At 61.8% G+C, this 52,573-nt stretch carries 45 protein-coding genes and 2 pseudogenes; 24 read left to right on the forward strand and 23 right to left on the reverse strand.

The window, feature by feature from the left end; genetic code table 11:
- Positions 1 to 201, reverse strand: a 201-nt coding sequence (locus IAE77_RS18900; RefSeq protein ID WP_294229892.1) for a hypothetical protein, incomplete at its 3' end; no start/stop codon positions are given.
- A 573-nt stretch (positions 202 to 774) separates the two neighbouring features.
- Between IAE77_RS18900 and IAE77_RS18905 the strand changes: the two genes are divergently transcribed.
- The 7 genes from IAE77_RS18905 (at position 775) to IAE77_RS18935 (ending at position 9,808) form a co-directional block, all read left to right on the forward strand.
- Complete coding sequence (locus tag IAE77_RS18905) at positions 775 to 4,155, forward strand: serine/threonine-protein kinase (protein WP_294229895.1); 3,381 nt, start codon at positions 775 to 777, stop codon at positions 4,153 to 4,155.
- 148 nt (positions 4,156 to 4,303) lie between these two features.
- The gene (locus IAE77_RS18910) at positions 4,304 to 4,879 is read left to right on the forward strand and encodes a hypothetical protein (RefSeq protein ID WP_294229897.1); all 576 of its coding nucleotides are present in this window, start codon (positions 4,304 to 4,306) and stop codon (positions 4,877 to 4,879) included.
- A complete protein-coding gene (locus IAE77_RS18915) occupies positions 4,876 to 5,454 on the forward strand; it encodes a DUF6036 family nucleotidyltransferase (protein ID WP_294229900.1) in 579 nt (192 codons plus the stop codon). The genes IAE77_RS18910 and IAE77_RS18915 overlap by 4 nt, the downstream gene beginning before the upstream one ends.
- 7 nt (positions 5,455 to 5,461) lie before the next feature.
- Positions 5,462 to 6,214: a hypothetical protein gene (locus tag IAE77_RS18920; protein ID WP_294229903.1), complete on the forward strand. Its 753-nt coding sequence runs from the start codon at positions 5,462 to 5,464 to the stop codon at positions 6,212 to 6,214.
- 97 nt (positions 6,215 to 6,311) lie between these two features.
- The gene (locus IAE77_RS18925; RefSeq protein ID WP_294229905.1) at positions 6,312 to 6,932 is read left to right on the forward strand and encodes a DUF1080 domain-containing protein; all 621 of its coding nucleotides are present in this window, start codon (positions 6,312 to 6,314) and stop codon (positions 6,930 to 6,932) included.
- A gap of 43 nt (positions 6,933 to 6,975) precedes the next feature.
- Positions 6,976 to 8,295 carry a DUF1552 domain-containing protein gene (locus tag IAE77_RS18930; RefSeq protein ID WP_294229907.1) on the forward strand — a complete coding sequence of 440 codons (1,320 nt, stop codon included), beginning with the start codon at positions 6,976 to 6,978 and terminating at the stop codon, positions 8,293 to 8,295.
- Between the two features lie 76 nt (positions 8,296 to 8,371).
- Positions 8,372 to 9,808: a UTP--glucose-1-phosphate uridylyltransferase gene (locus IAE77_RS18935; protein ID WP_294229910.1), complete on the forward strand. Its 1,437-nt coding sequence runs from the start codon at positions 8,372 to 8,374 to the stop codon at positions 9,806 to 9,808.
- Positions 9,809 to 9,830: 22 nt separating this feature from the next.
- Here IAE77_RS18935 and IAE77_RS18940 read toward each other — a convergent pair whose 3' ends face one another.
- The 7 genes from IAE77_RS18940 to IAE77_RS18970 form a co-directional block, all read right to left on the reverse strand.
- A complete protein-coding gene (locus IAE77_RS18940; RefSeq protein ID WP_294229913.1) occupies positions 9,831 to 11,369 on the reverse strand; it encodes a hypothetical protein in 1,539 nt (512 codons plus the stop codon).
- Positions 11,370 to 11,387: 18 nt separating this feature from the next.
- The gene (locus tag IAE77_RS18945; RefSeq protein WP_294229916.1) at positions 11,388 to 12,302 is read right to left on the reverse strand and encodes a hypothetical protein; all 915 of its coding nucleotides are present in this window, start codon (positions 12,300 to 12,302) and stop codon (positions 11,388 to 11,390) included.
- A gap of 35 nt (positions 12,303 to 12,337) precedes the next feature.
- The gene (locus IAE77_RS18950; RefSeq protein ID WP_294229919.1) at positions 12,338 to 13,753 is read right to left on the reverse strand and encodes a MotA/TolQ/ExbB proton channel family protein; all 1,416 of its coding nucleotides are present in this window, start codon (positions 13,751 to 13,753) and stop codon (positions 12,338 to 12,340) included.
- 190 nt (positions 13,754 to 13,943) lie between these two features.
- Positions 13,944 to 14,789: a signal recognition particle-docking protein FtsY gene (gene ftsY / locus IAE77_RS18955; RefSeq protein ID WP_294229924.1), complete on the reverse strand. Its 846-nt coding sequence runs from the start codon at positions 14,787 to 14,789 to the stop codon at positions 13,944 to 13,946.
- A gap of 15 nt (positions 14,790 to 14,804) precedes the next feature.
- Positions 14,805 to 15,269 carry a transcription antitermination factor NusB gene (nusB, locus tag IAE77_RS18960; protein WP_294229927.1) on the reverse strand — a complete coding sequence of 155 codons (465 nt, stop codon included), beginning with the start codon at positions 15,267 to 15,269 and terminating at the stop codon, positions 14,805 to 14,807.
- A gap of 4 nt (positions 15,270 to 15,273) precedes the next feature.
- Positions 15,274 to 15,777, reverse strand: a complete 504-nt coding sequence (ribH, locus tag IAE77_RS18965; RefSeq protein WP_294229929.1) for a 6,7-dimethyl-8-ribityllumazine synthase — start codon at positions 15,775 to 15,777, stop codon at positions 15,274 to 15,276.
- Positions 15,778 to 15,781: 4 nt separating this feature from the next.
- Positions 15,782 to 16,996: a bifunctional 3,4-dihydroxy-2-butanone-4-phosphate synthase/GTP cyclohydrolase II gene (locus IAE77_RS18970; protein ID WP_294229931.1), complete on the reverse strand. Its 1,215-nt coding sequence runs from the start codon at positions 16,994 to 16,996 to the stop codon at positions 15,782 to 15,784.
- Positions 16,997 to 17,131: 135 nt separating this feature from the next.
- Between IAE77_RS18970 and hprK the strand changes: the two genes are divergently transcribed.
- Both hprK and IAE77_RS18980 read left to right on the forward strand, forming a co-directional pair.
- Positions 17,132 to 18,100 (forward strand): HPr(Ser) kinase/phosphatase, encoded by a 969-nt coding sequence (hprK, locus tag IAE77_RS18975; RefSeq protein WP_294229934.1) that lies wholly within the window; start codon positions 17,132 to 17,134, stop codon positions 18,098 to 18,100.
- Positions 18,101 to 18,122: 22 nt separating this feature from the next.
- The gene (locus IAE77_RS18980; RefSeq protein WP_294229937.1) at positions 18,123 to 18,395 is read left to right on the forward strand and encodes an HPr family phosphocarrier protein; all 273 of its coding nucleotides are present in this window, start codon (positions 18,123 to 18,125) and stop codon (positions 18,393 to 18,395) included.
- A gap of 126 nt (positions 18,396 to 18,521) precedes the next feature.
- Here IAE77_RS18980 and IAE77_RS18985 read toward each other — a convergent pair whose 3' ends face one another.
- The 3 genes from IAE77_RS18985 to rplM all read right to left on the reverse strand — a co-directional run bounded on the left by IAE77_RS18985 (position 18,522) and on the right by rplM (position 19,719).
- Positions 18,522 to 18,779, reverse strand: coding sequence for a hypothetical protein (locus tag IAE77_RS18985; protein WP_294229940.1), 258 nt, complete (start codon positions 18,777 to 18,779; stop codon positions 18,522 to 18,524).
- A gap of 101 nt (positions 18,780 to 18,880) precedes the next feature.
- Positions 18,881 to 19,273 (reverse strand): 30S ribosomal protein S9, encoded by a 393-nt coding sequence (gene rpsI, locus IAE77_RS18990; RefSeq protein ID WP_294229943.1) that lies wholly within the window; start codon positions 19,271 to 19,273, stop codon positions 18,881 to 18,883.
- 17 nt (positions 19,274 to 19,290) lie between these two features.
- On the reverse strand, positions 19,291 to 19,719 hold the full coding sequence (rplM, locus tag IAE77_RS18995; RefSeq protein WP_294229946.1) for a 50S ribosomal protein L13: 429 nt from the start codon (positions 19,717 to 19,719) through the stop codon (positions 19,291 to 19,293).
- Positions 19,720 to 20,365: 646 nt separating this feature from the next.
- Between rplM and IAE77_RS19000 the strand changes: the two genes are divergently transcribed.
- Complete coding sequence (locus tag IAE77_RS19000) at positions 20,366 to 21,574, forward strand: TIGR02597 family protein (protein ID WP_294229948.1); 1,209 nt, start codon at positions 20,366 to 20,368, stop codon at positions 21,572 to 21,574.
- Positions 21,575 to 21,598: 24 nt separating this feature from the next.
- Complete coding sequence (locus IAE77_RS19005; RefSeq protein ID WP_294229951.1) at positions 21,599 to 22,255, forward strand: PEP-CTERM sorting domain-containing protein; 657 nt, start codon at positions 21,599 to 21,601, stop codon at positions 22,253 to 22,255.
- A gap of 655 nt (positions 22,256 to 22,910) precedes the next feature.
- Here IAE77_RS19005 and IAE77_RS19010 read toward each other — a convergent pair.
- A complete protein-coding gene (locus IAE77_RS19010) occupies positions 22,911 to 24,290 on the reverse strand; it encodes an efflux transporter outer membrane subunit (RefSeq protein ID WP_294229953.1) in 1,380 nt (459 codons plus the stop codon).
- 143 nt (positions 24,291 to 24,433) lie between these two features.
- Here IAE77_RS19010 and IAE77_RS19015 point away from each other — a divergent pair, with 143 nt between their 5' ends.
- Positions 24,434 to 26,071, forward strand: a complete 1,638-nt coding sequence (locus IAE77_RS19015) for a sulfatase (protein WP_294229956.1) — start codon at positions 24,434 to 24,436, stop codon at positions 26,069 to 26,071.
- Positions 26,072 to 26,392: 321 nt separating this feature from the next.
- Here IAE77_RS19015 and IAE77_RS19020 read toward each other — a convergent pair whose 3' ends face one another.
- The 4 genes and pseudogenes from IAE77_RS19020 to IAE77_RS19030 all read right to left on the reverse strand — a co-directional run bounded on the left by IAE77_RS19020 (position 26,393) and on the right by IAE77_RS19030 (position 32,843).
- Positions 26,393 to 29,746, reverse strand: a complete 3,354-nt coding sequence (locus IAE77_RS19020) for a PVC-type heme-binding CxxCH protein (RefSeq protein ID WP_294229960.1) — start codon at positions 29,744 to 29,746, stop codon at positions 26,393 to 26,395.
- A gap of 75 nt (positions 29,747 to 29,821) precedes the next feature.
- Positions 29,822 to 30,166: pseudogene (locus IAE77_RS30935) on the reverse strand (carboxynorspermidine decarboxylase); the annotation flags it as partial.
- 90 nt (positions 30,167 to 30,256) lie between these two features.
- A pseudogene (locus IAE77_RS19025) lies at positions 30,257 to 31,744 on the reverse strand (hypothetical protein); the annotation flags it as partial.
- A gap of 22 nt (positions 31,745 to 31,766) precedes the next feature.
- A complete protein-coding gene (locus IAE77_RS19030; RefSeq protein WP_294229965.1) occupies positions 31,767 to 32,843 on the reverse strand; it encodes a sugar kinase in 1,077 nt (358 codons plus the stop codon).
- Between the two features lie 83 nt (positions 32,844 to 32,926).
- Between IAE77_RS19030 and IAE77_RS19035 the strand changes: the two genes are divergently transcribed.
- The 3 genes from IAE77_RS19035 (at position 32,927) to IAE77_RS19045 (ending at position 37,946) form a co-directional block, all read left to right on the forward strand.
- Positions 32,927 to 34,174: a serine hydrolase gene (locus IAE77_RS19035; protein ID WP_294229968.1), complete on the forward strand. Its 1,248-nt coding sequence runs from the start codon at positions 32,927 to 32,929 to the stop codon at positions 34,172 to 34,174.
- 85 nt (positions 34,175 to 34,259) lie between these two features.
- Positions 34,260 to 34,754, forward strand: a complete 495-nt coding sequence (locus IAE77_RS19040; RefSeq protein ID WP_294229972.1) for an FKBP-type peptidyl-prolyl cis-trans isomerase — start codon at positions 34,260 to 34,262, stop codon at positions 34,752 to 34,754.
- Between the two features lie 99 nt (positions 34,755 to 34,853).
- Entirely contained in the window at positions 34,854 to 37,946 is a 3,093-nt protein-coding gene (locus IAE77_RS19045) for a DUF6797 domain-containing protein (RefSeq protein ID WP_294229974.1), read from the forward strand.
- A gap of 66 nt (positions 37,947 to 38,012) precedes the next feature.
- Here the strand turns inward: IAE77_RS19045 and ruvA are convergent, their stop codons facing one another.
- Positions 38,013 to 38,618, reverse strand: coding sequence for a Holliday junction branch migration protein RuvA (gene ruvA, locus IAE77_RS19050; protein WP_294229977.1), 606 nt, complete (start codon positions 38,616 to 38,618; stop codon positions 38,013 to 38,015).
- Between the two features lie 186 nt (positions 38,619 to 38,804).
- Here ruvA and glsA point away from each other — a divergent pair, with 186 nt between their 5' ends.
- Complete coding sequence (gene glsA / locus IAE77_RS19055) at positions 38,805 to 40,652, forward strand: glutaminase A (RefSeq protein ID WP_294229980.1); 1,848 nt, start codon at positions 38,805 to 38,807, stop codon at positions 40,650 to 40,652.
- 9 nt (positions 40,653 to 40,661) lie between these two features.
- Here the strand turns inward: glsA and IAE77_RS19060 are convergent, their stop codons facing one another.
- On the reverse strand, positions 40,662 to 41,744 hold the full coding sequence (locus IAE77_RS19060; RefSeq protein ID WP_294229983.1) for a sialidase: 1,083 nt from the start codon (positions 41,742 to 41,744) through the stop codon (positions 40,662 to 40,664).
- A gap of 103 nt (positions 41,745 to 41,847) precedes the next feature.
- Between IAE77_RS19060 and IAE77_RS19065 the strand changes: the two genes are divergently transcribed.
- Complete coding sequence (locus IAE77_RS19065; protein ID WP_294229986.1) at positions 41,848 to 43,212, forward strand: hypothetical protein; 1,365 nt, start codon at positions 41,848 to 41,850, stop codon at positions 43,210 to 43,212.
- On the opposite strand, the gene IAE77_RS19070 is transcribed toward IAE77_RS19065, so the two are convergent.
- Positions 43,160 to 44,809 carry a hypothetical protein gene (locus IAE77_RS19070; RefSeq protein WP_294229989.1) on the reverse strand — a complete coding sequence of 550 codons (1,650 nt, stop codon included), beginning with the start codon at positions 44,807 to 44,809 and terminating at the stop codon, positions 43,160 to 43,162. The genes IAE77_RS19065 and IAE77_RS19070 overlap by 53 nt on opposite strands.
- 14 nt (positions 44,810 to 44,823) lie before the next feature.
- Positions 44,824 to 45,480, reverse strand: a complete 657-nt coding sequence (locus IAE77_RS19075) for a DUF1080 domain-containing protein (RefSeq protein WP_294229993.1) — start codon at positions 45,478 to 45,480, stop codon at positions 44,824 to 44,826.
- Positions 45,481 to 45,595: 115 nt separating this feature from the next.
- Between IAE77_RS19075 and IAE77_RS19080 the strand changes: the two genes are divergently transcribed.
- From IAE77_RS19080 to IAE77_RS19110, 7 genes are all read left to right on the forward strand, one after another.
- On the forward strand, positions 45,596 to 46,102 hold the full coding sequence (locus tag IAE77_RS19080; protein ID WP_294229996.1) for a gluconokinase: 507 nt from the start codon (positions 45,596 to 45,598) through the stop codon (positions 46,100 to 46,102).
- A 100-nt stretch (positions 46,103 to 46,202) separates the two neighbouring features.
- Positions 46,203 to 46,940 carry a 4-hydroxy-tetrahydrodipicolinate reductase gene (dapB, locus tag IAE77_RS19085; RefSeq protein WP_294229999.1) on the forward strand — a complete coding sequence of 246 codons (738 nt, stop codon included), beginning with the start codon at positions 46,203 to 46,205 and terminating at the stop codon, positions 46,938 to 46,940.
- 12 nt (positions 46,941 to 46,952) lie between these two features.
- A complete protein-coding gene (gene folK, locus IAE77_RS19090) occupies positions 46,953 to 47,417 on the forward strand; it encodes a 2-amino-4-hydroxy-6-hydroxymethyldihydropteridine diphosphokinase (RefSeq protein WP_294230002.1) in 465 nt (154 codons plus the stop codon).
- A 374-nt stretch (positions 47,418 to 47,791) separates the two neighbouring features.
- Positions 47,792 to 48,550, forward strand: a complete 759-nt coding sequence (locus IAE77_RS19095; protein ID WP_294230005.1) for a hypothetical protein — start codon at positions 47,792 to 47,794, stop codon at positions 48,548 to 48,550.
- Positions 48,547 to 50,052, forward strand: coding sequence for an NAD(P)H-hydrate dehydratase (locus tag IAE77_RS19100; RefSeq protein ID WP_294230008.1), 1,506 nt, complete (start codon positions 48,547 to 48,549; stop codon positions 50,050 to 50,052). Before IAE77_RS19095 ends, IAE77_RS19100 begins: the two co-directional genes overlap by 4 nt.
- A 7-nt stretch (positions 50,053 to 50,059) precedes the next feature.
- Positions 50,060 to 50,479: a secondary thiamine-phosphate synthase enzyme YjbQ gene (locus IAE77_RS19105; protein WP_294230011.1), complete on the forward strand. Its 420-nt coding sequence runs from the start codon at positions 50,060 to 50,062 to the stop codon at positions 50,477 to 50,479.
- A 45-nt stretch (positions 50,480 to 50,524) separates the two neighbouring features.
- Positions 50,525 to 51,202 carry a DUF1353 domain-containing protein gene (locus IAE77_RS19110; RefSeq protein ID WP_294230014.1) on the forward strand — a complete coding sequence of 226 codons (678 nt, stop codon included), beginning with the start codon at positions 50,525 to 50,527 and terminating at the stop codon, positions 51,200 to 51,202.
- Between the two features lie 17 nt (positions 51,203 to 51,219).
- On the opposite strand, the gene IAE77_RS19115 is transcribed toward IAE77_RS19110, so the two are convergent.
- The 3 genes from IAE77_RS19115 to rpsK form a co-directional block, all read right to left on the reverse strand.
- On the reverse strand, positions 51,220 to 51,510 hold the full coding sequence (locus IAE77_RS19115; RefSeq protein ID WP_294230017.1) for a DUF971 domain-containing protein: 291 nt from the start codon (positions 51,508 to 51,510) through the stop codon (positions 51,220 to 51,222).
- 104 nt (positions 51,511 to 51,614) lie between these two features.
- Positions 51,615 to 52,229, reverse strand: a complete 615-nt coding sequence (gene rpsD, locus IAE77_RS19120; RefSeq protein ID WP_294230020.1) for a 30S ribosomal protein S4 — start codon at positions 52,227 to 52,229, stop codon at positions 51,615 to 51,617.
- Positions 52,230 to 52,259: 30 nt separating this feature from the next.
- A partial coding sequence (gene rpsK, locus IAE77_RS19125) for a 30S ribosomal protein S11 (protein WP_294230024.1) occupies positions 52,260 to 52,573 on the reverse strand: 314 nt, incomplete at its 5' end.

Consider the following 52,573-nt stretch of genomic DNA (forward strand, 5'->3'; position numbering starts at 1 on the left):
GCAGGCGGCGCTGGCCGGGGCCAGGGCGCCGCGGTAGGTGTCCAGCCCGTAGATGGCGGTGTCCACATCCAGCAGGATGTCGGTGACGTCGCCGGCGACGAGCCCGAGCGCGGCGGCGTGGACGGGCAGCTTGAGCTTGAAGTTGCACAACCAGACGATTTGATCGCCGATGCGGGTGGGGAAGTAATCCTGTCTTTTCATGGCTTTGCGTGTTTTGCTTGAGTTGGCGGGGGTTGAAGAGGGGCTGTCCCAAAAGCCCTGGTCCCAATTTCCCGATGCATGGTCCCAGGGCATTCAGGCGGAAGGTGTGGCTGCGGGCGCAGGCCCGTGGCAGGTCGAGGGCGGAACGGGCAGGATGACTACCGCCTGGCGGCGGCTACCCCCAGCGGGGGCTCCCCCTTTGACAATGGGGGGATGGAAATCGCCGATGGGGGCTCCCCCATTAAAAATGGGGGCACGGAAATCGCCGATGGGGGCTCCCCCATTGAAAATGGGGGCGCGGAAACTGCCGATGGGGGCTCCCCCTTTGACGATGACATCGCCCCCATTGGCAGTCATGCGTCCCACAGCGCCGTGGCTGCGGGGACGAGCACGGGATGGAAGGACGAAAGGCATGGCGGGCTGCAGGATTGCGGGAAAGACCACCTGCCGTTCCCTAATCAGCGCCAAACCGACCTCGTCGGCGTTTGTGACAGGCTATTTTAGGAGACACTGAAGAATAATCCGCCTTTCACGCTTGCCTTCGGTGTAGCTCCGGCGACAAAATCGTCCCTCATGGACGAGGGACTGACGCCGCCAGACCACAACCTGCCCCCTTCAGAAGACGCTGCGACGCAGAAGCTGACGCCGTCCGTGATGGTGGGCCTGCTCGGTGCCGGTGGTGGCAGCCCCAGCCGCAGCGGTTCGAAGCGTTGGAGCCCGCCCTCCGTGGAGGCCTTGCAGCAGATGCTGCCGCAGTATGAGATCAACGCCTTCATCGCCTGCGGCGGCATGGGGGCGGTGTACCAAGGCGTGCAGCGCTCCCTGAAGCGCACCGTGGCCATCAAGATCCTGCCGCCGGAGATTGAGGACGGGGAGGCGCAGTTTGTGGCTCGCTTCAAGCACGAGGCGCAGGCCATGGCGCGGCTGAGCCACCCGAACATCGTGGCCGTGCATGATGCCGGGGAGACGGCGGACGGGCTGCTGTATTTCGTGATGGAATTCATCGAGGGCACGGACGTGGCGCAGCTCATCGCCAGTGAGGGCCAGCTCGACCCCGTCCGCACGGTGCAGATCATCACCGCCGTGTGTGAGGCGCTGGCCTTTGCCCATGAGGAGGGCATCATCCACCGCGACATCAAGCCCTCCAACATCATGATCGACCGCAAAGGGCGCGTGAAGGTGGCGGATTTCGGTCTGGCGAAGGCCCTGAACGTGGAGGGCACGATGCTGACCAGCAGCCACATCGCGATGGGCACGGCCGATTTCATGGCTCCGGAGGTGCTCGTGCCCGGAATGCAGGTGGACCAGCGGGCCGATCTGTATGCCGTGGGAGTAATGCTCTACCAGATGCTCACCGGCCAGGTGCCGCGTGGTCGTTTTGAGTCCCCCAGCCACCTCGTGCCGAAGGTGGACCGCACCTTCGACGCCATCGTGGACAAGGCGATGCAGACGGACCGCGAGAAGCGATACAGCACGGCCACGGAGATGAAGACGGATGTGGAAAAGGTGGCCGCGCCCGCAAGGGCGTGGTCAGGCGCGGACGCCACAGGGCCATCGGTTGGCCACCGCCTTGCGGCGGCAGCCACGCAAAAGAGCAGAGCGGGCAGGAGTGCCCGCGCTCCTCTCATGCTCGCCGCCGCGGCGGTCATCGTCGCCATTGGGATAGGCGCTTACTTTCTCTCCAAGCCACATTCGACGAACAGCCCAGTCTCCTCCTCTCCCAGCGACATCGAGCAAGTGCCGCTGGATCAACCCGGTTCGTCTGTCTCTCCTTCTCCCCGTCTCCCCAGTCCCAGCCCTTTCCCGTTCGATCCGAAAGCCATCAAGCTGTGGGACACGCCAGCGAAGGTCGCGGCGCTGAACAAGCCGAACGTTCGTTGGGAGAACGAGGCCATTCATCTGACGAACAAGGCAGGGCTGCCGGACGGGACGATCAAGCAGGCGGACATGCTCGTGAGGGCGGAGGTGCGGCTGAGCCCGACGTCGGTGAGTCCGCAGATCTGCGGGCGTGTGCTGAGAGACGAAAAAGGCCCCACGGATTTCTACAGCCTGGCTTTGAAGCCGGGGCTCGCCGCCGCGAGGCTGACGGTGCAGCACGGGGACGCCACCACGGAACTGGGTTCCTGGCCGCTCCCCCGTGCCTATCCGCCCGATGCATGGCTGCCGCTGGAGCTGCGCATTATCGGGGAGAAAATCACCGCCGTGGCCGATGGACGGGTGCTGGGAACGCTGTTGGACAGCACGGTCAAAGGTGCCGGGGGCATCCAGCTGTACGCCACCCAGGATGGTTGGTTCCGGAACGTGGAGTGTGTGCCGGTGAAGCCGCCTGTCCGTGTCCCCGGGGCACCGGTGGGGGTGCTCACGCTGTGGGACTCTCCCGAGAAACTCGGCAAGGCCCCGGATGTGGAATGGAGGGACGGTGCGGTGCATTTGCTGGACAACGCCGGCCTGTATGCCGGGCCGCCGAGCCGTGATGCGATCATCCGCGCCTCCATCCGCATGAACGCGGATGCCAAAGGCCCGCAGATCAATCTGCGGCATCGCGGGGACGATGGCTACCGGCTGGCGATCAATCCCAAGGACAACTATGTGGTGCTGGGCACCTCTTCTCACGAGAAGGCAACCAACCTGAGGCAGTGGCCCCTGCCCCGCCGCTATCGCGAGGACGAGTGGCTGCGGCTGGAGCTGCGTGCCATCGGCAACCAGCTCACGGCTGTGGCCGATGGTGTGACCCTGGGCACGATCACCGATGAATCGCTGAGCCAGCCCGGCGGCGCGGGCATTTTTGCCACCAACGGCTGGTTCAAAGAGATCGAGTATCTGCCCCTGGATGAAGGAGGCGTGGCTCCGCCGCTCCCCCCGGCCGCCGGGGTCGGCCAGTGGCGGCCCGTTTCCTTCCGACAGGACGAACTGCTGGGGCCAGGTGCGCACATCATGCCCGACGGCACTCTGAAGCTGTCGCACGGCCATGACATCAACACGGTCATCCCCTGCCAGAACATGGCGCTGAAGGCTCGGCTCAAAAGACCCGAGCGTGTGACGATGTCAGGCCTGCGTCTCCGCACGAAGGGCCCCACCCACGTGGCGCTCCACTTCGGTGCCACCGAGGCGTGGATGAACACCGTCAGCATGGTGCCTCCGCGGACTCCCACCATCCCCCTGAAGCCCGGTCAAGGCGTGGAGACGCCAGCGGAACTCGTCTTCGCCGTGATCGGCCAGCGGGCCTACGGTTCCGTGGATGGCGTGAAGCTGCCGCCTTTTGAGCTGCACAGCCCGGCGTATGTCGGTAGCGCGGGCCTCTGGTCCATGAGCGGGGAGTTCAGCGGCGTGGCGTTCATGCCGCTGGACGGCCTGTCCGAGGCAGAGGCGCTGAAGGCTGTCGGCTTGGACGGCGTGGCCGCAACGGCGGCTCCTGCCGCCCCCACATGGCAGCCGGCCTATGGGAAGCCTTTGGAACAGCTCGCAACTCAGGACGGCAAGCGAAGCTTCGGTGGCGGATGGCTTTCCCTGCAAGGAGGCCTGCCGGAGGCCCGGGCAGAATCCAGGCAGGGGGCGGCCCGCGTGCGCGTGAACTGGCTCGGGTCCACCAAAATGGTGAAGTTCGGCCTCCGCGGCACCGACATTGAGCTGGACCTCGGCACCTCCGGGCAGGCAGCCCTGCATCGCTGGTTGGGCGGGAGCATCGAGCCCGGCGGCCCCAAACTCCCCTTCTCAATCCAGGCGGGGATGGAAGTGGACCTTCAGATCGCGTGGCTGAATGGCCGGGCCTACGGTTGGGTGAACGGGCAGCTCATCGGCAGCCGCTCCATGCTTCCGCCCAAAGATCATGTCTCCGGCATCTGGTTTTCTGCGGACAAGGACGACCAGCAGGTCCGCATCCGCGATTACGAAGTGGTCAATCTCGACGCCCTGTCCGAGGCTGAGGCGCTGCAATTGATCGGAGCCAATCCTTGAAGCAAACACGTGCCAGCCTCCTCCCCCACACCGAACCAAGGCCAGTTCCCCACCACCGAGTGGACGCTACAAGGGCGGCGGAAGGATGAGGAGGCCGGGACCGGTGACGAAGCTTGCCGGAAACCTCGAAGAGCTTACCATGGCAGCCATGAAACCTGAAACGCTGGCGCACCGGCTGGGCACCACGACACACGTCTCCCCGCTGCTGATGAAGGCGCGGCGGCTGGGGCTGCGTGTGCCGGAGGATCTGGAGCGGCTGGCGGTGCAAAGAGGGTGTGACTACTATGCAGGCGGGGGGGACTTAACGACCGTGGCAAGAGAGGCGGCTCCCGCTGCGAGCACGATGATGGCTGATCCCGCTTCGTTCTCCAATGAGGAGCTGGCGGTGGCGCTTCTCTCGATCGGGCTGCCGTATTCACAGCACCGGGTGAGGCTTGGGGCGGCAATGCTCGCTGTCGGCAGCAACTCAGCGCGCAAACTGGCGCAGGCTGCCATCCATGAGCGGTGCGAGACGGTGGTCCGCTACATCGCGCTTTGTGGCAGCAGAGTGGAGCCGGAGAACACTTTTTGGGATGAACTGCTGCGGGAACTGCCCGAACGACCGATGCCGCCGGTCGATACGCTGCCGCATATCACGCGTTTTGTCGCCATGACCGGCTTCACACGACGCGGGCGTGAGACGATCATGCAATGGATTCGCCCGGTGAGAAACGCCGCCGCATGAAGGACACAACCACCAACAATCCAGCCGATCTCATGAAGACGCTGGACGGCTTCCTGGACCATGAGGTTTCACTGGTGGTCTATGGTCGCGGCGCTCTCTGCCTGGGCTACGAGCAGCCGCTGGCCGAGTTCCTGAACACGCAGGATGTGGACGGCATCATCCGTGCGGCACAGCTTGACGATCTTGTGAATGACGAGCGTTTCTGGAATGCCGTGGATGCCACCAATCAAGCCTTGGAACCCAGGGGTCTCTACATCACCCATCTGTTCCAGGAGGACCAGGTCTTCCTGCGGCCGGAGTGGGAGGCGCACATCGTCCCGGTGCTGCGTCCGCCGACACGCTGGCTGAAGCTTTTCCGTCCTCACACCATCGACCTCATCCTGACCAAGATGATGCGCGGCAATGATCCGCAGGACATGGCCGATGTGGATTTCCTGATCCGCCATGACCACGTCACCGCCGCGCAGATGGAGCCGGCCTTTGCCACGGTGCGGATGCCGGACATCCAGGAACTGCGGGATGCCTTCCAGCGTGCTCTGCCGGTGGTGCGCCAACTCCTTGCCCGCCACTCCTGATCCCACCATGTCCGAACCTCGCCACCCCAACGGCCAGTTCCCCACCACCGAGTGGACGCTGGTGGCGCGGCTGAAGGATGAGGATGCCGGGGTGAGCGGCAGGGCGCTGGATGAGCTCTGCACGCAGTATCACTTCCCGCTCTACTGCCTGATCCGCTCGCGGGGCCTCAACCATCACGACGCGGAGGACGCGCTGCATGATTTCCTGGCCAAGCTGCTGCGGCTGCAGGCATTCAGTGAGATCGAGAAGGAGAAAGGCCGGCTGCGCACCTTTCTGGCGAAGTCGCTCGACCGCTTCCTCATCACCCGCCATCACCGCGAGAAGAAGCGGGAGGCGCGGGAGGTTTCGGTGCATGACACGCGCTTCCAGCTCGATCCCAGGCTGGAGCAGCGTTACGAGCGCGAGACAAGCTCAGCCGGGATCGCACCAGACGTGCTGTTTGACCGGCAGTGGTGCGCGCTGCTGCTGCAACGCGTGCTGGCGAGACTCGAAGCGGATTACATGGCGAACGGCAAGACGGAGCTGCTCACCGCCCTGAAGCCGGTGCTCATGGCGGGCGGCAGTCTGCGCGGGCATGATACCGCGATGTTGGCTGCCAGGCTTTCGATGGCGGAAGGCGCGCTGCGCACCGCATTGAACCGGCTGCTCAAGGATTACCGCAAGCGGCTCGAACACGAGGTGCGGCAGACGGTGGTCTCGAAGGACGATGTGGAGGCGGAGATTGCCGATCTGATGTGCTCGCTCGCGAGAAAAGACTGAATGCCTGGAGCGACCTGCTTTGGCGGAACAAAGGCATGATCCCCGGTTGCGAAACGAGGCAGCAGGCTCAAGCGTGTACGACCCATTTGCCTCAACCATGAAACGCACCACACTCCTTCTCGCCGCCCTCTCATTTTCCACTCTGCACGCGGAGGACTGGCAGCCGGAGGCGGGGTTCACCTCGTTGTTCAATGGCAAGGATCTGACGGGCTGGTGCTTCCGGGCGAAGACGGACCGCAAGGATCCGAAAATCGGCGAGGTGACGGAAAAGCACGATGGCAAGACGGAGGCGGCGGACGCGGGGCGCTACATCGTGAAGGACGGGGTGATCGCGGTGACTTTCCCAAACGAACCGGACAAGCTGACCGGCCAGCTTTACACCGTGGCCGAGTTTCCGCAGAACTTCATCCTGAAGCTCGAATTCCGCGCCAGCGTGAACGCGGACAGCGGCGTGTTCATCCGCAAACCGCAGCTTCAGTGCCGCGACTACCTTGTGGCCGGTCCGTACAAGGATCTGAAGCAGTACAAGCCGCAGGAGTGGAATCAGATGATCGTCGAGGTGAAGGACGGCGTGGCTCATTGCACCTGCAATGGCGAGGTTCTGGAGGCGGCGCTGCCGATGCCTGCCACCGGACCGATCGGTCTGGAGGGCGATCGTGGCGTGATGGAGTACCGACACATCCAGATCAAGGAAACGAACCCGAAGCCGCTGCCTTGAGCGCAAGATGCGCGGCGCTTGTGCGTAGCATTTCCACCCCCACATGAAACACCTCGACCGTCGCCAGTTCCTCCGCGACCTCGGCATCTCCGCCGCGGCGTTCCCCTTCCTCTCGGGCCTTCCCAGCGTGACTGGAGCCCCTGCCCCGCAGAAGCGGCAGCGGCTGATCATCATGTTCTCCCCCAACGGCACGCTGCCGAATGAGTTCTGGCCGGACCAGGAGGGGGCGGAGTTCAGCTTCAAATCGATCTTGAAGCCGCTGGAGTCGTTCAAGGACCGGATGCTCATCCTCCACGGCATCGCGAACAAGGTGCGCGGCGATGGCGACAGCCACATGCGTGGCATGAGCTGCCTGCTGACCTGTGACGAGCTGATGAAGGGCAACATCATGGGCGGCGGCGGCAATCCGGCCGGATGGGCGAGCAACATCTCCATCGACCAGGAGATCAAAAACTTCCTCCAGAGCCGCAAGGAGACGAAAACGCGTTTCGGTTCGCTGGAATTCGGTGTCGCCGTGCCTGAACGTGCCGATCCGTGGACGCGCATGTCCTACGCCGGGGCGAACCAGCCTGTGGCCCCCATCGACGATCCGCATCAGATCTTGAAGAGGGTTTACGGGAAGATGAAGGACAAGGAGAGCCTCGTCAGCATCCTGGATGACGTGCGCGAGGACTTGAAACGTGTCTCCTCAAAGCTCAGCGCCCGGGACAAGGCGCTGCTGGACCAGCACATGACGCTCGTCCGCAGCCTGGAACAGGATCTGGTCGAAGCTGACAAGCAGGGCAAGCTGGCGCATCCGGTGCCGGCCGTCGATCCCAGCATCGAGCTGGTGAATGACAACACGCCGCAGATCAGCCGCATCCAAATCGACCTGCTGGTCAATTCGCTGGCCAATGACATGGCCCGCGTGGCCACGCTGCAATACATGCGCTCCGTCGGCATGGCGCAGATGCGCTGGCTCGGTGTGGAGGAAGGCCACCACAGCCTTTCTCACGATCCGGACGACAAGAAGGACAGCTACGAGAAGCTCAAGAAGATCAACACGTGGTTCGCAGGCGAGTTCGCCTACCTGGCCAAACGCCTCAGTGAGACGCCGGAGCCTGCTGGCGATGGCAGCATGCTCGACAATACGCTGCTGGTCTGGACCAACGAGCTCGGCAAAGGCAACACGCACACGCTGGACAACATCCCATACGTCATGGTGGGCGGCGGATTCGGCTTCAAAATGGGCCGCAGCCTGAAATTCGACAAAGCGGCGCACAACCGCCTGTGGATGTCCGTGGCGCAGGCCATGGGGCACGAGTTGAAGAGCTTCGGCAAGGCGGACCTCTGCGAAGGCGGGGCGCTGAACCTGAGGGCTTGATCGGGGCGGCACCACAGGCGCCTGAGGCAGCATTTATTTGCCTCAAGCGCCATGCTTCCCTACGCTTGCGGCCCTCATGAGCGCCCCAGCCACCTCTTCCACCAGCATCGAGACGTCGTTTGCTCCTTTCCGCCAGAGAATGCAGGCAGCAGGCCTGAGTGAAGCCGCGATCCGTGCCTTCCGCAGCAGCTACGCCGCCTTGCTGGCCGGCGAGACGGGAATGATCCCGGAGAACAGCATCGCACCGTCGAAGGACCTGCCCTGCGCGGATGCTTTGGCACAGCCGGAGGCAGGACGCGCAGCCGCGTTGCTGCGGCAGACGGTGCTCATCAAGCTCAATGGCGGTCTGGGCACGGGAATGGGACTGGAAAAGGCGAAGTCGCTGCTGCCGGTGCGTGGTAAGAACACGTTCCTCGATCTGATCGCGCGGCAGGTGCTGCGTCTGCGTGCGCAGACGGGTGGTGAGGTGCCGCTGTTCATGCTGATGAACAGCTTCAGCACGTCCGAGGACACCGCCGCGCATCTGGCGAAACGTTTCCCGCAGATCGGCGGACGCGAGGACTGGGAACTGATGCAGAACAAGGTGCCGAAGGTGCTGGCGGACTCCAAACAGCCTGCCGAATGGCCTGCCAATCCCGATCAAGAGTGGTGCCCGCCGGGCCATGGGGACATTTACGCCTGTCTGGCCGGCTCCGGCTGGCTGGAGCGCCTGCTCGGCCAGGGCGTCCGTTACGCCTTCGTGTCGAACTCGGACAACCTGGGCGCCACGCTCGATCCGGCGATCCTGGGCTGGTTCGCCGACAGCGGCATGCCGTTTGTGATGGAGGTCACGCGACGCACTGAGTCGGACAAGAAGGGCGGTCATCTGGCGGTGCGGCTGCGTGACGGCCGCTTCCTGCTGCGCGAGTCGGCCCAATGCCCGAAGGACGACGAAGCACACTTCCAGGACATCGATCTGCATCGCTACTTCAACACGAACAACCTGTGGATCGACCTCCAGGCGCTCAAAGCCGCGCTGGAGGCCAATGACGGCCTCATTCCGCTGCCGCCGATCATGAACAAGAAGACCCTGGACCCGCGTGATGGCAGCTCGCCGGCGGTGATCCAACTGGAAAGCGCGATGGGGGCCGCGATCGAGTGCTTTGACGGCGCCGGAGCCATCGAAGTCTCACGCATGCGCTTCGCGCCGGTCAAAACAACAAGCGATCTGCTGGCGGTGCGCTCGGACGCTTATGAACTAACGGACGATTTCTGCCTGCGCCTGCATCCGAGCCGCAACGGCCAGCCGCCGCACCTGGAGCTGGATGGAAAGCTCTGCAAACTGGTGGACGGCCTGGAGAAGCACTTCCCGCACACGCCCAGCCTGCTGCACTGCCGCAGCTTCCGCATGTCCGGCCCTGTGGAATGCGGACCGGGCGTCGTGCTCAAGGGAGATGCGCATGTCCGCAACGAGTCCGCGTCTGCCGTGAAGCTGAAGCCGGGTGTTCATGAAGGCCAGATTGCCGTCGAATGACGGCAAGGGCCGTGTGGCAGGCTCAATCGAGCGACCGTTTCGGCGGCGCGATGGAAATGACGGCCGAACCATTCGCCCCACGGCGCACCGCACCCGGCGCGTAACGCTGCACCTCGTACCCGGGAACGTTGACCGTGAGATCCAGCTTCGACAGGAACTCCCACGTCGCGGGCACGCCGACCTCATCCGCCAGTTTGCGGGCTTCGAGGTAGGTCTCGAACGCGTCGGGCATGACCTGGAAGATCGCGACACCGTTCGGATCGGCCTTGATGTCACGCATCATGCGGATGTAGGCCGAGTTGGGCTGCTTCATCGATTCGACGGTCTCGCCGCCGCCGCCTTTGGGTGTGAGAGCGAGCTGCACCGCCGTCGCCGCAGGGATGATCTTCGGCTCAAAGGCGTAGGAACCTGCGATGAGCGGATTGGAAGCCGCGCGTTTCAGCAGAGTCTCGATGCGCATCGCATCGTAGATCGTGCGGTTTTTGCTCACATCCTCGATGCCCTTGAGCTTGCCGAGATCCTGGAAGTAACCGGCCACATCCTTCGGCGTGGCCTTGACCTCCTGGGTGTTGGAGCCCCAGGAGAAGGTGATTTTGCCGCCCGATGCCGCAGCCTTGATCACGGGCTTCAACGGATCGCGTGAGGGATCAAGTTTCACCCAACTGCTGACATCCCCCTTCCCCGCGGCCACGATGGCCTCGGCGACGACCGGCATGGTCTGGCGGGTGGCGACGGCGATGTCGGCAATGGCTGCCAGCAAGGGCTTCGTCGGCGGGATGCCGCCATCAGAGAGCGCCTTGTAAGCCTGCGCGGCATATTCGAGCTGCACGTGATCCACGAGCGGTGCGATGTCGGGCCAGGCTTTCTGCGCGTTGGCGCCGAGGATGCCCTCCACAAGCTTCGCGAAGGGCGGATACTCGACCTTCTGGAATTCGAGTTGGGACTTCACCTTGTCCATGCCGTCCATGATTGGCTTGAGGAACTGGGACTGGTTGAAGCTGAGCACCCCCTGTTTGGCCACCAGGATGCGCGTTTCATTGGGCTTGTCGGGATAGGCACGCGGATTGGGCAGGCGGACGTAGGTCGCGGGCGGGGGCTTGAAGACTGGGGTCTCGTCGAGCAGCGCCTTGAGCCGCTCCACCTCGGCGAGGAGCTTGTCCGTCTCCACCTTGCTGAGTTCACGCTCCTTTTTCCGGGCCTCGAGCTGCTTCTTGAAGACATCGAGGTCCATGAACTTCATCTGGGCCTGCAGTTCGGAGGTATCGACGGTCTTGAGCTGCTCGATGGCCTTCTTCATGTCCGTCTCGGCCTGTTTCTGCATCTCCTCGAGCTTTTTCGGGTCCGCAGGCGGCGGGGGCATCTGTTTGACCTGATCGACGATCTTCTGGTGCTCCTCCGGGGTGACCGGGGGCAGGTCGGAGAGGATTTTCTGCACCACACGTGCCGTGTTGAGCGCCATGACGACAAACACGATCATGAGAACGCCGACCACGTTGGTCACGGCGTCCATGAGGGAGTCGAGATTCAATTCGGGTTCACCGCCTGCTTTTTTCTTCGCCATCGTCGTGAAGGTGGAGGGTTACTTGGATGGAGCCGGGGGTTTGGTCCCGGCGGGAGGGGCCGCCGGTGCCGGAGCTGCGGCAGGTGGCGGCGGGATCTTGCCCCGATACTTGTCGAACATCGCGAGATCGAGGACGCCCTTGCCGGGGATGGGCAGCTTGCCGACGCGGATGTTGTAATCGTTGGACGCCCGGCCGGCGCCGTTGTTGAAAGCGCCCTGGCCATCGTCGCGAATAAGGAAGAGCAGCAGAGCCTTCGGGTTCTTGGCAATCTCGGTCAGGAAGTGATTGTAGGCGACGTCGGAGACGACGACCTCGGCCGTGGCGCTGAGGCGGTAGTCCTCTCCCCAGGCACCCAGGATCTTCAAGGCACCACCGGCCGCCTCGACGAAGTACACCTTAGTGTCGTCCGCCATGCCGCTGCCAGAGGGCTGGACGACCACTGGCGGGATCTTTTTGTCCGGCGGCACCTGGCGCTTCTTGATCTCGGCCATGAGCGTCTCGATCTCCTTCTTGCTCTCGGCCTGCTGCTTTTTCATGCCCTCGATCTCGAGCAGGAGGTCATCGAGCTCCTTCTGCATCTGCTGGCTGATCTTGAGATTGGCCTCCTGGATGTCCTTCGAGGTGTTCAGGAGCTTCCGCAGCTTCACGTATTGCTGCTCCTTCTCGTCGATCTGCTTCTTGAGCTCCTCCAACTGGGCCAGCTTCTCCTTGAGGACGACATCGAGCTTTTTGCGGTCCTCGATCTCCTGCTTGAGCTTGATGTAATCCTGGGCGCGTTTGATCTCCTCCGCCGACCGGCCCTCGGCCTTGCCCATCTGGGCGATGACGAGGACGACGATCATGAGCACCAGCGCCCCGATGAGGCAGGCGAGAATGCTGAGGAAGGGGAAAAGGGAGACTTCCCCTTCCGAGTTGCCGCGTCGTTTGGCCATGTCGTGGGAAAATTAGAACGAGTGGGGGACGGCGGTCAGTCGCGGCTGAACCAGCCCTTCTTTTTCACCTGGTGGATGAGGATCTGCTTCCCGCCGAGTTCGGAGAGCAGCGTGTTCAGGCTCTGGATGCCGCTGGACAGGGCCCGGGTGTATTCCGTGGTGGTCTTCACGCTGTCCTTCACGGAATTGGTGAGATCGTCGCGCATGCGGTTGAGCGCGGCGGCGAACTCGGCATCCACACGCTGCTGGTGGGCGGCGGCACGTTTGTCGAGATTGTCGGCCTGCTCCTTGATCTGCTTCGAGAGGGAATTCAGATCGATGAGGAACTCCTTCTGCGAGTTGGCCACGGCCTTGACCAGCGTGTCCATCATGCCGTTGCTGTCACCACCGGCCACACCGCCGCCATCGTTGAGACGCGGGAGGAGCACTTCATTGCAGAAGGCGTCGATGTTGTTGAGGTTGTCGTCCTCCGACTTGGCGAGGGCGTTCATCGGGAAGTTCAGGAACATGGCGAGCACGAGACCGAGCAGCGTCGTGTCGAAGGCCGTTCCCAGGCCGCTGGTGACCTGGCCGAAGGACTTCATGACCTTGTCCATGTTCGTCATGTCGCTCAAATCAATGCTGCCGATGGCGACGGACAGACCGAGCACCGTTCCGATGAAGCCGAGGATCGGAATGGCCCACAGGAACACCTTGATCAGCGAGTAGCTGCCGCCGATGCGGGCGCCGTCGATGTTGCTCTGGGCAGCGAGCATGTTGCTGACCTCGCCGTTGTTCTGGCGGACTTCAAAGAGCTCCAGCCCCTTGCGGATGCGGTTCACCATGAGGCTGTCGCGAAGGCGGCCGGGAAGCTTGTAGAGGTGATCGATGAAGTGGCCGACGTTCTCGCGGTTGATCTCGCTGCCGAGCTCGGCAGGCAGGACGTCGAGGTACATGGCGTCCTTCTGGTGGCGGAGCTTCTGCCCTTTGAGATAAAGCAGGGCGATGGCCCAGAAGAAGAAGAAAGTCTCCGTGTAGTTCACCCAGGTGCGCTCCAGGAACAGGTCATGGAGGTAATCCATCGTGTTCTGCGGCGGGGTGCCAAACGCGCCCTTGCCGAACGGGAACATGATTCCGAACCATGCGGATGAGGCCACGGCTCCGATGGCGATGGCGAGCCAGGGATTTGGATTCGCCGGGTCAGTCTCCTCCCAGCCGCCACGTTCCTTCGGCATGTAGGAGGGCGCGGGCTGCTCCGCAGACGTGGTCCCCTCATGCTCGTGCTCGTATTCGGAGCCAAACGCGTCGCTTTCGGCAGGAGCCGTCACATTGCTGGGCGCGGGAAGACCCGAGGGCGCCGGCAGATTCGAAGGTGGCGGCGGCGCGGTGCCCGCAGGGATGCTCAGTTTGGTGTTGCAGCCGGGACAGCGGACGATTTTGCCGGCCATTTCTGGCTCGACCTTGAGTTGCATGTCACAGGTTGGGCATTTGAACTTCACGAGTGGTTTCCTCCGATGGGGTGAGTAGTGGGAATGGGAAGGCTATTACGTAGCGGAGATGTGACTTCATCTCCAAGTGTTTTCTTGGGCAGATTTCTTTTCAGCGCGAGAATGACAACGAGGCGCAGGCCTGTGAACGGGTTCTGTCCGTTCCGTCAGAAAATCAGAGCAGTTCCTCGACATAACGCTGCGAATCGAAAGGCTGGAAATCCTCCACCCGCTCTCCGAGGCCGATGAAGCGCGTGGGCACGCCGAGCTCCTGCTGGATGTTCACCAGCACGCCGCCTTTGCCGCTGCCATCGAGCTTGGTGACGATGACGCCTGTCAGCGGGATCGCCTTGTGGAATTCACGCGCCTGCTGGAGCGCGTTCGAGCCTGTGGTGGCATCCACCACAAGCAGCACCTCATGCGGCGATTCGGAATCCTTGCGGCCGAGGATTCGGTGAATCTTCTTCAGCTCCTCCATGAGGTTGTGCTTCGTGTGAAGCCGTCCGGCGGTGTCGCAAATGAGGAAATCCGCCTGCGTTTTGAGCGCCATCTCATAGCCATCGAAGCAAACCGCCGCCGGATCGCAATTCGGCGGCCCTTTGACGAGCGGAATCTTCAAACGCTCCGCCCAGACGGTGAGTTGCTCGACAGCGGCGGCACGAAAAGTGTCCGCCGCGGCCAGCACGACCTTGTGCCCGCGCCCATGCAGCACGTGGGCGAGCTTGGCGGTGCTGGTGGTCTTGCCCGTGCCGTTCACACCGACCATGAGGATCACCTTCGGCCGGCCGGGAAGCGGATCGAGCGGAGGAACGCTCTGTGGCAGGATTTTGCGGACGTGTTCACGCGCCACCTGCACGATGTCAGCGCCGTGCAGCGTGCGCTGGCGTGATTTGAGGTCGGCCACGATCTGGAGCGAAAGGCGCGGGCCGAGATCGCCCGCAATCAGCGACGCCTCCAGGTCATCCCAATCGATGTCGGGCTTGGTGAAACGCTGGATGAGGGATTTGAAGAAGCCGGCCATGAGACAATGACGAAATCAGTGTGACGATTGAGCCTGGTCTTCGACCACGGGCTCCCCGTTGCGTTTCGGTTCATTTTTTCGCAGCGCCCTGGCCAGCCTGTCGAGCACGCCATTCACAAACGAGCCTGATTCACCAGCACTGAGCGCCTTGGCGATGTCGATGGCCTCATTGAGGATGACAGGAGCGGGCACGTCCGGGCAGTACAGCAGCTCGTAGGAGGCGACACGCAGCACATTGCGGTCCACGGCGGCGAGACGCTCCAGACGGAAGTTTTCGACGAGTCTCACAATGTGGCTGTCGATCTCATCCTGGTGGTCAATGACGCCTTTGATGAGGCTTTCGGCAAAGGCGCGGGTGGAGGCCTTCGCGCTGTGCAGCGTCCAGAAGACCTCGGCATCCTCGGGCTTGTGCTCGCCTTGCAGGTCTCGGGAGAAAAGGAATTGAATGGCGGCTTCGCGGCCGTCGCGGCGTTTTCCCATGATGTTAGGCGTGGTCAATGGGTTCGCCGGCGAAGCTGGCCTTCATTTTGCCGAACAGATTGATCATTTTCACACAGGTCTGGGCGGCTTCGGTGCCGCGATTGATCGTGGCCCCCAGGCAACGGGCCTCGGCCTGCTCTTCATTTTGCACCAGCAGCACCTCATGAATGACCGGAATGCAGTGCTTCACCGCCATCTGCTGAAGAGCGTCGGTGACGGAGGCACCGACGAGGTCCGCGTGATCGGTGGAGCCGCGGATGATCACGCCCAGGGCGATCACGGCGTCCGGCGAACTGCCGCGCAGCACCAGTTCCGTACACACCGGAATCTCAAACGCCCCCGGAACACGATAGACATCCATGGAGGCATTCGGCGCGATGATTTCGATCTCCTCCTTCACCGCATTGAGCAGGCCCTGGACGAACTGATTGTTATAAAGGGAGGCAACGATCGCGATATTGATCGGCTCCTGGGTGGGACGCGGACGGCTGGAGGCGTAATTGGACATGAGTTCAGAGCTTGTGGCCCATTTTCTTCTTCTTGGTTTCGAGGTAGCGGGCGTTCTCGGGCTTCGGGGGGGATTTGACGGGAACCTGCTCGGCGATTTCCAGCTTGTGACCTTCCAGACCGACGACTTTGCGCGGATTGTTGGTCATGAGCTTGATTTTTCGCACGCCGAGGTCGGAGATGATCTGGGCACCGATGCCATAGTCGCGGAGGTCCATCGGGAAACCGAGCTTCAAATTGGCCTCCACGGTGTCAAAGCCCTGCTCCTGGAGCTTGTAGGCCATGATCTTGCCATGCAGGCCGATGCCCCGGCCTTCGTGACCACGCATGTAAACGATGATCCCCTTCCCCTCCTGGGCGATGTGGCGCATGGCGGAATGAAGCTGGCTGCCGCAGTCGCAGCGGCGGGAGGCGAAAACATCGCCGGTGAGGCATTCGCTGTGCACCCGCACGAGCGTGGGTGAATCGGGCGTGATGTCGCCCATTACGAGCGCCACGTGATGCACCGCATCGAGCGTGCTCTTGTAGAGATGCAGTTTGAAGGTGCCGAAGTCGGTCGGCATGTCCACGACCTCGATCTTTTCGACCAAGCGCTCGCTCAGGCGGCGGTGGGCGATCAGATCGGCGATGCTGCACATCTTGAGGTGGTGCTTTTTCGCGAACTTTTTCAGATCCGGCAGCCGGGCCATGGTGCCGTCGGCGTTCATGATCTCGATCAGTACTCCTGCTTCGCGCAATCCGGCCATCCGGGCCAGATCGACCGCCGCCTCGGTGTGACCGGCACGCCGCAGCACTCCGCCGGGCTTGGCGACCAGCGGGTTGATGTGCCCAGGCTGGACAAAATCGGCTGGCTTGCTTTTCGGGTCAGCCAGCAGGCGGATGGTGCGGGTGCGGTCAGCCGTGCTGATGCCGGTGGAGATTCCCTGGGCCGCATCCACGGTCACGGTGAAATCGGTGCGGAAGGCCTCGCGATTCTCCGGCACCATGCTGGCGAGGCTCAACTGCTGGGCGATTTCCAGCGAAACGGGCACGCAAAGCATGCCACCGCCCTCACGCACCATGAAGTTGACCATCTCGGGCGTGATTTTCTCCGCCGCACAGATCAGATCGCCCTCGTTTTCACGGTCCTCATCGTCCGTCACCACCACCATGCGGCCCTCGCGGATGTCTGCGATGACAGACTCGACGGAGTCAAAAACGAAGGGCTTCGGACGCGGCATGGGAGACGGTGAAAAAGAGCCAGTGCCGCAAAAACGCGGCGTGGGGGCGGATGTCTTAGCCGATCACACGGCGTTTTCCAGCGCGAGCTTGGTTTTTCGTTGCCGCCGGGAACAAGCTTCGCGTAATGTCACGCAATGCCGCCGCCCCCGAAAGTCAAACGCCCGTCCTCGGTGACCGTGGGGGAGTTTTTTCAACTGAACGACAAGGCTCTGAAACTGCGGCTGATCGGCTCCGACATCGGATTCACGCGCAAGATCAGCGAGCCCTCAGTAAACCGTCCGGGACTCGCGCTCTCCGGCTTCTTCACCTATTTCGCCTACAAGCGCGTGCAGGTCATCGGCAATTCGGAGCACTCCTTCCTCGAAGGGCTCGAACCCCGGCTCCGCGCGGCCCGTTTCAGCCAGCTCTGCTCGTGGGACATCCCCTGCATCATCGTCGCCCGCGGCCACCGCATCTCGGATGATCTCGTCGAAATCGCCAATGCGGCTGGAATCTCGATCTTCCAGACCAGCATGGTGACGATGAAGTTCCTCAACGTCGCCACGATCAAGCTGGAGTGGACCTTCGCCCCGAGCCTGCTCGTGCATGGCTGCATGGTGGATGTGCAGGGCATCGGCGTCCTCATCCAGGGCGACAGCGGCTGCGGCAAAAGCGAAAGCGTCATCGGCCTGCTGCAACGCGGGGCCAGCCTGGTGGCAGATGACGCCGTGCGGCTGCGCCTGGTCGAGGATCGCGAGATCATCGGATCGGCGCCCGACTTGACCCGTGGCATGATCGAAATCCGCGGCCTCGGCATCCTGAACGTGGCCGCCCTCTTCGGCGTGGGGGCCGTGCGTCTGAGCAAACGCCTCGACTTCATCGTGGAACTCGTCCGCGGCAGCCGCACGGAAGACCTGGAACGGGTCGGAGTGACCACCGACACCCGCGAGGTCATGGGCTTGAAGGTCGAACGTGTCGCCCTGCCGGTGGAACCCGGGCGCGATGTGGCCGGACTCATCGAACTGGCGGCCATGAACTACAAGCTGCGCGCCTTCGGGCACAACAGCGCCGTTGAGTTCGACCAAAGATTGTTGAAAAAAATGTCGGATGACCAATTAGGTTAGAACAAGCTCCCTCCAACCCGCCATGAGCATTGAAAAAGAACTGACGATCCGCAACAAGATGGGCATGCACGCACGCCCGGCGGCGCAGTTTGTGAAGCGGGCCAGCAAGTATCAGTGCGACGTCTGGGTGGAGAAAGACGACGAACCCGTGAACGGCAAAAGCATCATGGGCCTCATGATGCTGGCCGCAGGACGAGGTGAAACGATCAAGATTATCGCCGATGGCAGCGATGCTGCGGCCGCCGTCGCCGACCTCGAAGAACTCGTCACCTCCGGATTCGGAGACGTGGAGTGAGCGACGGTTCGCCGTTACCTGTTCTTCCTTGTTTCAAAGCGGCACGGACGCGTGTTCAGCCTCTCCTGATGCCCGATCACACCACCTTTGTGGCGTTGCACAATCGGTGACGGAGCCGAATGAGGATCACTTCCTCTCCTCAACGGGCGGACGCGTGAGCACCCGCACCTCCTCGCCGCTTTGCGGATCTGGCGGCGGGCTTTCCTTGAGCATCTCCAGCATCATCGTGCCGATCAGATAGATCAATCCGCCGCCGACACCCACCCCGATGGCGATGAACCGCCGCTGCCAGACGTGCTCACGGTCAATGGCCCACCAGAAACGCATGCAGAGGGCGATCCAAAGCACGCTGGCACCGAGAACGAGAAGCTGGCCTGAGGTCATGTGCCCAGTGTGGCGCGAATTGCCGGCCGGAGCGACAACAAAAACAAAGCCCCGCACACGGCGGGGCTTTGCACACAATCGAGCTGAAAAACAGACGCAGATCAGCGCTTGGAGAACTGGAAGCGCTTGCGGGCACCCGGACGGCCGGGCTTCTTACGCTCCTTCGCACGGGAATCACGGGTGAGCAGCCCGTTCTGCTTCAGCAGCGGACGAAGCTCAGGATTCACACGGATCAGCGCACGCGCGATGCCGAGACGAACGGCACCCACCTGGCCGCTGCTGCCACCGCCGGTGGCGTTCACCTTGAAATCATAGCTCTGACGGGAGTTGGTCAGCGCCAGCGGAAACAGGATCTGGTTCTGCAGGGCGACGGTCGGGAAGTACTCTTCGAAGTCACGGCCGTTGACGGTGATGCTGCCGGAACCTTCGGTGACAAAGACGCGGGCGATCGCGGTCTTGCGGCGTCCGGTGGCGTTTTGGAGGGGTTTGCTCATGCTGGTGGAGGAAAAAATTAAACGGCGAAGGGCTTCGGGTTCTGCGCCTCATGCGGATGCTCGGCACCTTCATAGATCTTCAGCTTGCCAAGAATGGCGCGGCCAAGACGATTGTGAGGCACCATGCCCTTCACCGCACGCTCGACGAGGAGCTGCGGACGGCGGGCGCGCACGCGCTCGACGTTCTCGACCTTCTGGTTGCCGACGTAACCGGCCTTCGAGGTGTAGATCTTCTGGGTTTCCTTCTTGCCGCTGAGGCGGACTTCGGCGGCGTTCAACACCACCACAAAATCACCCGTGTCCACGTGCGGGGTGAAGGTCGGCTTGGTCTTGCCACGGAGGAGATTGGCGGCTGCAACGGCCACATCGCCCAGAATCTGGTTCTTGGCGTCGATCACCCACCATGTGGGGTTGTGGTCCTGGGCTTTGGCTGAAAACGTCTTCATTGAGTGCTTCGTATGCGGAAAACTTCCCTTTTGGGAAGAGGGGCCGCGATAGTAGGAGGTCTGTCCGGGGTGTCAAGGTCGAAAACCAAGTTGTTCACAGAACCGCCGACTCCTGCGCCACACATCCCGATTCATCCCTCTCCGTCAATGCCCCTTGCTGTGACCACTTAAAGACACCGCCACAACTTCAGCGTTTCGACACCACCCGGAAGAGTTCATCGAATCAGTTCACCAAATGAATCACCAAAGATGGGTGAGTCGCACCGAACGCGACCTTTCCGCAACGAGGATCCAAAACGATGAGAACCGAGGGCACAGTCGATCTGTCAGCACAAAATGAGCGGCTTTGGCACGAACATGGTGTATCGAAGCAAAAGTCGGAGCTCGCCACGAGGTTCCTTGCCGCTTCTTGAGCCATCCCCCTCAGCAGCCTCGTCATCGCCCCACCACATTTTTAGGTTTAAGGGAGCACTTCAGGTGCGGCAATGATCATCAAAATGCAGATTCCGAAAGATTTTTTGTAGCGAATGGAGGCCGACGGGGTATATGCCATTGAGAGTTTCTTCTGAACCACTGGTGCAGCACGGGAACTTTTTCTCGACTTCACCGGCCGAAATCGCTAACCTCCGCAATAATTGCTAAGAATATGTTTAACCATACCCGCCGTTTATTGATCCCGCTGCTGGCACTCCAGTGCCTCCCGTTGGCGAACGCTGTCGAAACAGAACCCGTGGGATTCGTCACGGTGGAACTGGCCGGCAATTCGGATTCCTACGTTTACATCCCCTTCAAGCGCCCACCGGCCTTTGTCGGTGCTGCCGCCAGCCTCTCCAGCAATGGGGTCTATGATGTCGGCGAGCCCTTCACTGACAACAATCCAGCCAATGGCGTGCGCGATGCGGCGGAGGCTTTCACGGACACCAACAATGTCATCACCCTCGCGGGCACTCCCGGACTCACAGCCAGCCAGTTTGTCTATTCAGCAGGCGTCCAGAGCAATCGCTACTATGTGTTCCTGAAGACAGGCACTCGCATCGGCATGTACTACACCGTGGTCGGCAATGACACCGGCTCGGTGACGGTTGATTTGGCTGGCGATGACATCGCTGCTGCAGGCGCAATCACTGAGAGCACCACTCTCGAGGTGATCCCTTATGACACTTTGGGGACGATTTTCCCAAGCGGAGCAGGGGTCAATCCGAGCACCAGTCACTCAATCGCCACCCGCCAGAGTGAGGTGCTGATCCCGAACTTGGGTTCAGCAGGAACAAATCTTGCCTCCCCAGTCTCGTATTATTACTACAATGGAGTTGCTGGTGCTGGTCCGGGTTGGCGCAAGGCTGGCGTATCTGCAGTGATCGCCAATGACGACGTTCTTCTTCCCGACGCGTTTTTCACAGTTCGCCACAACATTTCAACCGCCACTTCGCTGACATTCACAGGTTCAGTGCAAATGTCCCAACTGACTACTCCCGTTGGAACGATTGCTAACTCCACCGATCAAGACAATGCCGTTGCTCTTCCCTTCGCCACGGAGCAAACACTCGCTCAGTTGAAGCTTTGGGAATCTGGCGTTTTTGCCGGCAGTTCTTCGCATTCTCTCGCAACCCGCCAGGATCAAGTTCTTGTGAAAGACAGCTCGGTTATTGGAAAAAACAAAGCCGCCGGCACGAGTTACTATTATTACACAGGTGCTACAGCACCTGGACCAGGCTGGCGTAAGTCAGGTGTGTCCTCTGTCATCGCCAACGATGATATCGTGGTGAGCCCCACCAAGGTCATTGTCATTCGCAAAAAGAGCACAGGCGCTCCGGTGTCCGCTCTTTGGACAGTCAAGCCACCATACGTTCCCTGATCGAAACATCTTCTTCACAAAAAAATGAAAACACACATCCTCTTGATTGCCCTGTCTTTGGGCCTACTCAGCACACAGGCGAATGCTTCGATCTCATTCTTGATCCAAGGAGACGCACTCAAAGATTCGGCAGGGACTCCTGTTCCTCAAACAGGCTTGCTCCTTTTCGTATCAAGCACTTCGGACGCCGTTTTTGATGCAATCCAAGCCGGATCATCAACCGCAATTGGAAGCAGTTTGAACGGGAGTGATGACAAAGTGTTGTTTCGGGGAGATTTCTCGACCTACCCGGCTGCAGGAGTCTTTGACATGACCACTGGGGCTTTGGATCTTTCCTCAGTTTCAGGCTGGAACGCAGGAGATCCCCTCGGACTTCTTTGGTTCCCGACCCTGACGTTGGCTTCAACCACCATTGATGCGGGAACTCAGTATGGCTTCTATCGCAACGGAGCGGCTGTCGACTCCACACTCGCATGGACGACCCCAGCGGATGGAACGGATAACTATCTGCTAGGATTCTTTACTCAAGATGGCGGCGAATTAAGCCCAGGTCCAGGCGCGGCAAATCCAGCTGCCGCTGGCAACGCCTCCTTCACCGTGGGAGGCGTGGTTCCTGAGCCTTCGCGCATGATGCTCGGATTGTTTGGCATCCTTGGCTTGGCTTTCCGTCGGCGCCGTTGATCTGAATTGAGGTTCCTTAGCTTGGCTTTGAACGGGTCACTGTCTTGCGACAGTGACCCGTTTTGCTTGGTGGGCGAACGCCGGATTCCCCCCGGTGTGTGGGCGAAAGGCGGCTGGACGGTGAATTCATCCTCAGCCGGGCAGGTTACGAAGGGAATGCGGACGGAAGAAGGTCCGCCGTTCGCGATGCCCGCTGCTCGCGTGTTCCCTCCTTCTTGCCTCGTAAGCCCGCTTCCTTGATCACGCCCCACAAGGTGGAGCGCACTCCCACACTACGGCTGGGATCTGCCTTGGCGCTGACGTTTCTCCTGTTGGACGGACGATTTCGCTCCGGTTTACCCATCAAGCGCCCGTTCAGCGAATCACCTCGTCCCTCGGTTCACCCAAGCACGGCAACTGGCTGAACATGGCGGAACCGAACGCAGTAAGATAGCCAGCCGCAGGCTGCCCCGAAGGGGTGGAGCGCAGCGACAGCAAATCGAAATCGGCATGGCCCAGCATCAATGCCTGGATCGACGCATCGGCGACCAGGCAACGCTGGAGAGAGAACTCGAGGCATGGAGTCCGAAACGCAAGGCAGATCATTCGCCCTCAGTTCGTGTCATTGAATGCCTTTCCGCCTGAAGGCGGGACTCCCAACCGGGATTCCGAACCGTTACTCCCACCCGCCGCCGAGCGCCTTCAGCATCGCGACCGCAGCCATGAGGCGCTGGCCTTCGACCTGCGCTGCCAGCAGCTTGGCATTCAGCACGGTGCGGTTGGCGTCCACGACTTCAAAGTAGCTCGCGAGACCCTTCTGATAGCGCAGATCGGCCAGACGATGGGTTTCTTGCGCGGCGGAGATCGCGCCGTTCAGCGCGGAGGCCTGCTTCGCGTAGGCACGCACGTTGAGCATACTGTCCTCGACCTCCTGCAGCGCCACGAGGATGCTCTGGCGGTAGTTCGCCAGCGTCTCATCGTAGGCGGCCTTCGAAGCCTTCAGATTGGCACGGAGCCGCCCGCCTTGGAACATGGGCAGCGTCATCTGCGGCCCGATGGTCAGCACGCGGCTGCGTGCATCATAGAACTGGGCCGCTCCAATACTCTCAAGACCACCCGAACCCACGATGCTGAACTTCGGAAAGAACTCCGCCTTCGCCACGCCGACCTTGGCATTGGCCTCACGCATGCGCTGTTCGGCCGCACGGACGTCAGGACGACGCTGCAGCAGTGTGGAAGGCAGCCCTCCCGGCACCTTCGGCGGCGTCGGCAGGTGGCCGTTCGTCGCCACGCGGAAGGTGGAAGGAATGTCACCGCAGATGACCGCGAGCGCGTTCTCGGCATTGCCGCGTTGACGTTCCAGAGCGGCGTGGTCATTGCGGGCGAGTTCCAGCTCCGTCTTGGCACGGGCCACGTCCATTTCATTCGCCAGACCGCCTTTGAAGCGGGACTCCTGCAGCTTCACCGCCTCCTCACGCCAGGTCTGCGTGTCGCGCACCACCTGCATCTGCCGGTCGAGCGAGTGAGTCAGGAAATACAAACGCGCCACCTCCGCCGCGATAGTCAGACGCTGGGCGGCGACAGTTTCCATGGCAGCAAACTGGGATGCCCGGGACCCTTCCACACCACGACGCACGCGACCCCACAGGTCAAACTCCCACCCCAGTTCCAGCAGATTCTGGAAGCGGCGGCGTTGAGTCTCAGGCAGCGCGATTCCAGACGGAAGGTTCGCACCGAAGGCGATCTGCGAGAGCCTCTCATACTGCATCCCGTTCTTCATGTTCAGCTGCGGGAACCAGTCCGCCTGCTGCACGCCGACCAGCGCACGCGCCGTCTCCACGCGGGCCAGGGCGCTGCGCAGTTCCTGGTTTTGATCCAAGGCACGATCCACCAGTTTGTTCAGCTCGGAAGAGCCAAAGAGCTTCCACCATTCACCCGGGACCGGAATGTCCTTCGTGCTGGTGCTGCCGTTCTTCCAGCGGGATGGCATCACCATGTCCGGCAGCTTGAAGTCCGGCCCCACGGTGCAGGAGGCCACTGAAAGCGAGAGCGCCAAGCAGAAAAATTTCCTCGGTTGATTCATGCGCGGACTCATGGGGCGGATCGTCCCGAGCGCAACCGGCAAGACGCGCCCTGATCCGCCATTCTTGGGCCGAAGTTTGGCGAATGTTCGCCGGCGATGCCGCGTTGACTGGAGCCATGCGCATCCTGTCGTTCCTCATCGTCCTGACCACGCTTTCCTCTGCCGCGGACAAGCCGCTGAACATCCTCTTCTGCTTCGCCGACGACTGGGGTCGCTACGCCAGCATCTACGCGGAGCATGAGAAGTTCCCATCGCCAAACCAGGTCGTCAAAACCCCGAACATCGACCGCATCGCCCGCGAGGGGGCGCTCTTCAGCCGTGCGTATGTGAATGCGCCCTCATGCACCCCCTGCCGCAGCGCCCTGCTGTCCGGCCGCTACTTCTTCAACACCGGCCGTGCCGCCATTCTGAATGGCGCCGTGTGGGATCCTGCCATCCCCAGTTTTCCGCTGCTCTTGAAGGATCAGGGCTACCACATTGGCAAGGCCTTCAAGGTCTGGAGCCCCGGCGATCCCGCCGACGCTCCTTACGGCGGCCAGAAGTACGCCTTCCAGCAGTCCGGCGGCCGCTGCAATCAGTTCTCCCAGAATGTGGACAAGCTCATGAAGGACGGCGTTCCTGTCGAGGACGCGAAGCAGCAGATCTATGCCGAGGTGCGCGGGAATTTCGATGCCTTTCTCAAGGCGCGGCCGAAAGGCACGCCGTTCTGCTTCTGGCACGGCCCCACCAATGTGCATCGCAAGTGGGTCAAAGGCAGCGGCGAGGCCCAGTGGGGCATCCAACCGGACGATTTGAAGGGCAAGCTGCCGAAACACCTGCCGGACGTGGACGCCTTCCGCGAGGACTTCGGCAGCTACCTCGGCGAGATCCAGGCCTTCGACGCGCAGGTGGGCACGCTCATCAAACGACTCGAAGAAGAAGGCGAGTATGACAACACCGTCATCGTCATCAGCGGCGACCACGGCGCGCCCGGATTCCCCGGCGGCAAGTGCAACCTCTACGACTTCGGCGTCGGCGTCACCCTGGCCATCCGCTGGCCCGGACAGCCCGGCGGTCGCTACATTGCGGACTTCGTCAATCTCATGGACCTCGCACCCACCTTCATGGAGATCGGCGGCGCCCCCATTCCGCCCGGCGTGAATGGCAAAAGCCTCGTCTCGCTCATGAAATCCGGCCAAAGCGGCCAGATCGAGAAGGAGCGCGACTACGTCATCACCGGCCGCGAGCGTCACGTCAGCAGCGCCCGCGAAGGCAACCTCCCCTACCCCCAGCGTGCACTACGGAAGGACGGCTTCCTCTACATCCACAACTTCAAACCGGAACGCATGCCCATGGGCGACTTCAAGACGCTGACCGACAGCTTCACGCCCAGCCAGGACGACCTCGAAAACGAGACCTATGTCGCCTTCCCGGACATGGATGCCTCGCCCGCGAAGGCCTGGCTCGTCCAGCATCGCAACGACTCGCAGTACAAGTGGCACTTCGACTACGCCTTCGCCAAACGGCCGCAGGAGGAGCTCTACGACCTCAGCAAAGACCCTGCGCAGACCATCAACGTCGCCGCCGAACCCGGCTACGCCGAGATCAAGGCCCAGATGGCCGCCGAACTGATGGCCAAGCTCAAGGAAGTCGGCGACCCACGCGTCACCGCCGATCCCGTGCCCTTTGAAAGCGGCGTCTTCACCCAGGACACCAAAACGAACGCCGCCAAGGGCAAAGGAAAAGGCAAGAAGGGCAAGGCCAAGGCGGAGTGAACCGCAGCCCCGTCTGCCTGCGTCGCGTCCGTAGAATGGACGAGTGCGTCGGTAGGGACGTGCTTCACCCTTTGCAGTCAAAGGGGGCTCCACCGCAGGCGGCGGTGGCGAGGCACCGACGGCGCAGGACGATCACTTTCCCCAGGCAACCCAGTCGGCACCCCACGTCCGGCAGCCACCAGGCGGGTTTGTCCGCGACCGGCTGCGGCTGCGCCCCGTCCCTGGTGCGACATCTAGCATCCCCTGCGCAACCGGTGAATCTGAACGTCGCGGCCCCGACGACCGTTGAGCCCCCCACCTCGCGCCCATCTGCCACGACGCCTATTTCCCGAGCAAGAAGGCGATCAGGTCGCTCATCTGCTCCTTGTTGATGGCTCCTTCGAGACCATCTGGCATCAGGGTGCGGTCGAGGCTTTTCATCTCCTTGATCCCTGAACGTGAAATCGTCTCCTTCGCACCGCCCATCATGGCCAGCACCACGGAATCGGGCGTCTCACTTTGGATGAGGCCGGACAAGGTGCGGCCATCCTTCGTTTCGATGGTATAGGCGCTCCAGCGGGCTTCGAACATGCGGTTCGGGTCCAAAATGTCGCTGAGGAGGGCTTCGGGGGGCTTCACCTTCACGTCGGAGAGCGGCGGGCCGACATCGACGCCGAGCTGGCCGTGCTTGTGGCAGGTGATGCAGATGGTGGCGAAGACTTGCTGGCCTCTTTTGGCGTCGCCGGGCTTTTTGGCGGCGTCGAGGTAGCTGGTGACGACTTTGGCGCGGTCGCTGTTGGCCTCGCCGAAGAGCTTTTTGGCGAGTTCGGCCATTTCGCCTTTGCCGCGCTGGTAAGCCCAGCGTTTTTCGACATCGACCCACGCAGGCGGGAACTCGCCTTTGTCCATGCGCTTGAAGAGTTCGAGCGCGGTGGTGGCGTTGGCGGTGAGGATGGTCACGAGGTCGCGTTTGAGGCCGGGACCGGCTTTGGGCAGCAGTTCGTAAATGAGCGGCGAGGTGCTGGTGGCGCTGAACTTCTTCAACAGGGCCACGGTGGCCGCGGTGAGCTCCAGCGGCTGCGTGGTGGTGAGCAGGTTCTTCACCACGGGCTCGACGGAGGCCCATTTCCGCGAGGCAAGCAGCGGCAGCACGGCGAGGCGTTGATCGAGCGGTGCCTTGGCATCGGCGATGATGGTGTCGATCTTCGTTTGAAGCGCGGCGATTTCCTTGGCGGCGTCTTCGTGGCCTTTCGGGAGCTTGGCGAGACCTTGCAGCAAAGCGGGTTTCCACCAAAGGAGTTCGCCGGGTTGTTTTTGGAGAAGCGTGAGCAGCGACTTGATGTCGCTGGCCTCGCTATCGGCGAGCGAACCGGCGGCGAAGGTGCGGATGGTGCCGCTCTTGGTGGCAGAGAAGTGGCTGAAGAAGCCATCGCCGAGCTGGCTGAGGATGCGGCCCATGTTCTTTGCGGAGACGCTGGCAACCATTTTGGCCATCCACGGGTCTTCGCCGTGTTTCGTGAGGATGGCGGCGAGTTCGGCGGTGTCGGTGATCGTTGGGATTTTGAGGAACAGGGCGCGTTCGGGATGCTCTGCGGGCAGGGGGCTTGAGAAAGTAGTGATGGGCTTTAGCCCGTCAGAGCTGGCGGTGGCGGTCACGGGCTGAAGCCCATGACTACTTTTTCCTTTCGGCACCACACGCCAGATGCGGCCGTGGTTTTCGCCCTGGCGCATGTCGTGAGTTTTGACGAATTCCTCGGGGAAGAAGCGGGCGTGGTCGATCCAGCGGCGGTAGATGTCGCAGATGTAGATCGCGCCGTCGGGGCCGGTGGTGAAGTTCACGGGGCGGCACCATTCGTCGCTGCTGCGGAAGAATTCGGTGCGATCACCGATACGGGTGGCTTTGAGCGAGGCACCGTTTGGTTCAACTTTATAGCGGGTGACAAGCTGGCCGGTGGGATCGGGCACGAAGACGTTGTTGCGCAATTCGGGCATCAAACTGCCACGATAGACACCCAGGCCGGAACAAGCGGTGTTTGTGCCGGCGTGGGCGTCTGCCGTGGTGTGCGTGATCTGCAGCGGATACACGCGCGTCTCCGCGCCGGGTGTGGCGATGTCCTCATGGACCTGCGTGATGCCGGCATGCGGATTCCGCAGCATGGCCTCGTAGGGCATGACGGTGAACATGAGCGGGTTACGGTTCGAACAGTAGAAATGGTGGCCGTAGTCGTCGAAAGCGCCGCCGTATTGGCCGCGACCGCCGGTGGGCGTGATCTCGCCGGTCTTGGGGTTCCATTTGAAGTTCGAGCCGGGGACGCCGACGACCTTCGTGGGGGCATCTGCGGGATATATCTCGCGGGCATCGAGGCCGTTGTTGAAGTGAACGCAGCCGTCGGGACCCCAGCGTGGCGCACTGACTTGGAGCTGGCTGTGCTTGGGATTGAAGCCGCGGATGAGGGGCTTGATGAGGTCGGCCTTGTTGTCACCGTCGGTGTCTTTGAGGAAGAGAATCTGGCTGCGGGTGGTGGCGATGAGGCCGCCGTCGTAAGGTAGGAGACCCTGCACGTTGTCCATGTGGTCGGCAAAGGTCACGGCCTTGTCCATGCGGCCGTCGCCGTTGTCGTCGGTGAGCAGTTGAATGCGTGAAAGCCACGGATCGCCGGGATTCGGCGGGCCGAGCGGGTAATCGCGCATGTCGGCGACGAACATGCGGCCTTTTTCATCCCACGTGGCCTCGACGGGATCGAGCACGAGCGGTTCGGCGGCGACGAGTTGCACCTCATACGGGCCGTCGAGCTGGATGCGCTTCATGCTTTCTTCGGGCGAAAGGGCCTCGCTTTGACCATCGCGCACCGCGCCGATGTCGCTACCGCCGCTGGCCTGGATGGCGGACCATTTCTCTTTGAACTCGCCGAGCGGATAGAGCTCGTAGCGACGCACGATCATCTCCGCGCCCTCGGTTTGAAGGAGGATTTTGCCTTCGCTCGGTTTGCAATCGAAGGCCTCGTTCACCATCGCGCCGTTGACGAAGTATTGCAGCGTGTCGCCCTTGGCGATGACTTCGAGGCGGTTCCACTCGCCGCTGGGGCTTTCGACATCGTTTTTGCCACGGAAGCCGACGGTGTCGCTCCAGTCCTCGTCGCGGCCACGCCAGTTGATGCGGCCTTTGGTCACGGTCTGGCGCGGCTTGCCCTTCTTCCAAATCTTCTCCTTGTCGCGGTCGAGCGCGAACTCGGCGGAGAGCGAAGTCGTGAGCTCCGTGCCGTCCGCGAGCTTCGGCGAGAGCACGAGGATGTCACCCACGCCGCCTTCGATGATCTGCGCCTCGATGCTGGCCATCCAGGTGTCGCCGTAGGCGCCGTGCGGCCCGTAGGCGTGGAGGAGGATGCCGTTGTCCTTCGCGGCCTTCTCACGCTTGCCCCAGGTCTTCGTGCCCCATTTGAATTCGATGACGAGGTGGTAGTCGCGGAAGTTGTCCTTCGTGGCGACGTAGCCGTAGCCACGGCCGGAGATGTTGAAGGCGCCGTCTTTGGCAAAGGTCCAGATGTCCTTCGGATCATCGTGGAAGTCAGCCTTCGGATTGACGTGGTATTCCACGTTGCCGGATTTGATGACTTCGAGGAGATCGAGCTTCTTCGTGACCGGCTGGGCGGAAACGACAAACGGGACGGCGATGAGGAATGCGAGGATGGAGCGCATGGCTTGCATACGAAGGGTACGGCCGCCGCTTTGCCGAGCCAGACTCGAATGCGCCCAATCTTGGTGCTTTTGTGCTTACGAGAGCTTGTTGCGGAAGTCCTCGTAGCCAAAGCGACGCACAACGCGGTATTCCTTTTTCTCCGCGTCGTAGATGGCAATGTCGGGATGCGGCACGCCATTGAAGGTGGTCGTCTTCACCATCGTGTAGTGCGCCATGTCGGCAAAGACGAGGCGCTGACCGACCCGCAGCGGCTCTGGAAAAGAGAAGCCCTCGATCACATCGCCCGCGAGGCACGTCGGTCCGCCGAGACGATACTCATGCGCGAACTCGCCCGACTTGCCGGCACCGAAGACATGCGGCCGGTAGGGCATTTCCAGGCAGTCCGGCATGTGGGCGGTGATGGAGATGTCGAGGATCGCGGTGGGCAGAACTTCGCCGCCGTCGTCGTGTTCTTCGCCCTCCGCGATCAAGTCTTCGGCGGCCACGCCAAGGATGTGGATGTCGATGGGAAAGAGGTTTCCTTTGTCATCACGCAGAACATTGGCCGGACGTGCGTCCACGATGCTGATGCCGTCGATTTCGCGAACGAAGCTGTTTTCCCGTTTGCGAATGAACCCTTGGCCGCTGAACCAGGCCTCGATCTGCTCCGGTGTGGCCTCCGCACCGACCACAAATGGCTGGCTGGTGATGAACGTGACGCCGTCCGGTTCCTGAAGCACACCTTCAAAGCACCATTCGAAGCCCAGCAACGCGTCGTAGGCCAGAAGGTTCTCCAAATAGGCCAGAGCCTCACCACGAGCGCCAAAATTGGGCGGGGTCGTGAGTTTGAGCACCCGTCCGGCTTTCTCATCCAGCAGGACCTCATGCTCGGCACCGCCTTCCAGCTCACCAAACGCCGCTGTCCGCGTCTCGAAGACGGAAGGTGAGATCAGGCATCCGCTGGTTTTCGCCCACGCAAGAATCGATTCGGTCTCGGCACGGAGCCGTTCCGCCGCATCTGCGCGATCAGCTCCTCGCGCGTCATTTTGGAGGCGGCGATGGAGTTCTCGCGCAAGGCGTCCTGCATCGCCTGGCGTGCGATAGGGGAAAGAATCGGAGCTGCTTTGGGCATGAGTGAGTGTGGTTTCGGGTTTGGAAATGGCAACTGCGGTTTTGCGCGCGCCGACGATGTCCTGCACTTCGGTGATCAGATAACCGGTGTTCAGGCCCGCAGCCTCGCCAGGCTCGATGTAAACCTCCTTGCCCCACCTTTCGCGGAAGGTGCGGAGGACGCGCACGAGGCGTTCCACGTCGTAATCGTTGCGCGTGATGTGATGACCGCCGCCCATGTTCACCCACTGCACCTGCTCGATGAGGCGGGGAAACTTCGCCTCGACGGCGGCGACGGTGCGCTCCAGCACATCGGCGTCCTGCTCGCACAAGGCGTGGAAATGCAGGCCTTCGATGCCGCTCCAGTCCTCGCCTTCGAGCGAATCGGCACGAATGCCGAGACGGCAACCGGGTGAGCAGGGATCGTAGAGCGACACCTCGACCTCAGAATGCTCCGGATTCACGCGGATGCCGGGGCTTGGCGCATGACCGGTGGCGGCCTTCGCGGCATCGATCATCGGTTTGTGCTTCCGGAACTGAGCGAGCGAATTGAAACTGAGGTGATGCGCGATGGGGATGATCGCCCGCATCTCGGCTTCTTTGAAGGAAGGCGCATAGACATGCACTTCCTTGCCGAACTCCTGCGCCAGCAGCGCTTCGTGCAATCCGCTCGCGCAACAGCCGCTCAGATACTCGCGCATGATCGGAAACACGCTGAACATCGAGAAGCCCTTCAGCGCCAGCAGCACCTTCGCGCCGGATTCACGCTGCACGGCGGCCAGTTTCTCCATGTTTTTGCGCAGCAGGCTCGTGTCCACCACGTAGGCGGGCGTTTCGATGGCGTTGATGTCGAAAGCCGGGAACGGCTGCTCGTAAACGTGCGGAGGCGTGAAGTCGGTGAAGGCCATTTCGGTCAGAACCAATGTGGGATTAGCGCTGCACCTTTGCGTCACCGCCTTCGGCGAGCTTCTGCACTTCGACAAACGTCGCCATGCTGGTGTCGCCTGGAGTCGTCATGGCCAGTGCGCCGTGGGCGGCACCGTAATCAACGGCTCTTTGCGCGTCGTTTTCGACCAGCAGGCCGTGAATCAGGCCCGCAACGAAGCTGTCCCCTGCCCCGATGCGGTCGAGAATGTCGAAACGCGGATAATTCCGACTGCGATGGAACTGGCCACGATGCCAGCACAGCGCCCCCCAGTCGTTGATGCTGGCGGTGTGCACGCGGCGCAACGTGGCAGCGATGGTGTGCAGGTTCGGATACTCACCCGCGAGCTTTTCCATCATGGGACGCAGTTTGGCGTCCTCCGCGGCGAAGATGTCGCTGGGATCACTCGGAACAGCCGATGCGGAAGGCGGATCGTCGCTCAAGACGCCGATCATGACGTTCACATAAGGCGCGAGACGGCGGTTCAGCGCCTGGGCCGCAGGGAAACCACCGCGCTCCTGCCACAGCGACGGACGGTAGTTCAAATCATAGCTCACTGTCACGCCGTGCTTCTTTGCCTCCTCACAGGCCTGGATCGTGACCTCGGCCGTGGATTCGGAAAGCCCCGCGAAGATGCCGCCGGTGTGCAGCCATTTACAGCCGAGTCTGCCGAACAGATGATCGAAATCGAAATCGCCTGGCTTGATCTGCGATGCCGCGCTGTTGCCACGATCCACGCTACCCTTGGCACCACGCACGCCGAAACCACGCTCGGTAAAGTTGATCGGATTGCGCACACGCTTGCCCATGCCGTCGTAGGGCACCCATTTGACCAACGAGGTGTCCACGCCGCCTTGAAGGATGAGATCCTCGATGAGACGACCGATTTCGTTGTCGGCAAACGCCGTCAGAATGCCGCTGCGCAATCCAAAGCAACGACGAGCACCACGGGCCACGTTATATTCGCCACCACCTTCCCAGGCCGTGAATTGACGCGATGTGCGCACGCGTCCTTCGCCGGGATCGAGGCGCAGGAGGACTTCACCGAGGGACAGCAGATCGTAGGCAGGTTGGGCAGGCATGGGGCCGCCAGATATGGCGTGTCATGCGAGAATCTCCAGCAGCAATTCACTCCGCGCTGGCGTTTGCCTCAGCGAACAATCCCATGCAATCGTCCGCCGTGAACTCCCGCTTCTTCATCTCCGCACTCGCTTTTGTTTCAGCCTCCCTGCACGCTGCTGATCTCTACTTCCCACCACCCGACAGCGAAGGTGGCTGGCGGGAGGCCAAAGAGGTCAAAGCATGCCGTGACCAGGCCGGCATGGACCTGTCGAAGCTCGAAACGGCTTTCGTCCTGTCGGATCGCAGCACCGCGCACGGCGGCCTCGTCGTCGTGCGCAACGGATGGCTCTGTTTCGAGCGCTATTTTGGCCGGGCGAGCCGAAACTCGAATCCCGACATGGCCTCCACGGGCAAAGGCTTCTGCAGCATCGCCTGCGGCATCATGCTGGAGGAGTTCAAAGACAAGATTCCAGAGGGACTCGACACGAAAGTGTTCACTGAGAAGTATCTTCCCGAAGCCTTCCCGTTGAACGACCCACGCAAGGCTGACATCACGCTCGGCCAGTTGCTCTGCATGACCGCCGGTTACTGGGGCGAGGGGCAAACGCCCACCGGCTACGTCAAAGGCGATCCCAAAGCGAAGCCGCTCAAGCCGGTGCCGGGCCAGAACATTCGTGATCTCGACAAATCCTCGCTCAATGTGCCCCTGTGGTGCGATCCAGGCGCAGGCTACTCGTATTCATCGCCTTCACCGCACATCGCCAGCATTGTGCTGCGTCATGTCACTGGCATGGAGTTGAAGGACTACATCGACACCCGTCTGGCGAAGCCCCAGGGCTGGGGCGCGTGGGATTACTGCCTGCATCGTGGCGACTTCGTCATGCCACACGCGAATGGCGCGGGCAGCACGGCTTTGCATGCCACGGATGCGGTTCGCTTCGGCTATTGCCTGGCCCACGAAGGCAGGTGGAAGGACAAACAGATCGTCCCGCCCGCTTACATCAAAAAATGCCAGACGTGGAGCCCCTACAACCCGCACACGCCCTTCAGCCTGCAATGGGAGCACAACGCCGACGGCCACGTGGCCGGAGCGCCGAAGGACGCGTTCTGGAAAAGCGGCGCAGGCGGCTTCTGCCTCTACGTCGTGCCTTCACTCGATCTCGTGATCTACAAACTCGGCGGCAAGACCGGCCAGTATGACCCGACGCTCACTTTGATCCCCCAGCCGAAGCCGGACACCAGCCGCGACACCTGGGAGGCCTTCCCCGGCAGCGCCTTCATGGAGGGCTCCGGTGCCGCGTCGCTCAATCGCATCCTGGAAATGGTCTGCGCGGCGGTGCGCATCGACTGACGCTCATTCTTCTGCCTTTCACCTGCCCGCTTGACCGCCAGAGGCCAGTCGGGACACTCGCCACGCCTTGCCCCGCCCAACCATCATGACCAAATCCATCGCCCTCGTCCTTCCCGCCCTGTTTCTCCTGAGCTGTGAAACATCCAAGCCCGAGCCCAAGAAGTCTGCCACGCCGCCGCCCGCTCCCGCACCTGTGGTTCCAGCGGCACCGCCGCCAACCACCGTGGGCAGCATTCACACCACCGCATCCGGCTTGCGTTATGAGGTTCTGCAACGCGGAGCTGGCACCGTGTCACCCACGGCCACTGACAACGTCACCGTCCACTACCACGGCACCTTGCAAAACGGCACCGTCTTCGACAGCTCCGTGCTCCGCGGCCAGCCGGCCAGCTTTCCCCTGAACGGCGTGATCCCCGGGTGGACCGAAGGCGTCCAGCTCATGAAGGTGGGCGACAAGTTCAAGTTCACCATTCCATCCAACCTGGCTTACGGCGCGAACAGCCCCACGCCGGCCATCCCGCCCTTCAGCACCCTGGTCTTCGAGGTCGAACTGCTCGCCATCAACGGCAGCACGAACTGACGTGCTGCTGTGAAGGCAAGACAGGGGCCGCGAGACCCCGCCGCAGGCGGGGCGGATCGTTGACAGATCACGAACGCCTCGCCTGTTCATGTTCCGACCATGAAGTTCCGTCCGCTCCTGGCGTTCCTGACGCTCGCCTCCGCCCTTTTCGCTCAAAAGTCGCCCCAACCGGCCACGCCATCGCCGTGGGGTGACTTTGTGGAGAAAGACTTCCCCTTCTTCAGCAGCGTACTCGACTGTCGCGATGTCGGTGAAGGCTTTCCGAAGGACAATCTCACGCCCCGCGGCCTCATCCTGAACCTCGGGCAGAATCTCTGGGCCTGCTTTGACACCGATCTCCTCCGCATCGCCTGCATCTGGGAAGGCGAGGAAGGCAAACCACCCGTCACACCCGAAGCGCTCGCTCCCGGTTCGTATCACATCGCCGGACAAAAGACCAAGGACGGCCAGGAGTTCCTGCCGAAGCCGGTTGGAAAGGTGTGGCTCGCGAATGGCATCTATCCGGGCTGGCAGGTCGGCGAGAAGCCGAGCTTCACCGATCCAAGAGAGCCGGCGCCGAGCGAGGAGGAATTAGGGCGCGGCCCGATTGACGCTCAAAAGGGCCGATTTCTCGGCGTGCGAATGGTGAATGGCATCGCGGTCATCGAACTCGAACTCGATGGGGTGCTCGTTCATCAAACCCTGTCACAAGCGAATTCGCAAGGCGACTTCCGGCGCGTGATGATCCACCACTGGATCGAAACTCCGTCACCAGATGTGGAAGTCCGGTTGTTTCATTTGCTTGGATTCCAGACCAAGGACAACCAGCAGTCGTCAGTCAAATTCAACTTGGAGTCAGCCGGCATCTCAAACGGAAGTGGTTGCTTGGTTTCAAGCCTTCAGCTCGAATCGGATAACAACAAGGCGCGGCTCACAGGACTCGGAGGTAGCACTACGCTGCACTTTAACGGTAAAAATGTACCCGGTGCCAGCTATTCCAGCCCAGCCTCCTTCGAGGCCATCGAGAAGGCTGTTCGACCTGATCGGCGACAAAATCCTCCCAAGCAGAGCCGCTGGCCCGAAACCCTTACTACCAAGGCCACGCTCTCTCAAAAACCCGACGCCTACGTCATCGACGACATCCCCCTGCCCTTCGAGAATCCGTGGAAGCGCAATGTGCGGCTCGCGGACATCGCGTTTCTCAATGACCTGGGCGATGCGGCAGGTGTCACCTTTGATGGTGATGTGTGGCTGATCTCGGGCCTGAAGGGCGATTTGGAGAAGGTGACGTGGAAACGCTTCGCCAGCGGGTTGCATGAGCCGATGAGCATTGTGACGAGAATGGAGAATCCTCGTGCTGATGAAGTCTCCAACCAAATCCAGAGACTTGAGGCGGAACTCAAGGCGGTTGCCAAGCTGATCCCAAATCAAATCGACCCTCCCTGGTCGGGCATACCTGAACATTTGCAGGGTCTGCGTATAGAAAGGGAAACACTGTCGAAAGCTGGCGCTCCTTCGAATCAGATCGCCAAGGTCACGAAGGAAATCGCAGAAGTGGAAAAGATTCTCGGCGACCTTCGGCGCGAATCGGATCGGATGGCGCCTACCATTGAAAAAGCGCTAAAGGAATCTGAAGAGATCAAAAGCAAGATTCGAGCACTCGACGACGAGAGAGGCAAAATCTACTCATCGGTCAATCACGCTTCCCGTTCCATTTTCGTCTTCGACCGCAACGGCATCTGGAAGCTCGTCGATTCGAACGGTGACAAGGAATGCGACCGCTATGAGATGTTCTGCAATCTCTTCGCGCAGACGGCGGAGACGCGGGAGTTTCCGAATTCGATGAAGCTGGGGCCAAAGGGTGAGCTTTACATCTCCAAGGGCGGCCAGGAAGGCACGACGCGTGGCAAGCACAACGGCACGGTCATCAAAGTGGCGGCGGATGGGAAGAAGATTGAAGTGATGGGTTATGGGTTACGGCAGCCCTTCATCGGCGTGAATCCGCAGACCGGTCTCGTCACCGCGAGCGACCAGCAGGGCAACTACGTGCCCTCCACGCCGCTGCACATCATCAGCGATCACCATTTCTACGGCCACCTGCCGACCATCGCGCCGAAAGACCAGTTCCCCAAGACGATCACCGAGCCGCTGACCTGGATTCCGCATCCGGTGAATCCCAGCGGTGTCACGCAGACCTGGCTCCTCGACGCGAAGATGGGACCGGTGAACGACGAACTGATCCACATCGGCTACAATCGCCCCGAACTCTTCCGCGTGCTTATGAACACGCGCTTTGAACGCCCGCAGGCGGCGGTCACGAGCTTCTCACGCGACTTCGACTTCCCCACGCTCAACGCGATTGTGAATCCGGCCGACGGGCAGCTCTACGTCGTCGGCTTCCAGGTCTGGGGCACCGTGGTGAAGAAGCTGAGCGGCCTCGCCCGCGTGCGCTACACCGGCCAGCCGCGTGTTCTGCTGAAAGAGGTCACGCCGACCGACAAAGGCCTCCTGCTGCGCTTCAATGCCAAGCTCGACGCCAAACTCGCCACCAATCCCGACAGCTACAACGCCGAGCGCTGGAACTACCGCCGCACGCCGGACTACGGCAGCCCGCACCTGAAGCTCGACGGCAGCACTGGCCAGGAGTGGATGAACGCGAGCAGCGCCTACTTGAGCGACGACGGCAAAAGCGTGCTGGTCGGCTTCCCCGAAATGAAGGCCGGTGTCCATCAGATGCGCATCGGCTGGGGTTTGAAGAGCGCCGACGGCCTCAAGGCCGAAAACACGGCCTACTTCACGCCCTGGGAGCTGCTGACCTTTGATCCGAAGAAGGAAGGCTTCGACGCGAACCTCAAAGTCGATCTCACCCCGCGCCAATCCACCGTCACGGCCGCAGTGAAGCCGACGGTGGAGGAAGGTGAGCGCCTGTATCAAATGTTCGGCTGCATGGCCTGCCACAGCACCGATGGCACGCTCGTCGGCAAGGTCGGCCCCAGTTGGAAGGGCCTCTTCGGCAGCGAGCGTGACATTGCCAAGGGGCAGAAGGGCAGATTCAAAGCCGATGAAGCCTACTTGCGCGAGTCCATCCTCAATCCGAGCGCCAAAGTCGTGAAGGGCTTCGAGAAATTCGACACCGGCATGCCCATTTACGCGGGCATCTTGAACGACTCGCAGATTGAGAGCCTGATTCTGTACATCAAGAGTCTGAAGTGAGCCCAAGGAGCGGGGGACTCCGTCCCCCGTTTCAATTCGTGGGGACAGAGTCCCCCGCTCCTTGATTCACCCCATGCCCCGCAACGCCTCGCGGATCATCTTGTCCGCCGTATCGATGCTAGGCTGCTTCGCCGCCTCGTTCACCGCCTTCTGGGCCTCGCTTTGCTTGTAGCCCAGAGCGATGAGGGCCAGCACCGCATCGCTTTGCGCCTCCTGTTTCGGATCGTGCGCGCCTTTGGCCGTTCGTGCGGCCTGCCAGGCATCGACGACGCCGACCTTGTCCTTCAGCTCCAAAACGATGCGCTCCGCCGTCTTCCCGCCGACGCCTTTGATGCGGGAGAGCGACTTTACATCCCCGGCGATCACCGCGTCCTTGAACGCGGCCACCGGCATGCCGCTGAGCACGCTGAGCGCCATTTTCGGGCCGATGCCGGACACACGGTCCATCAGCAGGCGGAAGAGATCCCGCTCATCGGCGCTCATGAAGCCGAACAGCGTATGATCCCGCTCAGTCACGTGGTAATGCGTGAGCAATTGCACCTCCGCGCCGACCTGCGGCAGCCTGTCGAAGGTGGTCAGCGGAATGAGCGCCACATAGCCGACGCCATGGACGTCGATCGTCGCACGATGAGGCAGGGCTTCGGCCAGAATTCCACGCAGAAAGGCAATCATGCGCCCCATGAAGGCGAGGACGCCGGAAAGGTGCAAGCGGAGGTTTCCCTGAGGGATGGCCAGCCACCATGGATCCGGCGGGAAAATCGCCCAAACGAAGCGAACCATCCCCCGCCCAGGCACCCGGCGGGAGCATTTTTCGCAACGATTAGCATCCTTCCTGCTACTAAATTCCCCACCAACCTCATGTCCGACTCCTCCCTCCCTGTTTCGCCGATCCAATCCTACCTGGAAGAACTCCACGCCAAATACCAACCGCTGCGCGAAGGAGCCGTGGCCACCTACATTCCGGAGCTGGGAAAGGCGAACCCGGACTGGTTCGGCATCTGCGTGGTCACCTGTGACGGGCAGGTCTATGAAGTCGGTGACACGCGGCAGCATTTCACCATCCAATCGATCTCCAAGGCGCTGACGTATGGCATCGCCCTCCAGGACAGCGGGAAGGACACCGTGCTCTCAAAGGTGTGGATGGAGCCCAGCGGCGAGCCTTTCAACTCCATCAGCCTCGACCCCAGCGGCCGTCCCCTGAACCCGATGATCAACGCTGGCGCCATCGCCACCACCGGACTCGTGGAGGGCAAGACCACGCGGCAGAAGGTGAACCGCATCCTGGACACATTCTCCCGCTACGCTGGACGGCAGCTCACCATCGACCAGGATGTCAGCCGCTCGGAAAGCGAGACGGGCCACCGGAACCGTGCCATCGCCTACATGCTGCGGAATTTTGACATCTTCACCGAGGACCCGATGCCCAGCCTGGAGGCCTACTTCCAGCAGTGCTCGATCCTGGTGAACTGCCACGACCTCGCCTTCATGGGCGCGACACTGGCCAACGACGGCGTGCATCCGCTGACCGGCCAGCGGGCCATCATCGGCGACTACGTCGAGAACGTGCTCAGCGTCATGTCCTCCAGCGGCATGTATGACGCCGCTGGCGAATGGCTGTACAATGTCGGCATGCCAGCCAAGAGCGGCGTGGGTGGCGGCATCCTCGCCGTGCTGCCCGGCCAGCTCGCCGTGGCGGTCTTTTCCCCGCTTCTGGACCAGCGGGGCAACAGCGCGCGCGGCATCGCGGTCTGCCGCGAGATTTCCGCCCGTTATCACCTGCACGTCTTCAACAGCGCCACACCATCGCTCTCCGTCATTCGCAATCGCAGTTCCGCAGCCCAGATTTCGTCCAATCGCTCCCGTCCGGCCGAGGAGGCACGACTTTTGCGCGAGCACGGCAGTCGCATCCGGCTGTTCGAGATCCAGGGCCATGTCACCTTTGGGCCGGCGGAGCGTGTGGTGCGCGAACTTCTCGCCGGTGCGGACAAAGCCTTCGCCTACATCCTCGATTTCAGCCGCGTTCCGCAGCTCGATGTCGTCTCCAGCAGGCTGTTCCTCGATACCTTTGAAGCACTGGCCGCGAAGGGCATCTGGGTTCACGTCACCCGCAGCCACCACGTGTCGATTCTAAAGCGCTCCGCCCGCCGTCGTCATGGCAGCACGCCACCTGCCTACCTTGCTTGGGAAGACGATGCCGACACCGCGCTGGAATTCTGTGAAAACCGCCTGCTGGAGTCGCTGGGCGACCGCCGCTCCTCCAGCATGACCGTTCCCTTTGAGAAATGCGAACTCGTGGAGGGCCTCACCGCGGCCGAGCGGGAGAAAGTCTGGCGTCTGCTGACCCCGCGCTCCTATCCGAAAGGCAGTGTCGTCTTTGAGGCCGGCACACAGGCCACGGAGCTGCTCATGATCCTCAAGGGCAAGGCCAGCATCGGCCTCACCCTGCCGAACGGGCTGAGCTACCGCCTCACCACCTGCACGCCGGGCATGACCTTCGGTGAAATGGCCCTGCTGGACAACGCCCCGCGTTCCGCGACCGTGCGTGCCGACACCGACATCGAGGCGCTGTCACTCTCCGCGCCCGGACTGGACCTGCTGATGAAGGCCGAGCATGCGATCCACGCCAAGATTCTCACCAACATCGCCCGCAACCTCGCCGCACGCCTGCGCAAACGGAACGCCGAGGTTCTCAGCAGCCACTTGTAGCCGTGTCACTCACGGCTTCAGCCAATACTCGAAGAAGCAATAGATCTGCTCGTTCGATTCCTCGTTGGGATCGTGCTTTTCGCGATTCGTCATCGCCACGCGGCTTTTGAAGCCGAGGAAGTCGTTCACCGCGATGCTGTGATTGAGCGCCAGCCAGCGTTTCGGCGGGTCTTCGGCACCACCCGACACCAGGAACGGCCGCGGAGCCATCAACGCGTGCAGTTCCTGCAGGTCGTGGCCTTTCTCGACCAGGACCTTGTAAGCTCCGGTGCGCGGGCTGTCCTCGCGCACCAAGCCCGGTTTGCGCGTGATGGCGGCATCCAGGCCCAGATACCAAGGCTCCTGGTAATTGATGCTGCCGCGTGTTTCATCGAACACGATGCCCGGATCACTCCACGCAGCGCAGGCATACTTCTCCCACAGGCAGGAGCCAAAAAGGGACCATTTGCCGCCATAGGAGTGTCCCACGATGCCGATCCGCGCCGAGTCCACCTCCGGCAGCGAGGCGAGCGCATGCCACATGTTCGCGCAGATGTAGCCGAGATATGACAGCGGCTGGCATTTTGCCTCCGTGCTCAAAACCGGCTTCCGCGCATCGCCACCGGGCGACCCGATGCTGAGCGTCACAAAGCCACGCCGGGCGAGCTGCCACGCAAAGTCGCGCAGGGGCTTCTCGCTCAAGCCAGCGCTGGTTTCCGGGTCGTAGTAGGGCACGAACACCGCAGGACGCTTCCCTTCGTTCGCAGGCAGCAGCAGGTAGCCATCGCCGGTCTGTCCTGGGGCGATTTCCACCCGCACTTTCCGCTGCGTCACGCCGCCATCGCGTTTCGTCGTCTCCAGCACCTCGATCTTCGGTTTTTCGATGACCTTCGGCCACGCGCCCATGATTCCATGCCAGTCGGCGAGGATTTCCGCCCGCCGCAGCTGCCAGTCCTCCGGGTTCTTCACCTTGCTGCCGTCATTAAACACGAGCGGAGACTTTCCGGGGTGAAACTGGCCCGCGAACTCGGCGGGAACTTGCGTGAAGGGAAGATCATCGGCGGCGTGAAGTGCCACAGCCGAGCTGAGCAGGAAGATGAGTCGGAGATTCATGAGGTTGGCTGCCTCAAGAACGCTGCCACGTCAGCAGTCTATTCCGACGAAGATGCTTTGAATGCTGTTTGACCGTAGGATGACTGTCTCGTTTCGTACAGCCATGCGGTTCTTCCAACTGTTGCTCTATCTGATACTGGCCGGGCCACTGGCAGCCTGTTTGTGGGATCGCGACACCATTGCCATGGAAGCCCGAGGGCGGCTGGAGGTCGTTGAGACGATGGTGGGCTGGTTTGATCGTTATCCTTCTGAATACTATCAGATGCGCCTGGATCGCGTCAGACGTGAACTCGACACTGAGCCGGCCCGTCTCGACCTTTACGATGACGCTGCCGTGGCCTGTGACCGGCTCGGAAAGCATGACGAGGCCGTGACGTGGATGGAGAAAAAAGCTGCCGCGATGGCCGGCCTTCCCGGCCAGGAAACTGCTGACCACCGTTACCGCCTGCATGCCAACCTCGGCGTGTTTCGCACCCATCAGTGGATCAAGAGCCCTGATCGTGATTCAAACAGTGAGAAACTTGACCTTGCGATCCGGGAGGTGAAATCAGCGCTTCAAATCAACCCCAACGCCCATTTTGGGCGTGAAAGCGCGCATCTGGGCTTGTTGGAATGGTGGAAGGCCGGCTTGTCGAGCCGCCGGGACCGCGACCCAAAACTGGATTCAATCGAACTGGCACATGATGGTTTGGCAGGTCATCCAGCAGCCAGCGGTGCATCTCCGAACCAGGGATTTGTGAAAGGAATGTGCGGTTTGATCCAGATGGGATCGGCACAAGAAAGCGTGGATGTGCATGCATTGGCCGCATGCGGCCTGATCCATGACAGGAGCGCACCAGGAGTTCCGGACGTTCATTACCTTCTGAGCTATCTTTCCTGCCTGAGAACCGCCGAATTGATGGCAGAAGGAAAGACGCCTGTGTTTGCCAACGGAAACTTCAGGGCCTGGCTTCGCCAAGAAACCTATGACGAAGACATCAAGAAGACGCGGAGTGAACAGGAACGACTGGTTCAAACAGCGGAGCTGCTGACTCGCGGACTGAGCATGTGGGGAAGCCGTGCCAACATGAGCGATCTCACGCGATGGTTTCATCAAGCCCGTCAGGCTGCCAAAGACAGGTTGAACGCCAAAACCACCTTCATGCGCACCCGGCTGGCCGCAGGACTGCATCCAGACACTCATCCCGAATTCTGGACGGGATGGACGGAGCCAGTAATGCCTGCACTCCCCCTGACAAAACTCGAAGAACGCCTCGGAGTCTCCCTGGCCGGTTGGCTGAGCGAGGGCAGGAACATCATGGCCGCCATTTTTGCCCTGTTGGCCGCCTCCTGCGTCGTGGCGATATACATCATCGGCAAGCTAAAAAGAGGCGGTCGATTGCCACACGGGCGACACCTTGACGTCGTCACAAACGTCAGCGACTCGCCCTGCCCGATTCCCGAAGATGCTGCTTCAAGATCCGCATGATCTCCTGCACGACTTCGGGCCGCTCCACGCAGCCGTGCCAGTAGGGGACGATCTTTTCGGAGGCGGCGGAGTCGAGATGGGCGCTGACGTAGGGCACGGCACCATCGGAACCAAGGACGCCATTGTTTTTGCCACGGTCGCCGATGATGGAGTAGTGCTTCACGGGGATGGGCATGCCGTTCAGCCCTTCCAGACACGGATGGCGCGTGGAAAGCGTGCCCAGGCTCAGAAAGCCATAGAAGCCCCAATCGCGAATCTGGGGTGAAAGGGCGTCCAGATTTCCCGTGACGAACTGCTTCATCAGCAACGCGGTGTCCACCGGCAGGCGGATCAGCGAGGACAGGCGGCGCACGATCTTCTTGCCGGCGATGTCGCTGCCGCGATGTGGCGTGGCGATGAACACGAGCCGCTTCACGTCATGCACAGGCTTGAACTTCAGCGCATGGACGAGCTTCCCGCGCAGCGCATCCGACACATCCAGCTCCTCAGGCGGCCTGCTGAACACACAATTCCACAGCTTGTCTCCTGGATCGATCACCTGCATGCGGCTGAGCAGCCCGCCCATGCTGTGCCCGACCAGCACCATGCGCTTCAAGCCGGGATCGTCATGATCCGGGTCAAAGTGCTCCCGCATGGCCAGCAACGAGTCGCGCAGGCGGGCGCTGGACTGCGGAATGCCCAGGGCGGTGGGATACAGGAAGTACAAAGGCTGATAAGCCGCCCGCAACTCGGGATCGGAACTGATGGCATTGACCGCGTTCAGCCAGATGTGCGGGTCGGACATGAGCCCGTGCACAAAGACGACCGGAATGCGCCGCGGATCATAGACATCCATGCGGTACAGTTGGCAGTCGGCCAGCGTGCGCTCAGGATAGAGCAGACCGAGCCAGGCGAACAGCCTCAACGACTTCTTGGAGAGGGCGAGATGCTTTGCCGCGGTGAAATTGGCGGCCAGCAGCCGCTCGTCACCATTCACCTTCACCGTTTCCACGTTCAGGGCGTTGTGCAGCCGCAACCGGCAGCGCCGCGGAGCCCCGGCACTGTCCGCCGCAGGTTTACCCAGGTCCATCATGGCCGTGAGTGTCAGATTGCCCCCGTTCGGCGGCAGGAATGGCTGCTCCCTTCGGCTGCGCTTGGTGCGGAGGATATGTCCGACGACAGGAATGCCCACTCCCGGCCGGGCGGAAAGGGTGTCGGTCCCCCGGGGCTTCACGCGCGAGGGGAAAATGATCTGGTCGATCTGCGAAGGCGAAACCTCCCGGTGCGGATCCGCCTTCCCATCGAACTCAATGACGAATGACTGCCGCCTGCCCGCAAACACCGCCCCACTCTGCCAGTAACGCGGGCTCTGATCCTCATCCCAGTCGTGAAGAAAGGCGGCCAGCGCACGGTCGTAGCGGTCCTGCGCCTTGCGCCGGTCGGTGATCCGCCCGCGCTGCATGCCATCCCATCCTGCTGCCATTTCCTCCAGCAGCGCCGCCAGATGCAGCCGCTCACGGTTTGAAAGCTCCGTCTCCGGCCGCAGGGCCTGAAACTCCTGCAATGATCCGCAGGACGACAGACAGACACAGGCAGTGGCTGTCAGCAGGCGGATCACGCTCGCCACACTCATTATTTTTTCTCCACCACCGGCGTCAGCTTCACATTGCGGATGGCCGCCATGGTATTGAAGGTCGTGAGGGACATGGGCAGGTAGTTTTCGATCGGCCCGGGACGCACGCCGACTTTCTTGCCTTCGATGTCCTCGTCGATGACCTGCTTGTCATCCACCCAGGCGCTGAGTTTCGTCGGCGTCACGCGCAGCTTGATGGTGTACCACTGGTCGTCCTTGTAGCGCTGAAAGCTGGAGGTGTTGTTCTCCGACGCATCGAGGTTGTCGATGGAGGAGATGCCGGTCACGCTGCCGCCCCAACCGCCGCAGATCAGCGTGGCGCAGGTTTTCAGATCGCCCACAGGAAAGGTCAGCCCGACGAAGAAGTCCACGCCCTGGAGGCGCTTCGCCTCGAGCGTGATCTCGTAGTTGGTCATTGGCAGCGTGGCAGCCTTCTTGTAAATGGCACCGCTCACGCTCTCCCCCTGATTGATGATCATGAGGCCTCCCTCCAGTTCCACCATGCCGCTGCCGCCGATGTCCACGGACTCCCAGTCGTCGAGCGATTTGCCGTTGAACAGCACGATCTCCTTCGGCGCTTCAGCGGCGGGCTTCGCTTCATCAGCGGCAAAGGCGGCTCCGATCAACAGCAGGGCGGGCAGAAGCAGTCGTTTCATGGTAAGGCCGCCCATCCTCCATGACGCCGGACAAACGTCAAGCCGCACGATCAGCAGCGGATTTGGCAGGCGGCCCGGTCTGCAGTAAATCCATCATCCCTTCCCTTTCCCACCCGTGCTCCACCCCGATCTCAAGACCATCATCATCATGGGCGTCTCCGGCGCCGGCAAATCCGTCATCGGCAGCCTGCTCGCCGCGAAACTCGACGCTGTCTTTGAGGATGGCGACGACTTTCACCCGCCCGAGAACAAGGCCAAGATGTCCTCCGGCACGCCGCTGACGGACGACGACCGCTGGCCCTGGTATGCGGTGCTCCGCCAACGCATCGAGGACATGCGCCACGCCACGCCGATCTACATTCTGGCCTGCTCTGCGCTCAAACCCATCTACCGGGACAAGCTCCGTGCCCACGACGCGCCTGAAACCCTTCGCTTTGTGCTGTTGGACGGCACGCGAGAGATCATCACGGCCCGCCTCGCCGGGCGGAAAGGTCATTTCATGCCTCCGAGCCTGCTCGACAGCCAGCTCGCCACGCTGGATCCGACCCCCGATCTCATCCGCGTTCCCATCGACGGCAGGCCCGAGGAGATCGTGGCCGACATTCTGCAAAAACTCGCCTGAGCACACGAGCCAGACCCGGGTTCACGCCCTGCGGTGCGGCACCGCACAGCTTCGAGGCCCTTCTTGCATAACTTCCCGGCCTGTTTATCAGCCACCCGTCATGTCCGACCTCAAACTCCTCATCACTGGCTGCAAAGGCCGCATGGGCCAGGCCATCATCCGTGCCGCCGAATCTCAAAACGTGCCCGTCGCCGCCACCATCGACGTGGGCGACGCCCTGTCCCCTGCCCTCGCCAAAGCCGATGCCGTGATCGACTTCACCTCGCATCACTTCACCGACGAACTGCTGGCCGAATGCCTCAAGCAGCAGAAGAGCATGGTCATCGGCACGACCGGTCACACGAACGAGCAGCTTGCCGCCATTCGCGAAGCCGCAAAGACATTGCCCATCGTCTTCGCCTCCAATTACAGCGTCGGCGTGAACACGTTGTTCTGGCTCACTCGCAAAGCCACGGAACTCCTCGGCCCTGATTTCGATCTCGAAGTGATCGAAATGCATCACCGCATGAAAAAGGACTCGCCCAGCGGCACCGCACGCACGCTGGTGGAGATCCTGGCGGACGCCCGCGGCCTCGAATACGACAAGGATTGCCGCCACGGCCGCTTCGGCGACGTCGGCGCCCGCACGCCGAAGGAAATCGGCGTCCACGCCCTGCGCGGCGGCGATGTCGTCGGTGATCACACCGTCGTCTTTGCCAATGTCGGCGAACGCGTCGAACTCACGCACAAAGCCAGCAGCCGTGACACCTTCGCCAACGGCTCCGTCCGTGCCGCCAGATGGCTCGTCGGCAAACCGGCCGGCCTTTATGACATGCAGGACGTCCTGGGCCTGAAGTAACCCGCCCCTCGCATGCGTTTCGGCATCGCTCTCGGCTCGAATCTCGGTGATCGCGCCGAAAACCTCCGGCTCGGCATCGAACGGCTGCTCGCACGGGTTCCAGACGTGGTTTTGAGCGCCAGTGCTCCTGTTTACGAAACGGAGCCGGTCGATTGCGCCCCGGGAACGCAGGCGTTCTTGAACACGGTGATCGAACTGGAGGCCCCCTGCAGCCCGCAGGAGCTGCACCAGCACCTGAAGGCCGTCGAATCAGCGCTGGGCCGACCGGAGCAGCGCGAGCGCAACTCCCCACGCACCCTCGATCTCGATCTGCTCTATGCCGACGATGTGGTGAGCGATGATCCCGTGCTCATCCTGCCTCATCCACGCCTGCACCTTCGTCGTTTCGTTTTGCAGCCGCTCGCCGACATCCGGCCCGACCTGGTGCTGCCGAGGCAGACGCTCACTGTCGCCGAACTGCTGGCCCAACTGCCGTAGGGCGGATGTGTTCGGCGCATTTGACGCCGCGATCATCCAGATCTCCGTCCGCCGAACTATCCGGCTCTGAGAACGCCCGCGACCGGATAGTTTGGCGAAGTGAGCCCAAGGCGAAACACGTCACCATCGCCAAACACATCCGGCTTACAAACTCGACACGCCCTGCGTAGGCCGGATGTGTTCGGCGCATATGACGCCGCGACCATTCCAATCGCCCTTCGCCGAACTATCCGGCTTTAGAGCGCCCGCAGCCGGATAGTTTGGCGAAGACAGTCCTGCCTGTGACGGTGTCATTCCCGCCAAACACATCCGGCCTCCGAGAATGCGTTACACGCTTGTCCGGCGGGAAAAGCGATGCTTCTTGGCACCCACGCATGACTGCTGCCGCCCCACCTATTGCCGCCCCTGGACGCTGGATTCGCTTCGCACTGGTGATGCTGCCACTCGGCACAATCCTGCTCGGCATCGCCAGCTTTGGCATCTGGCAGTGGAAGAAGGAACGTGCGGCAGACCGCTCGTTCAAATACGCGATGGCTTTGCGGCGGCCGATCACGATCGCGGGCATCGAGCGTCACGCGACGATCATCCGCGAGGCGCTGGCGAAGCCGGACTGGCATCAAAGCATCCCCGGCTATCTCGAATCAACGATGGGCGCGGAAAACATGGGCTACACGGTGCGGAGAACGCGTCTCGGCGGCGATCAGTCGGATATCGACGCGGAACTCACCGGAAAAACGCGACCGCGTGAGATCGTGATGGCGCTGGCCCTTTATGACGGCGATCCGACGCGCTTCATCCGGACCTCGCAGGCCATCGCGGAACTCATGAGCATCGCTCACGAGCTCACAGGAGAATCCGTGGCGCGAGGGTTGCGTTTTGCAGTCATTCCAACCACGGACGAAGCACTCACTCAGATGAAGGAAGGCTTCCGCCGCGATGACGAGCGGCTGATGCACCTCTTTGTCCTGGGATCACCGGATGCGAATCAACTGGCGCGTGTCACCGCGGCGCTGGAAACCGCCTCCAAAGGCACACGCGTCGTCACACGCCAAGCCACCTCCACAGCGCAGGAAACGCTGCAATCCGCCCACGAACTCAAAGCGCTGCTGCTACAAGCGGCCGAACGGCCATGATCGTCACCTGCCGCCAGATGCAGCAATGCGAGGAAGCCGCGTTCGCCCGCGGCGTGAGCGCGGCGGCATTGATGGAGGAGGCAGGACGCGGCATCGCCGCTGTGGTTCGGCAGTTTGCGCCACGACCGGGGTCTCTGGTGCTGTTTCTTGGCAAAGGAAACAACGCGGGGGATGCGCTGGTGGCAGCCCGTGAACTCGTGGCCGACGGCTGGCAACTGCACGCGCGGCTTTCCTCGCCCCCGGAAGCCATGAAGGACCTGCCGCGCCGTCATTTCGCCGCCATTCGCAGTCATGTGCGGGTGATCGACGACGCGACCACTTTCAGCTTCGCTCCTGGTCCCATCGTCAGTCTGGACGGATTGCTCGGAATCGGCGCTCAAGGGCCGCTGAAACCCGAGCTGCAGGCCCTGGCGCGCGAGATGAACACGCTCCGTGCGCAGAAGCATGCGATCACCATCGCGATGGACATTCCCTCCGGCTTTGATGGCGATCACGGTGACGCCTGTGAAGATGCCGTGGAGGCGGATGTGACTGCTGTGGTGGCGCAGATCAAAACGGGACTGCTGGAGGATGGCGCTGAGCGCTGCGTGGGACGCATTGCGCTCGTCCCGCTACCGGAACTGGCCACTTGCGAGGGAGATGCGACCGCTCTGCCGCTCACTCCTCCGCTCTTGCGTTCCTGGCTGCCACGCCGCCCGTACGACATGCACAAGGGCGAGGCTGGACGCATCGGCATCATGGCCGGATCACGCGGATTCCTCGGCGCGGCGGACCTGGCCTGCCGCGGAGCGATTCGTGCAGGCGCCGGGCTCGTCACCTTGCTGGTAAAAGAAGACGTCTATCCACTGATCGCCCCGCGTGTGCCGGCAGAGGTGATGGTGAAGCCGATCGATGATTACCGCGATGTGCTGGAGATGCGCTTCGATGCCCTGGCGATCGGGCCGGGCCTGGGTTTTGAGCATGAGAAGGAAGTGATCGAGGTTCTGAAGCAGTCGAAGACGCCGACCATCGTGGACGCGGACGCGCTGACGATGCTGGCGCAGAATCCTCACATCCTGGACAAGACAGCCAGTCTGGCACGTCTCCTCACGCCGCATCCGGGTGAACTGGACCGGCTGCTGCGCAACTTCCCCGGCTGGCACGGCATGAGCCGCCGCAATGTGACCGAGGCGCTCACCGAACCCGCCTCCGGACGGACACTGCTGCTGAAGGGTGCACGAACGGTCATCGCGACACGCGGTCAGCCGACGCTTTTCAACACCACCGGGCACCCTGGCATGGCCAGCGGCGGCATGGGAGACGTTTTGACCGGTGTCTGCGCCACCTTTGCCGCGCAAGACCTCCCTTTGCATCATGCCGCCGGCCTCTCCTCATGGTTGTGCGGTCGTGCGGCCGAAATCGCGATCACCGGCGAAGAAACGGCCGCGGAATCGCTGTGTGCCGGTGACGTGGCAGCGAACCTCGGCGCTGCTTTGCTTGATTTGAAACGTGGCTGTTCCTAAATGCCGCATGGCCGCGCACGCTGACGAGTTTTCCATCCCCACGCGGGGCAAAGGGACCTACGAAATCACAGATCGCTGCCAGCAGATCGTGCGCAGCAGCGGCATCAAAACCGGAACAGCGACCGTCTTCGTCCAGCACACCAGCGCCAGCCTGGTGATCTTCGAGAATGCCGATCCATCCGCCCGCACGGATTTGCACAGCTTCTTCGATCACCTGGTGCCCGAAGACACACCTTACTTCGTGCACACCTATGAAGGTGCGGACGACATGCCCAGCCATCTGCGCATGGCCTTGACGCGAACCTCGGAGGTGATTCCCGTCGTCAATGGCCGCCTGGCACTCGGCACGTGGCAGGGCATCTTCCTTTTCGAACATCGCCGGGCACCGCACACGCGAAGCATCGTCGTCAGCGTGGTGGGAGAGTAGCCCGGCACGCTTGACACGTTTGCAGGCGTTTCGTATGAGCGTGCCATGCGTTTTTCCTGCCTGCTTTTCTCAATGCCAGCCCTTTTCCTTCTGAACTCGTGCGCGGCCAACCGCTTCTATGCGCGAGTGGATGGCACGGGTGTGATCAAGGGGCATCCCTGCGTCGAATGGAAGCAGCCGGACAAGTTTGTGTATGTGAGGAACAAGAATCCCGACTTCTGCTTCACGCGTCCGAACGGCGAAAAGATCCAGCCTGGCAGCATCGAGACCGACGGAGGCAGCATTCCACGCTTCCTGTGGTCACAGCGGAGCTACTCGCCATGGACCTACGCCCCCGCCTACCTCGTGCATGACTGGCTTTACGAGGCACACCGTCGGAAAGTCCCGGCAGGCACCGATCCGAAGGGCAACCAGCTCTTCTACACCAAGGAACAGGCGGACTGGATCATGGCGGAGATCATCAAGAGCCAGATGGAGCAGCCGACGTTTGACACAGCCAAGTCTCCCACTCATCTGAGGCGGATCTACTGGGCGGTGAGCAAGTTCGGCAAAACAGCGTGGAATGGCGAGGCCCACCTGGTCGAAGAGGAGGCCGTTCCGACGATGATCACCGAGACACTGAAGAATCTGCCGCTGCTCCCGGCACTCGGATCGATCAAGAACGAACTGACGCCAGTGCCGGAAAAGCCTGCCATGCAGGGCACGCGCACTTACAAGGAGTGACCGCACGGAAGGTGCGCTCAGGCCAGCGCCCGCAGGTAATCAAAGGTGTACAGACCGGTGTTGTGGCCGTCGCTGAAGTCGAACTGGATGGCGTAGCCGCCCACCATGCGCCAGTCCTTCACGGTCACCCCTGGAAACTCCTTTTGGGAGGTGCCGCCGATCTTGTTGCCGACCAAATCGCGTTCGCCGGTGTTTTCAGCGCTTGGGGAGGCCGCACGGAGCTTCTCCATGGCGATGAACTGCTCCGTGCCATCGTTCCAGGCGATGGCGACTTCGGTGCCGATAAGTTCGAGACGGGTGGGATGCATGACGGGTGTCCAAGTTTCAGGTTTGAGTTTTCACATTCGTCCAGAAAAGCAAAAGGGACGCCCGAGAGCGTCCCTTTTGAAGTCTGTCGGCTGATCCGTGAGGATTAGCGGGAGTAAAGTTCCACGACGAGCTGCTCGTTGGCGATGGGGGCGATTTCCTCGCGGACCGGCACACGATTCACGGTGCCGCTCAGCTTGTCACGATCCACCGTCATCCAGTCGGCGGCAGGCGTGCCCTGGGTCATTTCCAGGAAACGACCGATCAACTGCTGACTGCGCTGGCTGCTGCTGCGGGCGGCGATGACGTCGCCGGGTTTGCATTGATAGCTGGCGATGTTCACCACCTTGCCGTTCACAGTGATGTGGCGATGGCTGACCAACTGACGGGAGGCGAAACGGGTGTTCGCGAAACCCATGCGGAAGACAACGTTGTCGAGGCGAAGCTCCAGCATCTGCAGGAGGTTTTCACCGGTCACACCCTTGCGGCGTTGGGCTTCGGCGAAGAAACGGCGGAACTGCTTCTCCATGAGGCCGTATTGGAAACGCAGCTTCTGCTTTTCAGCGAGTGCGGTGCCGTATTCGGACATCTTGCGGCGGGTGTTGCGCGCGCCGTGCTGTCCCGGGGGGAAATTGCGGGTTTCGAGGGCTTTGGAAGGGCCGAAAATGGCAATGCCGAAACGGCGATTGATCTTTTCGCGAGGACCAGTGTAACGAGCCATAGTGAGATGAAAAAAAGGTGCGGGGAAGGATTAGACGCGGCGGGCTTTGGGCGGACGGCAGCCGTTGTGAGGCACCGGAGTCACGTCCTTGATGGTGCTGACTTCCACGCCCAGGGCCTGAACGGCACGGACAGCGGACTCACGGCCCGATCCGGGACCACGAAGGCGGACTTCCGCCTCGCGAAGGCCATGTCCCATGGCCTGACGGCAGGCATCCTGGGCCACGACCTGGGCGGCGTATGCGGTGCCTTTGCGGGAGCCGCGGAAACCCATCTTGCCGGAGGTGGACCAGCCGATCACGCCGCCATTGCGGTCGGTGATGGTGACGATGGTGTTGTTGAACG

The sequence above is a fragment of the Prosthecobacter sp. genome (assembly GCF_014879935.1).
Classification (GTDB): domain Bacteria; phylum Verrucomicrobiota; class Verrucomicrobiia; order Verrucomicrobiales; family Verrucomicrobiaceae; genus Prosthecobacter.

Coding starts and splice junctions, on each gene's coding strand:
- IAE77_RS19020 (WP_294229960.1), bottom strand. CDS start 29,746: ATGCGCTCCATCCTCGCATTCCTCATCGCCGTCCCGTTTGTCGTTTCC.
- dapB (WP_294229999.1), top strand. CDS start 46,203: ATGTCCGACCTCAAACTCCTCATCACTGGCTGCAAAGGCCGCATGGGC.
- nusB (WP_294229927.1), bottom strand. CDS start 15,269: ATGGGAAAACGCCGCGACGGCCGCGAAGCCGCCATTCAATTCCTTTTC.
- glsA (WP_294229980.1), top strand. CDS start 38,805: ATGTCCGACTCCTCCCTCCCTGTTTCGCCGATCCAATCCTACCTGGAA.
- IAE77_RS19040 (WP_294229972.1), top strand. CDS start 34,260: ATGACCAAATCCATCGCCCTCGTCCTTCCCGCCCTGTTTCTCCTGAGC.
- IAE77_RS18920 (WP_294229903.1), top strand. CDS start 5,462: ATGTCCGAACCTCGCCACCCCAACGGCCAGTTCCCCACCACCGAGTGG.
- IAE77_RS19045 (WP_294229974.1), top strand. CDS start 34,854: ATGAAGTTCCGTCCGCTCCTGGCGTTCCTGACGCTCGCCTCCGCCCTT.
- IAE77_RS19035 (WP_294229968.1), top strand. CDS start 32,927: ATGCAATCGTCCGCCGTGAACTCCCGCTTCTTCATCTCCGCACTCGCT.
- IAE77_RS18905 (WP_294229895.1), top strand. CDS start 775: ATGGACGAGGGACTGACGCCGCCAGACCACAACCTGCCCCCTTCAGAA.
- IAE77_RS18985 (WP_294229940.1), bottom strand. CDS start 18,779: ATGACCTCAGGCCAGCTTCTCGTTCTCGGTGCCAGCGTGCTTTGGATC.
- IAE77_RS18980 (WP_294229937.1), top strand. CDS start 18,123: ATGAGCATTGAAAAAGAACTGACGATCCGCAACAAGATGGGCATGCAC.
- IAE77_RS18930 (WP_294229907.1), top strand. CDS start 6,976: ATGAAACACCTCGACCGTCGCCAGTTCCTCCGCGACCTCGGCATCTCC.
- rplM (WP_294229946.1), bottom strand. CDS start 19,719: ATGAAGACGTTTTCAGCCAAAGCCCAGGACCACAACCCCACATGGTGG.
- IAE77_RS18950 (WP_294229919.1), bottom strand. CDS start 13,753: ATGCAACTCAAGGTCGAGCCAGAAATGGCCGGCAAAATCGTCCGCTGT.
- IAE77_RS18910 (WP_294229897.1), top strand. CDS start 4,304: ATGAAACCTGAAACGCTGGCGCACCGGCTGGGCACCACGACACACGTC.
- IAE77_RS18925 (WP_294229905.1), top strand. CDS start 6,312: ATGAAACGCACCACACTCCTTCTCGCCGCCCTCTCATTTTCCACTCTG.
- rpsI (WP_294229943.1), bottom strand. CDS start 19,273: ATGAGCAAACCCCTCCAAAACGCCACCGGACGCCGCAAGACCGCGATC.
- IAE77_RS19115 (WP_294230017.1), bottom strand. CDS start 51,510: ATGCATCCCACCCGTCTCGAACTTATCGGCACCGAAGTCGCCATCGCC.
- IAE77_RS19030 (WP_294229965.1), bottom strand. CDS start 32,843: ATGCCTGCCCAACCTGCCTACGATCTGCTGTCCCTCGGTGAAGTCCTC.
- IAE77_RS19100 (WP_294230008.1), top strand. CDS start 48,547: ATGATCGTCACCTGCCGCCAGATGCAGCAATGCGAGGAAGCCGCGTTC.
- IAE77_RS19065 (WP_294229986.1), top strand. CDS start 41,848: ATGCGGTTCTTCCAACTGTTGCTCTATCTGATACTGGCCGGGCCACTG.
- IAE77_RS18935 (WP_294229910.1), top strand. CDS start 8,372: ATGAGCGCCCCAGCCACCTCTTCCACCAGCATCGAGACGTCGTTTGCT.
- IAE77_RS19005 (WP_294229951.1), top strand. CDS start 21,599: ATGAAAACACACATCCTCTTGATTGCCCTGTCTTTGGGCCTACTCAGC.
- hprK (WP_294229934.1), top strand. CDS start 17,132: ATGCCGCCGCCCCCGAAAGTCAAACGCCCGTCCTCGGTGACCGTGGGG.
- ftsY (WP_294229924.1), bottom strand. CDS start 14,789: ATGGCCGGCTTCTTCAAATCCCTCATCCAGCGTTTCACCAAGCCCGAC.
- IAE77_RS18915 (WP_294229900.1), top strand. CDS start 4,876: ATGAAGGACACAACCACCAACAATCCAGCCGATCTCATGAAGACGCTG.
- ruvA (WP_294229977.1), bottom strand. CDS start 38,618: ATGATTGCCTTTCTGCGTGGAATTCTGGCCGAAGCCCTGCCTCATCGT.
- IAE77_RS19095 (WP_294230005.1), top strand. CDS start 47,792: ATGACTGCTGCCGCCCCACCTATTGCCGCCCCTGGACGCTGGATTCGC.
- IAE77_RS19000 (WP_294229948.1), top strand. CDS start 20,366: ATGTTTAACCATACCCGCCGTTTATTGATCCCGCTGCTGGCACTCCAG.
- IAE77_RS18940 (WP_294229913.1), bottom strand. CDS start 11,369: ATGGCGAAGAAAAAAGCAGGCGGTGAACCCGAATTGAATCTCGACTCC.
- IAE77_RS19110 (WP_294230014.1), top strand. CDS start 50,525: ATGCGTTTTTCCTGCCTGCTTTTCTCAATGCCAGCCCTTTTCCTTCTG.
- rpsD (WP_294230020.1), bottom strand. CDS start 52,229: ATGGCTCGTTACACTGGTCCTCGCGAAAAGATCAATCGCCGTTTCGGC.
- IAE77_RS18970 (WP_294229931.1), bottom strand. CDS start 16,996: ATGCCGCGTCCGAAGCCCTTCGTTTTTGACTCCGTCGAGTCTGTCATC.
- IAE77_RS19105 (WP_294230011.1), top strand. CDS start 50,060: ATGGCCGCGCACGCTGACGAGTTTTCCATCCCCACGCGGGGCAAAGGG.
- ribH (WP_294229929.1), bottom strand. CDS start 15,777: ATGTCCAATTACGCCTCCAGCCGTCCGCGTCCCACCCAGGAGCCGATC.
- IAE77_RS18945 (WP_294229916.1), bottom strand. CDS start 12,302: ATGGCCAAACGACGCGGCAACTCGGAAGGGGAAGTCTCCCTTTTCCCC.
- IAE77_RS19075 (WP_294229993.1), bottom strand. CDS start 45,480: ATGAAACGACTGCTTCTGCCCGCCCTGCTGTTGATCGGAGCCGCCTTT.
- IAE77_RS19060 (WP_294229983.1), bottom strand. CDS start 41,744: ATGAATCTCCGACTCATCTTCCTGCTCAGCTCGGCTGTGGCACTTCAC.
- folK (WP_294230002.1), top strand. CDS start 46,953: ATGCGTTTCGGCATCGCTCTCGGCTCGAATCTCGGTGATCGCGCCGAA.
- IAE77_RS19015 (WP_294229956.1), top strand. CDS start 24,434: ATGCGCATCCTGTCGTTCCTCATCGTCCTGACCACGCTTTCCTCTGCC.